This is a genomic window from uncultured Paraglaciecola sp. (assembly GCF_913058035.1).
Lineage (GTDB): Bacteria > Pseudomonadota > Gammaproteobacteria > Enterobacterales > Alteromonadaceae > Paraglaciecola.
Genome location: NZ_CAJXPA010000010.1, coordinates 1 through 50780 on the forward strand (window position 1 = coordinate 1; position 50780 = coordinate 50780).

Genomic DNA, 50780 nt, shown 5'->3' on the forward strand with positions numbered 1-50780 from the left:
GATGGACGAAGGTTTACGTTTCGCAATCCGTGAAGGTGGCCGTACTGTAGGTGCTGGTGTAGTTGCCAAAATCCTATAAGTAGTAAGTTACTTATTCATTTAAAAGGTCACTTAGGTGGCCTTTTTTTTGCTCAGAAATAAGTATCACTTCGCCATTAAAAGCAGCAGATAGGAATCAATAAATATTAAATAGTTAAGGGCAAAGGATGATTAAACACAAAAAAGGAGGAGCCCGCTCAGATAAAAGAAAACACAATTCTTAAAAAATTATCTATACATTTATCAGTAGGATCTGATGCCTATTGTGAAACAATATTTACGTTGTGTTTTTAATCAGGGGCTCTACTGAGTCTTATGTGTTTCAAGCAAGGGACATAAATTGCAAACACAAGTTGCCATGCTAATAATAATGCCTAGTGTGATTGAATTTTAGGGCTGCTGGATACTTAGTTGAAAAATGTTTCTGCGACGTGGTTAGCATTGTGAATGCCTCGTTAATTGTCATCTATTACTCAAACCTGCGAATTATGCTTAAAGTAATTTGGAATATAGATCTAGTTTTGATATCTTAGAAATAGTGAGCAGTTTTTTCAACGACAGCTGATATCAGCAAAAGGGAGAAGATTTTAAAGCCACCTTATTCGTCTTAATTTATAGCCGATTCGTTTTCTTTAAGAGTATGCTGATGTAATGGAATTGTCACAACAACACTATGTGAATCATCTGACTGAAGTCAGTAAAAGTAATAAAGTTATTTTATCGGAGGATGTGTTTAATCATCGTGGCATGCTCGTTGTCAGAAAAGGGATTGAAGTAGACAAAATTTTTGCACAGAAAATTGCCAAACATAAATTGTTTAAGCCTTTAGACACTTCTATATCTTTGACATCAACCTTGAATCAAAGAACCTCATTTGAATTTTTTACTCGCAGCTTAGATGATATGCAATTATCAGACATCGTTCGCCATAATGGTATGTACAATAGTGCATTGGAAGCGTTTCATCTTTTGACTCGATACCCATTGATAATTCAAAAACTCACAGTCTTGGCTGACCGAATACCTAGTGTACTTGGACGCTCGATGCTGACATCTGTGATTGCACTCGGTTTATGTCGTGAGCTCAAACTGTCTAAAAAAACCACTGAAGACGTTTTTCTTGCTGGTGTCATTTCAAATGTTGGGTTGTTACATATCGATCCTCTTTTAGTGAGTAAAAAGGGAAATTACAGTCAAGATGAATGGAAGATGATGAAGGGGCATGTCGTGATAGCTAAACACTTTGCCGACATGGTACCTAGTTTACCAAAAGTTGTGGTCAAGGCTGTGTTAGAGCATCATGAAAGGGCTGATGGGTTTGGTTATCCATTTGGTAAGCATGCTTCGCAGCTTGGTATTGAAGGGCAAGTGTTGGCAATGGTTGATAAGGTGAGTGCCATATATCAAAAGCTTGTTACATCTGGAACCCATTCGTGGACATCAGTGATTGCTGTTATACAAGTACCGAGTACCGCGCATGCTGTCCCGCTTCAAAAAGCCATGATGCGCGTACTTAAGGGATTTCCGTTACAATATGAAGTTGCATTTTCTGCTCTGCAATTTAAAGAGCTAGTGAAAACATGCATTGAAAAGCGGAAAAGATTGAGTTTATGGTTTGATGAGTTTGCCAGAATCTACGTCGATCACAAATCCTTAATGCTTGACTCAGATAGTTTTAAACCACTGGCTTTGTTACATCAATTAGAACACACGGTTATCAATTCCGGTGTACTTAACAACGCTCAGCATACTTGGCTCATCAGATTACCTGAAAAGTTGCTAAAAGTTGATTGTTTGGATATTGAGGAGTTTGCACTCGTTCTTGATGAAGTGGAATATCAATGTCTTTTTGTAATGCGTAAGATGGTCTTTGATAAAGATGAGTTAGCTAAGCGGTTCGATGGGCCTGAGTTACCAAGTTTGTACTATCTAGGTCTAATGAACATCTTAGATCCAGACGAAAAGAAACGCTTTAAATAGTTGGCCAAACATTAACTAATACATTTGGGGAAGTTGTACATGCAATATAGTGTGCTAGGTAGTAGCGGTTTGGAAGTGTCTAGAGTGTGTTTGGGCAGTATGACATGGGGTATACAAAACACTCAACAAGAGGCAAACGAGCAGATTGAGTATGCCCTTAGCCAAGGCGTCAATTTTATTGATACTGCTGAGCTTTACCCCGTTCCTCCTTCAGGGGATAAGTATGGCGATACTGAACTCATTATTGGGAATTGGTTAGCTGCCAACCCCACTCGCAGAAAAGACATCATACTAGCCAGTAAAATCGCTGGTCCTGGTTTGCCTTATATCCGTGGTGGCGCAAAGATTAGTGGAGAGAGTGTTGTTGAAGCAGTAGATGCCTCGCTTAAGCGTCTACAAACCGATTATATCGACCTTTTTCAATTACATTGGCCCAATCGCACCTCCCCCCATTTTTCTAAACATTGGCCAGGCAAAGTAAAGTTTTCAAGCTTTGACACTCAACATGAAACCAATGAGATGTTAGAAATTCTGCAAGCACTAGATAGCTGTGTTAAGGCAGGGAAGATACGGTTTTGTGGGTTGTCAGATGATACGCCTTGGGGGATCAACACTTACCTTAATTTGAGCGAGCAACATGCTTTGCCAAGAATGGTATCGATTCAAAATGAATTTAGTTTGTTACATGCCAAAGATTGGCCTTATTTAATTGAAAATTGTGTACGTGAAAATGTTGCATACCTTCCTTGGTCACCTTTGGCCGGTGGAGCGTTAAGTGGTAAATATTTGGATGGAAAGTTACCGAAAGGTAGTCGTTGGTCACTTGAGCAAAGAAACGGTATTTTTCGTGATACACCCACCACGCACGCTGCTACAGCACGATATGTAGAGGTAGCCAATACATACAAGCTCAAACCATCGCAACTCGCATTGGCATGGTGTGATCAAGTTGATGGTGTTACATCGACTATTATTGGTGCAACTAACATGGCGCATCTAAAGGAAAACATAGCAGCCTTTGAAACACCATTATCAGTTGAAGCTATGCAAGCAATAAGTCTAGTTTTTAAAGAGTACCCAGTCCCGTTTTAACTCAATGAAGTTATTCTGTTGAATCATGCTGAGCCCGTGTTATTAGAATTTGATGCTACGATTAGCTATTTTTTAATACAAAACTTACTTTACCCTAACAACCTAATCTAAATAGAAGAAGAGTTTATGTCGATTACATCCAAAAATAACAAGTTACTAATTGTCGCCTTATGCATGTTGTCACCTTTTGTTGCCAATGCGACTGTGGTCGAAATACGCACTTCTTTTGGTCCTATTGAAGTAAATTTATTCGATAATGAAACCCCTAAAACTGTAAACAATTTTTTGAATTATTTAGATGGCGGAAAATATGCCAATAATTTAGTGCATCGTTCAGTACCGGGTTTTGTTGTGCAAGCTGGCGGGTTTAGTTTTAATGGTGGTTTTCCAATAGTCAGGGTGGAAAACGACCCGGCAATTGAGAACGAGCCAAAATTATCAAATGTACGTGGCACAATTGCAATGGCGAAGAGTAGCAATCCGAATAGTGCCACTTCTGAATGGTTTTTTAATACAGCAAATAATGCTAATAGCCTAGATGTTGCTGACAATGCAGGCGGGTTTACAGTGTTTGGACAAGTGTTAGGTGATGGTATGGATGTGGTAGACCAAATAAATGCTTTGAGTTCCATAACATTTGAAGGATTAAATAATTTCCCTATTCAAAATGAGGTTGCAGGACAGCCAATTACGGCAGATAACCTAGTACTCATATCCGATATTGTGGTTATTGATAGGGCTGTTGCTACCAATATGGACCTAAATCCTGCAAGGAATACTTTGATAAAGTCGACTGTAACGCCAAATTCAAGTGGTGGTGGTACCTTTTCGTGGTTCGGTATTTTTATGTTATTAGCATTGTATGTTAAGCGTTCATTTAAGATAACTTAAGAGTAAAGCTACTAATTACAACTGTGATCCTGTTATGAGTAATAATTATCAATATTACACATGATTATTTTAATTACGGGTTTGTCTGATTCAAGACGGCATTTTTGTTGCCGTCTCACTTGTTCAAAATACTCACCAATATTTCTACCTGCCTGTGGCTGAGATGCCTGTTCATTTTCATGCTGTTAAAGCTCAGGTGTTAATTATGTAGTTAGATGTATTTTTTTACAGCTGACAGTAAAACGTTAGTCACATGGCTTGCTTGTTACTTACGTTTTGATCATAAATAAGGGGTTTGCTGGCTGATACAGCTGCGCCAAAAATCTTTGATGAGTTAATAGAAATAAATTGAATATTTTAATCTACCTCTATTTTAGAATCTAACTCTAAGATATGAATAGCACTCGCGCATTAGCTCTAACAAAGTGAGTCGATACAAATAAATTTTCTAATTTAACTCACAACGTGTCAGCGAAAGTCAAAACCATCGATAGTTGCACCTTAGAAACTAAGATGAGTAATTTTTATTTTGAAGTAGTTAATGTTGGGTTTTGAATCTCATTACTTTGAAATAAACGAGTGGCTATTGTTACTCTTGCAAATAAGTGAACAACAATAAAAGCAGTGAAGTTTTTTGGAGATCTTAATAGTTTGCGTATCTAAAGTGTTAAATTTAGAGTGAGATGAAATTATGCTTACAGTAATTGTAAATAAAAGCCATGTAAGTGCACTTACAAGGCTTTTTATTTATTTATAAATTACTTTATTTCAATCAGTTCAACATCAAACAGTAATGTCGAATCAGGGCCGATAGTTTGACCGCTGCCTCTTGTTCCGTATGCCAATTCAGACGGAATAACTAACTCAAATTTATCACCTACATTCATTAATTGTAATGCTTCTACCCAACCCTGAATAACCCCAGTCACTGGAAATTCAGCTGGCTCACCACGTTCATAAGAACTATCGAATACAGTGCCGTCTGTTAGTGTGCCTTTATAATGCACTACAACAGTTTGCTCTGCAGTTGGCATCGGTCCTTCACCTGCAGTAACTTCTTTGTACTGTAAACCACTCTCAGTAACCATAACTCCATCTTTCTTGGCATTCTCAGTTAAGTATGCCTGTCCTTGCAATACATTTTGCTCACTTTGCACTTTTTGCATAAGTTTTTGCTTTTCTTGGGTTTGTTGTTGCATGGTCGCAATTGTTTCTTGGACTACTTCTTGGCTTAAACGTGAACCCGTTTCACTTTTTATATCTTCAACTGCCATCTGAAAGGCTGCTAAGTCAAAATTTACGCCGTCACGTTTAAACTGACCAGCTAGGTTAATGCCAACTATATAGCTGAGCTTTTGATCAATGCTTTCTAGCGCAGGATCTATTGTAGCCTCAACTTCAGATGTTGTAGGTGCAGCAACCTCAGTTGTTGCAGTTTCACTTTCACTTGTTTGATCATTGCTACATGCAGCAAGAAATAGTGAAGATGCCGTCAATAAGGCAAGTGAGTTTAATTTCATTGATTTTTCCTAAGTTTTGAGTGTAATTAATATCTAGATTGGCCTGTCGAATACCAACCATCAATATAAACATATGTGCGTTAACAAATACAGTGTGGATGAATGATGCGGTATTCAAGTTTGAATCACTAGATTGAGACAAAAAAGCCCCTTTAATTCTCATTAACGGGGCTTGTAATTAAAAACAGTATTTACTTCTTAGCAGCATTTCGCTCTTTAGTTTCTGCAATTACCTTCTCTGACACATTTTGTGGACAAGGATTGTAATGAGAGAATTCCATAGAGAACTGACCGCGACCAGAAGTCATGGTACGTAGAGTCCCGATATAACCAAACATTTCAGAAAGGGGAATGTCAGCTTTGACACGAACGCCTGTTACGCCAGCTTCTTGATCCTTAATCATGCCACGACGACGGTTTAAGTCACCAATAACATCACCCACATGATCGTCAGGTGTAAACACGTCGACTTTCATTATCGGTTCAATCAACTGAGGGCCAGCCTTAGGGATTGACTGACGGAACGCGCCTTTCGCAGCAATCTCAAATGCAACTGCCGATGAATCTACTGCGTGGAAACCACCGTCGTATAATTCAACTTCAACATCAAGTACTGGGAATCCAGCTAGAACACCCATACCCATCATGCTCTTGAAACCTTTTTCAATAGCAGGGAAGAATTCTTTAGGAACGTTACCACCAACAACTTTAGAAACAAAAGTAAAACCAGTATTTGCTTCGCCAGGTTTAATACGATAATCAATTTTACCGAATTGACCAGAACCACCAGACTGTTTCTTGTGAGTGTAAGAGTCGTCGATTTCTTTGGTAATTGTTTCACGGTAAGCAACCTGAGGCTCACCAACTAACAATTCAACACCGTAAGTACGTTTAAGAATATCTACTTTAATATCCAAGTGAAGCTCACCCATACCAGAAAGAATTGTTTCGCCTGAATCTTGGTCAGTTTCAACACGGAAAGTTGGATCTTCTGCAACCATTTTACCGATAGCAATACCCATTTTCTCAGTTGATCCTTTATCTTTTGGTGTAACAGAGATAGAGATAACTGGCTCAGGAAATACCATCGCTTCTAAGATGATAGGATCTTTTGGATCACACAGTGTGTGACCAGTCTGAACGTTAGTTTTCATACCAACAATAGCGATGATGTCACCCGCTTGCGCAAATGATAGTTCGTTACGGTCTTCTGCCTGCATCTCACACATACGGCCCACACGCTCAGTTTTACCTGTAGCAGCATTAAGGATGGTATCACCCTTTTTGAGTGTACCTGAATAGATACGAACGAAAGTAAGTGACCCAAAACGGTCATCTGTAATTTTGAATGCAAGGGCTTTAAAGCTTTCAGCTGCAGAAACGATTGCAAACTTACCGTTAGGCTCACCTTCTTCGTCTGTAAGAGGCTGCGGATCAACATCTGTTGGACAAGGTAGATAATCAACAACGGCATCAAGAATGTTTTGAACACCTTTGTTTTTAAATGCAGAACCACAGTAAGTTGGGAATAATTCCATAGTTCGCGTACCTTTACGGATACAACGTTTGATTTCTTCTAAAGTGGGTTCATCGCCTTCTAGATATTTTTCCATCAGGTCATCGTCTTGCTCAAGTGCCGTATCAAGCAACATTTCACGGTATTCTTCTACTTTATCAACCATGTCTGCAGGTACATCAGTAATTTCATAGTTTTCCGGAAGACCAGTGTCATCCCAGATATATGCTTTACGTGTAAGTAGGTCAACTACACCAACAAAATCATCTTCGATTCCAATAGGTAAAACCATTATTAGTGGGTTAGCACCAAGCACTTTTTTAGTCTGAGCAACAACGCGATAAAAATCAGCACCCATGCGGTCTAATTTATTGACGAAAATGATACGCGCAACTTTTGAGTCGTTCGCATAACGCCAGTTAGTTTCTGATTGAGGCTCAACCCCACCAGAACCACAAAATACACCGATACCGCCGTCTAATACTTTAAGTGAACGGTACACTTCAACAGTAAAGTCGACGTGTCCAGGGGTATCGATGACGTTGAATCTGTGGTCTTTCCAGAAACAGCTTACTGCTGCAGATTGGATAGTAATACCGCGCTCAGCTTCTTGTTCCATGAAATCGGTAGTTGATTCACCGTCATGTACTTCACCAGTCTTATGTATTTGACCAGTAAGTTTAAGGATTCGTTCTGTGGTAGTTGTTTTACCCGCGTCAACGTGGGCAAAAATACCGATGTTTCTGTACTTTGCTAAATCTGTCATTATTCCAACTTCAGTATGAGTAAAAATTGCGCAAGATTATACAAGATATTTCGACATGATGCCGATTTTCTTTTGTATGTAAATCAATAAATTAAAAACCTCAACGATTTTAGCATGTTGTTTATATTTAATCTTAAAGCGGTGAAGAAAAAACACAGGTGAACACTCTGTTTTTTTAAACTTATGCTCTTTTAATGCCATTTTGCCTACGGGAAGCCAATACCCCTGCAATTTCGAGGAAGAACATGGCAATCTGATAGGTATACTGGATTCAAATGGTTAATCAATTGATAATTGTGTTGGCTAAAAAAACATCATTCTTAGCAGCTCAGCATACCAATTCAACAATGGTGTTTAATAACCGACTCCCACCGTTAGTAAAAACCATTAAAATATAAAGTCAAAACTCCAAACTACATCGATTTTTGGTGTGTCGACTAGATAAAACTAATTTTTTAAAAGCTAAATAACTAGCCCGTTTCAAGAGCTAAAAAACTACTGTTGAATGCTTTTGGGCTGGTTTGCATCAGGCTGGTGCTGTTACCAAAGTAGCAGATATTAACATTTACCTAGCCAACTACTGGCGATTGTAGTGCTAACGTTACCATCTGAATTGAGTCACATCCCCGAAACTATCTCAGAATTACATCATTGGCATGACACGGTTTCGGCCCAAACGCTTTGCTTCATAGAGTTGACTATCGGCTTTTTCAACAAGTGTCAGTGGATTCATGCCTTTTGTGAGCTCAGCAACACCGATTGAGGCTGCAATGTCACCCAATACTTTGCCAGTACGTTTGTCTTTGACACCTATTTTTTCAATCGCTTTACGCATCGATTCAGCCATGCTGCGTGCTTTGGAAAAATCAGAGTTAGGTATAATAATAGCGAACTCTTCACCACCGAAGCGAAACGCTTGTGCACCTTCACGACAAACGGCTTGAAGCTTTTTAGCCGTAGCTTTTAATACTGCGTCGCCCATAACATGCCCGTAGTTATCATTAATTCTTTTGAAATGATCAAGATCGACCAATAATAAACATAAGTTAGTTTTTAAAGACTGAGTAGCTAACTCTTCATCGAAGTAACGCCTGTTATATAAACCTGTTAATGCATCATAAAGAGCATCTTGTTGGCTTTGTTCAAGTTTTTCCCTAAGCGCTTCTATTTCGTTTTGTGCTTCAGCTAAGGAAGCATTAAAGCTGATGGTACTTAGCCTGATGTTTTGAGTATCTTTTACTAATTCACGTACTAAATTCATGACCTCCTTTACTGACAACCCTTCTTTTTCTACTTTTGCTAGGTCATCAACACAATTGTCCATGGTTTCTTTAAAATTAGTGGTCTCTAAACGTGTATCCTTAAGTGATTGAGATAGTTCAAGCAACATGGCTTCAAGAGACCGTCGCAACTCCCATCCAGATATGTCCTTGTTTGTAGCTAGATAATCACGATAAAGTTCCTTAGTCTTTACTTCGGAGAATTCCATTTTGTTATCTAAAATATGTTCAATTGAACTTTTTAATTCAGGCGATTCGTTGGACACATAAGTATACCAAATCGCGTAATTGGTAGGTGTTGCAGAAATATTGTGCTTCAGCAATAACGGGATCGTTTGTTTCAACGTCACAAAAGATTTTTCGTAACTATTATCTACCACTTTGATTTATCCTTTTTAGCTTATGTATTCAGTTTACACATAATCAACGCAGTGGCAGTATTATCGTCCTACATTTAATTAATTTTGACCGTCAGAGAGGACAATATGAAAAATAAGGTAATAGCAATATTAATGGGTTGCACAATGTTAAGCACAATTTCTGTGTTTGCAGAGCCTGCTAAATCAGCAAAACAAGCTAAAGACGTAACACAATTTAGACAAGCTATTTTAAAACTGGTGAAGAGCAACGTGGGCGCGTTAGGAGCCATGACAAAAGGTTCTATCCCATTTGACATAAAAACAATGCAAACCAATTCGCTGCGCCTTGGGCAATTATCTTTAATGTTGGAAGACTACTTTAAAACTGACACCAGTAGTTTTGATATCGAGACAGAAGCTCTAGATAAAATTTGGGAAAATCAAGCAGACTTTCATGACAAGATCAGTGCTCTGACTGTTGCTGCAAGTAATCTGAATAAGGTTGCTACAGAGGGAGATACAAGTCAGTTTAAGCCAGCTATTGGGAAGGTATTTAGAAGCTGTAAAGGTTGTCACGACGATTACAAAAAAGACTAATATTTAAAAGTGTTTTAACAGATGCTGAATGACCAACTTGCATTTAATAATAGTAACCGTCTTCTATCGGAGGCGGATTTATCTCCACCAGCCAATAAACAAATATTGCTACTAGACACATTAATAGTATTGCTTTAAAGAGCTGCGAATCCTCAATAGCCTCTTTTTGTGCTATTGCTTTTTTACCATCGAACATTGGCCCTGTGAGGTCGTGCTTGAGAAATACTAAATACCATCCAATAGCTACCAGATGTAGACCAATAATGGCTAGTAGTACGTCGAAAATATTATGATGTAACCACTGCATCCACTCTTGGAACTCAGCGTTAGCGCTATCGTAATATGGACCTGAGTAGATTACGTCGTCTGAAGTAAACAAGCCACTGATTGCCTGCAAACCGACTAAAATTATGACAGCTGGTAATATCATCCCACCTACGGAATTGTGACCAATACTCAAGGTATGTTGCTTAGATATAATCGTTTTCAAATAGACCATCATTGTCTTAGGACCTGAAATAAAACTATTAAATCTGGCGTACTTGGTGCCAACAAACCCCCATATTAAACGAAAAATTATCAATCCTAAGGTGCAATATCCAATAGTGAAATGGATATCCATGGCGTCTTCCAATACCTCAGAAGTTAACCATTGCCCAAACAAACAGAGTACTAATAACCAGTGAAACAACCTTACTGGGATATCCCAAACTAATTTTTTGTTCATATATTCATGTAAAGGGTATGTTTATTTTTCATATGTTTTTTTTAATAGATGACTATTTTAATGTGTCCTTTTTAAGTCTGCCTTAACAATTTTTGTTAGGGCAGACTTAAAAGATTAATGAACCCAATGATGCTTTTTAGCTTTTGCATCGATGGCTTGTTGTGTCGCTTCAGGCATAAACAATTGATTGTTTTGTTCGAAGAAAAACGGTTTACGTTGTTCTTTGCTACCCACTTCATTCATAGTTGCTGCTTCATACACACGGCCATTTAATACAGTGTATTCAACATATTCACTGCGGCGTATATCGCTTAGTACGTCACCATCTATGATCATTAAATCGGCTACTTTACCTACTTCAATACTACCTATTTGTTTGTCCATACCTAAGTGAGTTGCGCCGTCTATGGTACCCCCTCGAAGTGCTTCCCAGGGAGTAAATCCACCCTGATTCATTATCCATAATTCCCAGTGAGAGGCTAACCCCTCTCTTTGACCATGAGCACCAATATTTACACTTACACCTTTGTCTCGCAGTGTTTTGGCATACTCAGCGACAGCAACATGGTTGTATTGATTATCTGGTGCAGTAGGGCGTCTTATTGAACGCTTATCTACTAGAAAGCTTGGGGTATAACGCATTAAACGAGGATTTTTCCATACTTCAGTTCTATCGTAAAAGTATTCTTCGCCCATCATGCCACCATACGACACAACAAATGTTGGGGTGTAGCCAAATTTTGTTGCTGCCCACAAAGCCGTTAAATCATCATAACCTTTGGCAATTGGTAATGAATGTTCAAGACCTGTATGTCCATCAACCAACATCGATATATTTTGCTGAAATTTACCGCCGCCTTCAGGCACTACCATCATGCCAAGCTCTTTAGCTGCAGCTAACACTTGTTGGCGTGTGTCACGTCTAGGTTGATTGTAACTTTTAACTGAAATTGCTCCAGTATCTTTTAATCTTTGTATATGGAAAAGAGCATCATCATAATTATTTATGACAGCTTTGTAGCCTAGTCCTTCAGCACCATATAATATTGTTCCTGTAGAAAAAATTCTTGGTGCGATTATTTTTCCTGCTTGCTGTAACTCTGAAGCTGAGAATATCTCAGTAGTATCGTTTGATGGGTCATGAATAGTTGTCACACCGAATGCTAGGTTAGAAAACATGCTCCAGTTTTGTTGTGGAATGATTTCATTATTGCCTTGTGAACCGTGTGCATGAGTGTCGATGAGACCTGGCAATATAGTTTTACCTCTAGTGTTGATAAGTAGTGCTTCATCAGGAATAGTGACATCCCCATACTTACCTACTTCTACAATTTTATTGTCTTTGATTAATACCACACCGTTTTCAATTACTTCTCGCTGCCTATTAGCATCGCGCATGGTAACCACTTTACCACCTACTAAGGCTTTATAACCTGAGGGTTTATCTGATTTTTGCTCGAAAGATAAGTCAATACCCTCGCTTACTGGTTCTGGTAACTCCTCTGGCGCATCTATAAAAAATGCAAAGGCATCTTTTAATTTTCTCTCATAAAAAGTTGCTCCGTGGTACCAACTAACGGACTGGCTATCAGCGCTCCATGTTAGGTATTCACCGGCGCGGCTTGATATTTGTTTAGCAGGTAAAGAAGACATTTTAGGACCCACATTAACGCGCTTACCTGTATCTACAAAAGGGGCTACATAGGCATTGTATTGATGTACGAAAGCTACCCATTTTTTGTCATGAGACAAACGATATTCAGTCACTTTATCGGCGCCGTATAGATGCTCACGCTTATCTTCACCATTTAAATCCACACTGATTAACTGTGTTTCAGAATAATCACTACCTGAAACTGATGTGGTTAGATAAATACGCGAATTGTCACCAGCAAAGTGTGGTGCTGAACCTGATTTAGCAATACGTTTTGTTTCGCCCCTTTTGACATCTGCAATGTATATTCCTGGTTCAACCGAGAACTCAGGGCTAAGCAAATAACCACCTGTGACTTTGTCATAGACCACTAACCTTCCATCAGTTGAGAAACTAGGTTCGATATAGTGACCAGGTAATTTTGTTAGTTTTTTACCTTTACCACCTTGTGATTTGATTATTCTGACGGTTCCTAAATCTTGATCGTTCCATGTTGTGTAGACAATACTTTTTCCGTCATTTGAGTAACGTGGATAAAGTTCATCGTGATTATTTTGTTTGGTTAGACGAGACGTCTTTCCTGTTTTAATATTTTTTACATACAGCTTACCTAATGCTTGAAACAGTACTGACTTTCCATCAGGAGCTTTCTGAGCCCAGCGTGTCATTTTGATAGTAAAATCATCAGGCGCTACATCTACGTCAAAACGTACTGCGTCAGCATATTTAAGTTCAGCTTTGACATTCACGGGGATAGTAACAACGGTTTGGTCTTTGACAGTCAACCTATGGAAATTACCATCTGTCCAAAAAACGATATGATTAGAGTCAGGTGTCCAGTCAAAGTAAGCAAAATACCCTTCTGAACCAAAGCCTTCCTGCATGTCTCGTTCAAGATCCATGTAGAGTGGCTTTTCCATACCTGTCGTCAAGTCCTTAACAAAAAGTACTGTTTTTTCTTTTACTCGGCGAATAAAAGCAAGATGTTTACCGTCTGGAGAAGGGGTTGGAACCACTGCGCCGCCTGTGCCACTGACAAAACGTTCTTCTTCACCATTGGCTAATTTGTATCGAGTAATAGCAAAAATACCTTTTAGAGGATCACGATTATAGCTAAATGTGGTACCACCTGTTATGTCCTGAGTGAAGTACAGGTATTCACCATCGGGTGAGAAAGCAGGATCAGCAATATTCTTTTGGTCTATTTTACCGTTCACTCGCTCTTTAATCGCAAGTCCGTCACCGCCAGAGTGATGATAAAGCCAAATTTCACCTGCTGGTATACTGCGACTCGACATAATGCCTTTGCTTACGGCTATGTATTGTCCATCAGGACTCCATTTAGGCGAATGGATTAAGTTGTTTTTTTCTGTGCTGAGCTGTTTTAAATGGGTACCGTCTTTGTCCATCACCCAAAGATTAGATAAGCCGCCTCTATCAGAAATAAACGCTATCTTTTCTCCGTCTGGACTGACTGTAGGGTGAATGTTCCATGCAAAATCTTGGGTCAGAGCTATGGCTTCACCACCTTTGATACTGGTGATGTATATATCCCCAAGCATATCAAAGACAAAGTGTTTGCCATCAGGGGTGACATCTAAACTTGACCAAGTTGTTTGGTCTGTATCGATGGATACAGTCGCTAATTCAAAAGATGGATTAAGCACATCCCAGTCTTTTTTATCCTGTGATCCATCAGATGGTGTTTGCTCTAAACCTTGATTGGTTTGACTAAATGTAGCACAGGAAAAACTAAGCAGTGCGGCTAAACCCGCTGCGCGTAGCAAGGTTTTTTTTATGTCTATCATATTGGTTCCCTTGAATTTTATTTACTTTTTAGATTTATATTTAGACTAATTAGTTTTAATTAAATACATTAGCATTGTGGTTAATATCTGCAAGATAGAGGTACCGATAACGCGTCAAATCATTAGAATTACGGTGTATATCAAACAACACAGTAATAGCTTCAACCTCAATTTTAAGCAGACTTTTATTCTTTATATAAAGTTATGCTGCTCTAAATATATCAGTTTACCCAGTCCCACTAATAATTTGTATTTGCGGGATATCAGTATCACCTTTTAATACTTTTAATATGCCATCTTGAGTCAGTGTTCGCATACCATCATTCATCGCTTGGGCTTTCATATCGTGTACAGAGGCCTCCTTGTATACCAGAGAGCGTAATTCTCCAGTCATGGCTAACAATTCATGAACACCGGTTCTGCCTTTATAACCGGTATCGCCACATTCATCACAACCTTTGCCTTTGAATAACATGGGTGTTTCAGGCAATTTAAGCTCTTCGATATATTCTTGACCATATTGGCGTTTAATGAACGCTATGTCACTTTCACTTGCAGGGTACTTTTCCTTACAATTTGTACAGATAGTTCTGATCAAACGTTGCGCTAAGATACCAACACAGGCATCAGAAAAGTTGACAGGATCCAGTCCTAAGTCCAACAAACGAGAAATGGTTTCTGGAGCAGAGTTGGTGTGTAATGTAGAAAAAACTAAGTGTCCAGTCAGGGACGCTTCAATACCAGCATGCGCAGTTTCCTTATCACGCATTTCACCAATCAGTATTATATCAGGGTCTGCACGTAAAAATGCTCTTAACGCATTGGCAAATGTAAAGCCAATCTTAGGGCTCACTTGCACTTGTTGTAAGCCAGGCTGTGTTATTTCTACTGGGTCTTCCGCTGTCCAAATTTTCTTTTCTGGTGTATTGATGTGTCCTAATACAGCATGTAATGTTGTGGTTTTACCAGAACCCGTCGGTCCCACTACCAATATTATGCCGTGTGGTTTTTGCACCAGTTCAATAATTTTTTCGTAGTTGCGTGGGGATAAATTTAGCTTACTCATGGGCATTGCACCACCTGCAGCCAATATCCTCATGACTACGCCTTCGCCGGCAATAGTTGGAATAGTTGCTACTCGCACTTCAATCAATTGGCCTGACATTCTAAAGGACAGTTTGCCATCTTGAGGAACTCGTTTCTCGGCAATATTTAGATTTGACATGATTTTGATCCTGGCAATCACTGCACTGTGGTGTGATGCAGGCACTTGGGTGACATCCCTACAGACTCCGTCTATTCGCATACGCACTCGAGTGGGTGCATTTTTTTCAGGATCGATATGGATATCCGAGGCATTTAAACGTTTTGCATCATGTAATACCCTACTGACTAGTCTAACTACTGCAGGCGCATCGTCAGACATCTCATCTGATTGAATGTCAATCTCATCTGAGTTGGTACCAATCTCATCAAGGATTTCATCCATTGCACCTGGTCCAGACCCACCGCCTGCCGCTTCACCCAGATACTGTAGGATAGTATTAGGTAAACTAACTGAAATCTCGTAGCTGTCTATGCCTAAGGCTCTTTCGATTTCCATTAATAAAGTGGCATTATTGGGCTCTGCCATCAGCACAATAGGGTTATCTTTCACATCTGCCAGTACGGCTACAAAGTTGCGTTTGAGATAGGACAGATTGAGTTTGCTATCGCTTTGAAAAAGATGATATTTATCCGGTAAATAGTCAATATACGGCACTTGAAAATGAACAGATAACGCATTACCTAAATCATTCTCTGGTATTCTGTGCTCAGATGTTAAACGTTGCACTAACTGCCTATTGTCATGGCTGGTTTCTTGAAGTTTCTTTAATTCTTTCTCGGTAATTAAGTTGCGGTGCACTAGATAATCAAAAGGTTGACTAGTACCGCCTAACTCATACCGAAACTTTTTACCTATAATTTCTGCGATAGCATTGGCAAGAGCAAGATCGTCATCGCTAAAAACCGCATCTTTCTTATTAATGATTTGCATCACACCCATCAACACATCTGAGTCAAGTATTGGGATGCAAATGATATTACGCGTTATAAAAGTTGAGTCTTTGTCGAACCTATCTGCGAAGTTTAAGCGTTTATGGATGCTCGCAAGTTCTTCTTTATTGTAAGGGTCATCGATGATGAGCGGTAATTGGCTAAGTGCTACATAACCAGCAATCGACATAGGGCTAATGGGGACTTTGATTTCACGGGTTTCTTTACCTGTTTTAAAACGGGCCACCAAATCCTGATGTTGTCTGCGGCGCTGAAAAATACTCATCCGTTCTGAGTTAAATAAGCCTAATACGAACGGTTCTAACTTGTGATACGCATCCATAAGAGAAGGGTACGTTTTAAGCAACTGGTTAATGCGGTCAAGGTGGTTTTGATTAAGTTTAGAATTCATATAGTTGCTTAATTTACTTCTAGGCTATTTTTTCTAATGGTAGACCCTACTATAACTGACGGGCTTCGGACAGCAAATAGCTTTTAGTAAGGTAAGTTTAGTTTAGTTGGAAGTGGCACTTCTTAATAAAGAGCTTACCAACTGATGATAGATCCGTTTATTAATTTAGGCGTCTTGAAGCTTAGTTAGGCGATGTCGGCTTATCGTTAAACCAATAAAAAATGGTAAATATTTTAGTTATTACAAAGAGTTATTACAAAGAGTTATTAAAAGAGTTATTTGAAAGGACACTCAAGTTAATTTGACTATGTGATTACCAAATCTAATGGCATTAATGAGCAAGAAACGAGCTTCGATGTGTTTGGTGCAAGGCGTAATGCTGATAACTGAGCCAGAGATTATAAAGAATCGAACAGCTATATCATTAGTATCACTTTATCTGGTTACACTGACCATTAGCAACTCGATGAGATGAGTTTGATAAATATTGGCTGTAGGATATACGACCTTTCAGTTAATAGAGGGCGTGCTGAAAGCCATAGAAGGCGGAAAGGAGGACGATGGCGAACATTGCGGGTAGTTTGCTAAAACTTCTGTGCGTGGGATGTTGGAGGGAGCGATTACTCAGGAGGGTAAGTATGGCCGTTTCTGCGTCGAATAAGTCGGGTAATAGTGAGACGGATTTGAAGACGGTTGGAAAAGACTCACATGCATCGGGGAAATATGACTTTGATTTTAAAAATTCACACTTGGATAATGTGACTCAAAGTAAATTGACTCCAGCTGATTTTTTGAAAAGTTTTGAGATATTTTGTTGCTAGGTGCAGTTTCTGACGACGTATACATAGAAGGTTATTCATCAACGAATTTGACTGCATCTGTAGAAACCGAAGAATACCTAAATATGGCTATAGATACGGTGAAAATTCGAACGGTGTTAATCTACACGAAGAAGATATGGCGATATTTAAATCAATTAACTTCGATAACGCAACAGATTTCAATATGCTTCTTGGGTTGGGGGAAAACGTGAATTTTCATAGTGGTTATGGGGATTCTCCATCGATGTTATTGGCGAACCATGGCAGATATGAGTTTGTTTTGGACAGGAAGTCTAGTAGTGACAAGACAGGTTTGAGGTTAAAACAAAATTTGTCCATCAGCGCCATCAATTAGCTCTTTGTATTAATTGATGATTAGCGACACCAGCACTTTGTCTCAGTTATAAATACTTGTTCTGAATACATACACAGATAAATCCTTATCACTTTACTTTTTATCACTGGATAAAGGATAACGGGTTGCACTCATTTCATTTTCCAGTATACTTCGCGCCCACTAGTTCCTAGGAACATGTGCTTTTGGTTAGAATTGAGGTGCTTTTACTGATATTCAATATGCAACCAAATAAAACAAGACCCTAATTTTGGGTCAGCAGTTTACATGCATCCTCCTATCAATATTATTGATGGTGTGGATGATTTTTTTTGTTCTTTCGGTTGGAGCTTAATCGATGCCAAATCAAAGAATTCGTATTCGTTTGAAAGCGTTTGATCACAAGTTGATCGATCAGTCTACGGCTGAAATCGTTGAAACAGCGAAGCGCACAGGCGCACAGGTTAGCGGTCCTATTCCTCTACCTACTCGTAAAGAGCGTTACACAGTACTTACTTCACCTCACGTAAATAAAGATGCGCGTGATCAGTATGAAATTCGTACACACAAACGTTTAGTGGATATCATTGAACCTACTGATAAAACAGTAGATGCGTTGATGAGATTAGACTTGGCTGCCGGTGTTGATGTTCAAATCAGCCTGGGCTAACAAGAGAGGGTTTTAACATGGCGATTGGTCTTATCGGTCGTAAAGTAGGTATGACTCGCATCTTCACTGAAGATGGTGTTTCAATACCTGTGACTGTTATAGAAGCCACCCCGAATCGTGTGACTCAGTTACGTACTGATGAAACGGACGGGTATAAAGCGCTTCAAGTCACCGCTGGCGAGAAAAAAGCTAGCCGCGTTAATAAAGCTGCAGCAGGACATTTTGCTAAAGCTGGCGTGGAAGCAGGCCGCGGTTTATGGGAGTTCCGTTTAGACAACAATGAAGGTGAAGGCATTGAAGTTGGCAGTGAAATTACTGTTGAGATTTTTGCTGATACTAAAATGGTTGATGTTGTCGGTACTTCTAAAGGTAAAGGTTTCCAAGGTGCTATCAAGCGCTGGAACTTTAGCCACCAACGTAACACACATGGTAACTCATTGTCGCATCGTGCACCCGGTTCGATTGGTCAAAACCAATCACCTGGTAAAGTTTTCAAAGGTAAGAAAATGGCCGGTCAGATGGGTAACAAGCGTGTAACTATGCAATCTTTGGATGTAGTCCGAGTTGATACTGAGAATAACCTTTTATTAGTGAAAGGTACTGTTCCTGGTGCACCTGGTGGCGATGTCATTATCAAAGTTGCTGTCAAAGCGTAACGTCTGGGGAGTTAAGTGATGGAATTAGTATTGAAAGACGCGAATAGCGCTCTTGAAGTATCCGAAGCAACCTTTGGACGTGATTTTAACGAAGCACTAGTACATCAAGTAGTAGTTGCATTCGGTGCAGGAGCTCGTCAGGGTTCCAAGGCACAAAAAACACGCTCTGAAGTTCGCGGTGGTGGTGCCAAGCCTTGGCGTCAAAAAGGAACAGGTCGTGCCCGTGCCGGTACAATCCGTAGTCCTATATGGCGTTCTGGTGGTGTAACTTTTGCAGCTAAGCCACAGGATCACAGCCAAAAGGTTAACAAGAAGATGTACCGCGGTGCTATTCAAAGCATCCTTTCTGAGTTGGTACGTCAAGACCGTCTAATCGTGGTTGAAAAATTTACAGTTGAAACACCTAAAACTAAAGAATTAATTTCTAAGTTGAAAGAGTTTGAATTGAAAGATGTACTCATTGTGACATCTGAAGTTGATGAGAACTTGTTTTTGTCTGCACGTAACTTATATAAAGTTGATGTGCGTGATGTTCAGGGTATTGACCCGGTAAGTCTTATTGCATTCGAAAAAGTATTGATGACTGTAGATGCAGTTAAACAATTAGAGGAGTCGCTAGCATGATAAGTGAAGAGCGTCTACTTAAGGTGCTTTTGGCACCACATGTTTCTGAAAAAGCAACGCTAGCTGCTGAGACAAACAACACTGTTGTTTTGAAAGTAGTCAAAGATGCGAACAAAGAAGAAATCAAAGCTGCAGTTGAAAAATTGTTTGAAGTTGAAGTTGATTCTGTTCGTACCCTAAACGTTAAGGGTAAAACCAAACGTAGCGGTTCATCTTTTGGTAAGCGTAAAGACTGGAAAAAAGCCTACGTTGTGCTTAAAGAAGGTCAAAACATCGACTTTGCTGGCAGCGAAGGCTAAGAAGAGGATTAGATATGCCATTATTGAAAGCTAAGCCGACTTCAGCTGGTCGTCGTCACGTAGTTCAGGTCATTAACCCTGACTTACACAAAGGCGCACCTTATGCACCTTTGCTTGAAAAGAACAGCAAATCTGGTGGTCGTAACAACAATGGACGCATTACTGTGCGTCATATTGGTGGCGGTCACAAGCATCATTACCGTGTTATCGATTTTAAACGTAACAAAGATGGCATACCAGCCAAAATTGAGCGTTTAGAATATGATCCGAACCGTTCTGCTAACATCTGTTTAGTGTTGTATGCGGATGGTGAGCGTCGTTATATTTTAGCTCCTAAAGGCGCTAAAGCAGGCGATGCAATCCAGTCAGGTTCTGATGCGTCGATTAAAGCAGGTAATACTTTGCCAATGCGAAACATTCCAGTAGGTACTACGGTACACGCTATTGAAATGAAGCCTGGTAAAGGTGCTCAAATTGCTCGTTCCGCAGGTACCTACGCACAGATACTAGCGCGTGCTGAGGGTTATGTAACTCTTCGTCTACGTTCTGGTGAAGTTCGCAGAGTACTAGCTGATTGTCGTGCCACTATTGGCGAAATCGGCAATGCAGAACACATGCTACGTTCACTTGGTAAAGCCGGTGCGAACAGATGGCGCGGTATCCGCCCAACTGTGCGTGGTGTAGCCATGAACCCTGTTGATCACCCACACGGTGGTGGTGAAGGTCGTACCTCTGGTGGCCGTCACCCTGTTTCACCTTGGGGTGTTCCAACTAAGGGTAAGAAAACACGTAGTAACAAGCGTACTGATAAGTTAATCGTACGTCGTCGTAATAAATAACAGCGAGGATTCACCATGCCACGTTCTCTCAAGAAGGGTCCATTCATTGACCTACACTTGCTGAAGAAGGTCGAGGCTGCAGTGGAGAAAGGCGAGAAAAAACCAATAAAGACTTGGTCTCGCCGCTCTATGATCATCCCAGATATGATTGGGTTGACCATTGCGGTCCATAACGGTCGTCAACACGTCCCTGTATTTGTCAGTGACGAAATGGTCGGCCATAAATTGGGCGAATTTGCGCCAACGCGTACTTACCGTGGCCATGTCGCGGATAAGAAAGCCAAGAGATAGGAATTAGATTATGGAAGCTTTTGCTAAACATCGTCATGCTCGTACCTCTGCTCAGAAGGCTCGCTTGGTAGCAGATCAGATTCGTGGTTTACACGTTGAAAAGGCTCTTGAGGTGCTGTCTTACAGCCCTAAAAAAGGTGCCGGTCTAGTCAAGAAAGTACTAGAGTCAGCGATTGCGAACGCCGAACATAACGAAGGTGCAGATATTGATGAACTATTAGTATCTCAAATCTTTGTTGACGAAGGTCCAACTATGAAGCGTATTAAGCCAAGAGCCAAAGGCCGTGCTGATCGTATATTAAAGCGTAGCAGTCACATCACTGTTGTTGTGTCTGATAACTAGGAGAAAGTAATGGGACAGAAGGTACATCCTACAGGTATACGCCTGGGTATCAGCAAACCATGGACATCTACCTGGTACGCTAATACTGCAGATTATGCAGATAACCTGTTTAATGATCATCAGGTACGTCAGTATCTGACTAAGGCACTTAAAACTGCTTCACTTTCAAAAATCGTTATTGAACGTCCAGCGAAAAGTATTCGTGTGACTATTCACACTGCTCGACCTGGCGTTGTTATCGGTAAGAAAGGCGAAGACGTTGAGAAGCTACGTAAGCATGTATCTAAGCTAGCCGGTGTGCCAGCTCAGATAAACATTGCTGAAGTACGCAAGCCAGAATTAGACGGACAACTTGTTGCGGATAGTATTGCTAGTCAATTAGAACGTCGGGTTATGTTTCGTCGTGCTATGAAACGTGCAGTGCAAAATGCAATGCGAATTGGTGCTAAAGGTATCAAAGTTCAAGTAAGCGGCCGTTTAGGCGGTGCTGAAATTGCACGTGCTGAGTGGTATCGTGAAGGTCGTGTTCCATTACACACTTTCCGTGCTGACATTGACTATGCAACGTCAGAAGCTGCTACAACTTACGGTATCATTGGCGTAAAAGTATGGATCTTCAAGGGTGAAGTATTAGGTGGCATGCCACTTACTCACGAGCAGCCAGCTGCCGCACCTAAGAAGAAAGGCCGTGCTCCTAAGCGTGAGGGCTAATTATGTTACAACCTAAACGTATGAAGTTTCGTAAAATGCATAAAGGTCGCAACCGTGGTTATGCTACGGGTGACAGTGTAAGTTTCGGAACTTACGGACTCAAATCCGTAGGTCGTGGTCGAATGACTGCGCGCCAAATCGAAGCAGCTCGTCGTGCTATGACACGTGCCGTTAAACGTCAAGGTAAAATTTGGATACGAGTTTTCCCTGACAAGCCAATTACTGAGAAGCCTTTAGAAGTGCGTCAAGGTAAAGGTAAAGGTAACGTTGAATACTGGGTATGCCAAATTCAACCGGGTCGCGTGCTCTACGAAATGGAAGGTGTTCCAGAATCAGTAGCACGTGAAGCGTTTGCATTGGCCGCATCTAAGTTGCCATTTAAAACAACTTTCGTAACTCGGACGGTGATGTAATGAAAGCCACAGAACTGAAAGAAAAAAGCGTAGAAGAATTGAACGCAGAGCTACTTAGTTTGCTTCGTGAGCAGTTTAACTTGCGTATGCAAGCGAGCACAGGTCAGCTTGAAAAAACTGACGGTCTTCGTAAAGTGCGTCGCACTATCGCGCGTGTTAAGACCATTCTGACTGAAAAGTCTGCAGCCCCAGTAGGAGCGTAAGATGACTGAACAAACTAGTCGTACAGTACAAGGTCGTGTGGTCAGCAACAAAATGGAGAAATCCATCACTGTTGTAGTAGAACGTAAAGTGAAGCACCCAATCTATGGGAAATTCATCAAACGTACTACTAAGCTACACGCACATGACGAAACTAACCAATGTAACGAAGGAGACGTAGTGATAATTCGCGAATGTCGTCCTTTGTCTAAATCCAAAAACTGGATGTTAGTAGACGTTGTTACTAAAGCTTAATAGTTTTAGTAAACAAAATTGAAAAGGCGCTTATCGTGAGATAAGCGCCTTTTTTTATTAACTAAAAATATTATAAAGTAAGCTGAGATACGTCCCTTAAATCACCTAACTTACCTTTGACAAAACAGTTAAATGCAATTGAGTATCGAGGTTTGTCTGATAAATTAGGTTCGACTTGATGAGTTAAGTCTGAGGGAAATAACAGAATATCATGAGTTTTTGGAGTCACTGTATTAATCGGAGTATTATAAATATTCTGGTTTTCTCTAGACGGATTAATCACTAGTTGGCGATATGTTGTGAATTTATCAAACACCATTCTAGAAACTGGCGAAGGTAATTCCGCATAATATAGTGAACCTGAAACGATTGAGTTGGAATGCGAGTGATTGTGCATACCAATATTCGGTTGATTTATCAGCGACCATGATTGAGTGACATACAGTTTTTGTGCGATCCCCATTACTTTTTTAGCGTACAAATCAAGTGCCTCTTGTACTGCTTTTTTAATACTTGTAAGTTGGGGGTGCTCAAAAATGGAGAGGTTTTCTGAAATAAGGTTTTGCTGATTGGGGATCATCTTAAAATTTTTAATTAAATCAATCTGCCCTTTAGAAATTGCATCACCCAAATTAGCTCGAAAGTAAGGCGTTGCAAACAAAGGTTCTACATCAAAATTTTCAATTGTCATATTATTGACCTCGTTATTATTATTATATTTAAAACAATGTAAGCAAATAATAACGAGTCCACAGAGAAATTCAATATTTGAATGAGTATCTATCTATGGTGTTGCCTTAACTTGCATCCAACTTCTAAAGTAAGCCGTTTAACTGTTAGGATTGTTCGTAATAATATAAGTTTTAGGTAATATGATGGATAACAGTGAAAACTTACACTTACTTGGTAAAATCGCAACGGGTGATCGGCAAGCATTTGAGCAACTTTATACTGCTACCAGTTCACAGCTCTATGCCGTAAGCCTAAAGATATTAGGTAGAAAAGATCGCGCTGAAGATACTTTGCAAGAGGCATTCATCCGAATTTGGCATAATGCGGGTGAGTATACCCCGGGCCGGGGAACTGTGTTGACCTGGATGATCAGTATTGTTCGCTATCGTGCCTTTGATCTTATTCGTTATCACAAAGTACGTGGTGAAGAAGAGTTAGAAGGTGAAGAGTTTTCTGCTGCAGATGAGTTACAGGATTTATCACCTGAACAAAAAAAAGAATTAGATTTTTGTCTTAAAGAGCTTGAAACACACCAACAGCAAGCCATTCATTTAGCATTTTTTCGTGGCTTAACTCATCAAGAAGTCACACACCATACTGAAACTCCATTAGGCACCACTAAAAGCCTAATTAGACGAGGTATGCAATCACTTAAAAGGTGTCTAGGATTATGAATTATCTTAATCAAGAACTGCAACATGCGTTAGCTGCTGAATATGTGCTCGGCACATTAAGAGGACAGGCAAGGATACGTTTTCAAAAATTACAGCTGCGCTACCCTGAAATAAAGCAGGTTACCCATCAATGGGAAAATCACATCAATAGTTTAGGCGAGCAGTTAAAGCCAGTATCACCAGATCCTATTGTCTGGGAAAAAGTGGTTGCAAGATTGGATGGAGTATCTCCAAAAACTGCGGCTTCCAATGTTGTTAAGTTACAAAAAAAAGCTAATTGGTGGCGTTCGACAACTCTATTTGCTGCTGCTGCCTCGATTTTGTTGGCTGTATTAATGTTAAACCCACAAGCTCCAATCGTGTTTTCGCCTGATCGTCTCACTGTTGTGCAAAATGCTGAGAATAAGCCCTTATGGTTAATCGAGGTGTTTACCCAAACTATCGATATCAAGGCGACTGAACTCGTTGAGGCTAAAACCTTAAACGACTATCAATTATGGATGGTTCCGAGTAATGGAAATGCCCCTATCTCTTTAGGGTTATTACCACAAACAGGACATGCATCATTGGCTAAGGTTAGCCAATTTGATTCTTTAGATATTGCTGCGTTGGCAGTCAGCATCGAACCATTGGGTGGATCACCAACTGGTGCACCTTCTGAGGTCTTATTTGTGTCAGAGCTGGTTATGTTGTGATCAGGTTCGATATTTAAACAATCATGTGGTTCAAGCCCTTCAACTTAATAGCTGAAGGGCTTTTATTTTTGTTATTTACTTCTCTCAAAACTGTCTAAATGAACTTGATTTAATCTTTATTAATAAAAATACAATTTATCTGCATCCAATATAACAACTGGGTCGTTAGTTCCTCTGACAGTGTTTAATAACAATAGGAACAACAATGAAACGTACCACTAAAACATTTGCATTAAGTCTAATTAGTTCAGTAATTATCGCCCAATCTGCTATGGCATCTAGCCACAGAGAAGCGCCTAACCTTACTCGTTTACCTACACTAGATTCTACTGATTTTTATGCCTTCAATAGTTACGAAGAAGGACGCGGTGAATATCTCACAATGATTGCTAACTATATTCCTCTGCAAGACGCTTATGGCGGTCCTAATTATTTTGCTATGGATCCTGCTGCTGTATACAGCATTCATATCGATAGTGATGGCGATGCGGTAGAAGATATGACCTTTCAATTTAGATTTGAGTCGATGCTGCCAAACAATAACGAAGGGGTGGCACTTATGATTGGGCCTGCGGATAATCAACGCAGTGTTAAAGTACCATTAAAGAATATTGGCGGTATTACCGCCGCTAACCAAGCAAATGCTAATTTTAGCGAAAGCTATAGCTTAAGCTTAGTCACTGGCCCGCAATCTTCTGGTAGCAGTGCACAATTAACCAATAGCACATCTGGCACCACTTCTTTCGGTAAGCCTCTTGATTATATTGGTAATAAAACCTTTACCAACGGCGCTACTTACGCTGAATACTCGGATAGTTTTATTTATGATTTTGCTATTCCCGGATGTGACAGCATGGGTAAGGTATTTGTAGGCCAGCGTAAAGACGCCTTTGTTGTTAATTTAGGTAAAACCTTTGACTTAGTCAATTACGTGCCGGTTGAAGGCGATAGTGCCCCTGGTGCAGGTGATGGTAATGGTTTCCCTGGTGGCATCACGCAGGACAGTAGCAACGACGATTTAGCTGATAAAAACGTCACGTCTATTGCCGTTGAAATACCTAAAGTTTGTGCTACCGGTGAAGGTAATGGGTCGATTGGCGCGTGGACAACGGCAAGTTTGCCGCAGGCACGTATCCTCAACCCTAACGCCAGCTTTGCTAATACCGAAGTCAATGGTGGTGCCCTTACGCAGGTTTCACGTCTAGGTAATCCACTAGTAAACGAGTTAGTGATTGGTTTAGCCGATAAAGATACGTTTTCTAGCGCACACCCTAAAGATGATACACAATTTGCTGATTACGTGACTCATCCATCACTTCCAGAGTTATTAAATATTCTGTTTAGAGATGCGGTTAACACAACGTTAGGTGCCGATATCGAAACATTAGCTCCTACTAACTTCCCAAGAGTGGATTTAGTGACTGCATTTTTAACTGGATTTGAAGGTGTGAATCAATTAGCAACCGTTACACCATCTGAAATGCTGCGCTTAAATACGGCTATTGCTGCTACTGCTGCTGCAGAGCAATCACCTTTTGGTGTAGCTGGTGATGATTTAGCAGGGTTTCCTAATGGTCGTCGTCCCGGCGATGATGTAGTTGATATTGCACTACGTGTGGTAATGGGGCGTTTATGTTACCCCATCCCAGTAGCAGGCACTGACACTGATTTAGGATTATGTACACCTGAAGATGCAAGTGTAGGTAATGTTCCCTTTACTGACGGTGCTCCTTCTGATTCGACAATGATGATGAGCCGTTTCCCATATCTTGCTTTGCCTCTTGCTGGCTCTGAATAAGGAGAAGACTATGCACTTCACTAAAATAAATACTTATCTGGCTTTATCTATTGGTGCGATGTTAATGGGCTGTGGAGATAGTTATGATGACGATGCTGCTGCTGCCGTTAATACTGCTCCTGTAGCGGTATCAATTGACCTTATCACTCAAGCTGATGTAGCTATAGTTGATATGCTCTCGGGTACGGATGCAGATGGAGACTCGCTTAGTTTCGCTGTAGCAGAAGCGCCTACAAGAGGGACTTTAACTATAGATACTGATGGTTCATTTACTTATCAGCCAAATGCAACCGTCACTGGTACCGATAGTTTTAGTTTTACAGTGTCGGACGTTTCTAGCCAATACGCTTCAGCGTCTGATACGGCAACGGTTAATATCACGATCGAAAAACAGATAGTGAGCTTTTCAAGTTATAGTCGAGCAGCCTTTGCACAAAATGAGACCGATACTCCTTTGCCAACAAACGGCAGGGACTTTACTCAGGATGTGATTAACCCCAATGCCTATGATGATTTATTGATTGCTCAGTAATCAATGGTTGGTTTAGGCTCAGGAAGAGAGCAAAAAACCTGTTACACAGATTTTTTGTTTAGGCCATGGATGGCGTTTTTAATCAGTGAGGGTGACATGCCACATATTTATATTCAAAATTTTATCCAACTTCGCAATCGCATCATCCTTAATTTATTAGTTCCTATTTTAGCTATATTGTTTAGTCTAAACAGTATGGCAGAGGTTTATCAACCAACAGCTAATCAAGTTGTGGCGAGCTGGGATTCCAGCCAATCATTGAATAATACACGAGTCAGTTTACGAAATATCGAATGGCATTTGCAGCAGTCGCAATACGCGGGGTCGTCTAACCTGCATTTGCGCCAGGCCAGCATGATGTTAGACAACTTGGAAGAAACCCAAGCAGATAAACCAGAATACTGGTATTACAAAGCCCGTGTCTTAGAGTATCAACATCAATTTATCGCAGCATTACAAGCCTTAGACAATGCGCTAGAACTGGATGAAACCTTTATTTCTGCATGGTTGATGAAATCAAATGTATTATTACTAATGGGGGAAAATAACAGTGCTAAACAAACCTGTTTGCGTTTAATTGGAATGGCGAATGTTGATATTGCTCTAGCGTGCTCTCTACAGACTGCAAACGGTGTGGAACAGGTCAAAACGGCTTATGCAAAATTACAACCTATAGTAAAACGACTGCATCATGACACTGACAATATTGCAGCTAGTAACATATGGTTAGTGCAATTGGCTGCTGATATGGCCACTCAATTAAACTTAACTGAACAGTCTGCTGTTTGGATGAGTGCTTATCCCCTAGAAAAAACACCTATTAGCTACATGAGTCAATGGGCAGATACGCAACTCGACTTGGGTCAATATGAAAATGTGTTGGATAGATTGGGTGAGATAGTGCAACAAGTTGGGTATCAAGATGATGCGTTGCTAATGCGCTTGGCTATGGCTGAAGTCCAATCTAATCGAGATTTGAATCCTAATGGTACTCAAAAGAAGTGGCAATCATCTGCTAAAAACCGGGTCACTTTAAGGCTGCAACGCAATGATACTTACCATGCTGCCGACTTATCGAGGTTTTATATTTATATTGAACCCAACCCAGAACAAGCGTTGTTTTGGGCGCAAGAAAATTTGACTCAAAGTCTATCCCATGAAGATTATGCGTTGCATAAAAAGGCACAAGCAATGATGCTTAAACAGCAAATGAAGGTTAAGGAGAGTTAATGTGTTAATCCGTTTATGTTGGTTGCTATTGCTGGCTAGTTTCACATGTTCAATACAAGCCCACCAAATGAGCACTGGCTACTTAAATCTAGATTTGTCTACGTATCAACAAAAAGGTATTCAAGGTCAATTGCAATTACGTTGGTTTGACGTAGATAGCCAGGTTAAGCTTGATAATAACCTCGATGGTCAGTTGCAATGGCAAGAAGTGGTCAGCCAAAAAGACCAAATATTGCAGTTTGTTGAAGCCAATTTATCTTTTCAAGCTAATCAACAGCGCTGTGTCTTAACGATGCCAGACGGTTTGCGAGCGGATACTCATTTTGACGAAGGTTACTTGTCTGTTGCTTTGATTGCTGATTGTAAAAGCCAGAACATTGATGACTTAGTGATTAAATACACTGGCGTGTTTCCTCAAGACCCAGAGCATAAACTTATCGTTAATCTGACTGGCATTGGGTCGGATAAAACAGGTATTGCCAGTCAAGTTATATCAGCGGATCAGCAACAAGTGAACATCGATTTGCAAAGTAGTGATTGGTTTAGCGTGTTAAGCAGTTATGTCTATCAAGGCGCTGTGCATATTTTTATCGGTACTGATCACATTTTGTTTTTGGTTGTATTGGTGCTTACCAGTGTGTTGATCTATCAAAATGGAAAATGGATACCCAAGCTAAATAATAGCCAAGTGATCAAAGATACCGCATGGGTTATTACTGCTTTTACGCTTGCTCACTCTATTACCTTAAGTGCTACAGCAATTGGCTGGATTGTTCCTTCTAGTCGTTGGGTTGAATTTGGTATTGCGTTATCAATTGTACTCACCGCACTCAATAATTTGTGGCCATTAGTGACGCGACTTAGTTTGATAACCTTTGGATTTGGTTTGTTACACGGCATGGGTTTTGCCAGCGTGTTGGGCGAGCTGGGCTTAAGTGAACAGCATACTCTTTTATCTATTTTGGCGTTTAATATCGGTGTTGAAGCAGGGCAATTAATGATTTTACTAGCACTGTTACCGGTATTGTTTTTCTGTCGTAGTAAGCAGTGGTATCCCAAATACGGGCTCAAATTGGGTTCGATAATCATTGGCATCATTGCCATCAACTGGTCGATACAACGTTTTTAAAAACGGCCATTAGCACTTTTACTCGTTATATGTGCAGTCTTTGTGGGCAGAAAATTATGCTCACACAGGCATAACGGTCAAAACATAACCTTCACCTGAAAACGTCTGTCGAAACGATTCAATTACAACACCAAGCATAATTTTATAATTTTCGAACTGGATTCTGTTTCAGGTAATGATAACGTTACTGGTGACTTTCTGATGTTATAGTCACTTTGAAACGAGTTGATTTGAGATACTGCTTGTTAGTCACTTTCGTTGTTTAATTTTGTGTGGCGGAGCAATTGATACTGTGAACTAATTTGATATCTCCAGTTTGGTCATGCCGGATATAGCATTGACCATCTTCAGTGAGTAAAGAAACGCTATCAGCCTCACGAATTTCACGCCCATCTAGCAGCTCGCCACGACTGTTTTTGACAAGACGACGCTCTATTACAACCTTGCTTTGTTGTGTAAATACGCTATTAGCCAGTTTTATTGGTTGGCTATTAAACAAGTCGCCTATGGCATGTTCTAAAACTATGCGATTATCTTCTGTAGGCTGAACGAGCAACGCCGGAATGGGCTCTAAAGGTTGTGTTGCTGAGCAGTTGCTCAACAGCAAAGGAGCCAGGGTCAATATGGTTTTGGGTATGTACTTGTTCACAATTCTGTTGGCTCGGTAATAGGGGTGAATATCTTAATTGAGTCAAGAATAGTATTTGGGGTCTTGATAGGAATACCCGATCTATGTAAAGAATCGTTATTTACGCTTTTATTTACAGGTTTATTTTGAATTGTACAAACACCTGTTTCAGCATATCCGATAGCCGCTGCTAAAAGTGCCTCATTTTCGTTCCCCAATACTTGAGTAAAATCATCAGTAACTGTGCAACCCGGAAGCTGGTCGTTGAATTCCGGGCTAGTGACAGGCAAAAATCCTTCTGAGTACTCTCCAAATCCCTTTGCATTTACGCCTTGAAACTGAATAGTGAAGTAGGTAGTACTACAATTATCTGTGGGGTAAAAACCGTAAGGCTTACCGCATGTGGTACTCCCAATTAACACCACTTCAACATCAATACCTCGTAGGCCATTAATAACCGCTTCGCTAGCCGAACAGGTATTTTCTGTAGCCAATATAAAAACGCGGGTCAGATTAACAGTTGGCAAAGGGCTATCATTGATAAATTGACTCGTAGTCCAATCAATTTCTCTGGTGTAGAAAGGGGTTGGGCGTAATGTGTTACCTGTCACTGGGTCTACGTTAGGGTATTTATCGTTGAATTGAAGTGTTTCAAAGGTTTGATTATTAGTTTGCGCACTGCCCGCTACCATATAGGCAACTTGCGAAGCCATCGCTAACAAACCACCGCCGTTATAACGTAGGTCAATAACCAGTTCAGTGACAGCTTGGTCAACAAACTGCTGAAACCCATCAATTAACCCCTGCTGCCCTGAGCGGATAAATGAATTGAATTGCATATAGCCCATCCGGCCAACACCTGTGTCTATCACTTTTATGTTTTGCACAGGTTGTAATTCGACGTTTTTTGAAGTTAAGTTGACAGCTAACACCTCGTTTGCAGCTTCATCGGTAAACACAAAGTTAAAGGTCTGCCCCGCATCAGATGGAAACAACGCAGCATTAATTTGGTCAACGTTAGCCTGAGAAGTGGCATTAATAAAATCAATACCATCAATGGTCTTCAATTCGTAACCTCTGCTAACAGAAGCGGTGGCTGCTGGTGAATTCGGTTCGGTATACTGCACAATTAAACGTCTTGGTGAACTTGAACTAATGAATTCCCAACTGATGCCATATCCAGAGGTGACACCGCTTTGTGTGCGTTGATTGTAGTCTTCGGTTGATTGGGAAAAATGGAAGTTATCTTTGAACGTTCCTGATGCTGTGCGCTCATCGGTTTTTAGCTGGCTAAAATAAGCAGCAACAGTAAAAGGAAAAGGATTGTTATCATCCACTTCGCTGTACCAAAGGTAAGTATCGTTAGTCCAAGAGCGTAGCCACATCTTTTCATGCATGCTGCTGCCTTGAGCATCAGAGAACGTATCGCCATTACTATCTGGGACTATTCTTGGGACGGCACAGAGATCTTTGTAAATTGAATCATCTGAAAATTGCCCCGCTAACCAGCTTGGTTCGCTAATTTTAGGTACATTGGGCACTATTGGAGGCAGCGAACTACCGCCACCGCAGGCATTAAGAAGAAGGGTGATAACAGTAATAAGAACTAACAATAGTTTTTGATTCATGATTATATTTCTTTTTATCGACGTGACTAGCTACAAGTTAGCTGTTATTTAAGATCATTTACAAAGTTGATCATGCCCCTAATAAATAACTAGACAGGTCAATACGATTAATTGTTTCACACGGCGAATAGTGGTTTAAGTCATGGGTTGATGTTTAATCACAGAACCCGACAATTGAGTACCAATCAAAGACAGTAAACAGTATGCAGTGAAGTAGTAAAAACCTTCCCCAGCAGCAGATAATGTTTGAGTACTGATATCTAAAGCAATCTTAAAACCAAATACGCTGAATTGTTCTGAAGTACTCGTTTCGGCATGGTTGGTAGACATAATAGCTAAGAAGATCGCAATAACAAACACGTCTGCCATTGACCATTTGCCTATGGCCCCCACAAAGTTGATGAGTCTCTTTTCAATTTGCAGCGATTTAGTAAAGTAGGCAAAACAAAGCAGTATGGTTTTTAAAAGTGGAATACACACTGAAAAGACAAATATCAGCGCGGCGACCAATAACCGCTGGTCTTCCCATAATTCGCTAATTGTCGCCATAATAGATAATTCTTTATCTATTAACGACGAAGAAAGAGCTGAACCACTAAGGTTGGCAGTCATTTCCATATTGAAGGAAAACATGGTCAGCAATATACCAGGAAAAAATAGTCCTAATGCGATGATATTAAAAGCAAATCCTAGATGTTTTTTATACATTTTCAAACGTTTTCAAATAATGCTTCGACTCGCTTGCGAGTGTCTTCGATAGTGCTGACGTCGGCGGGAGCAATAAATATCGTGTCATCGCCTGCAATAGTGCCCAACACCCCATCTTTTTTGCCTAAGGAGTCTAACAAACGAGCAATCAACTGAGCTGCGCCTGGGCTAGTACGAATAATTACCATCACATTATTATGCACGATATCCAGAACAAGCTGTTTTAGAGGGCTCTTTGCTGTAGGCATACCCAATTCAGGGGGCAAACAATACACCATGTCACCACGAGCATTACGAGTACGAACTGCCCCAAATTTACTTAACATGCGAGATACTTTGGATTGGCTAATGTTATCAAACTGTTGTTTTTTTAGCGCTTCGACTATATCGCCTTGGGATCCAAAACTTTCCGTTTTAAGGATATCTTTAAATGCTTTAATCAGTGCGTCTTGTTTAGTGGTGGCCATAAGCAACTAGTTAGTGGAATTTATTAATGTATTTTGCCGTATTGCTTGGATTTAAGCAATTTGCCAGCATAAACAATGAGGTTAAAATACGATAAAGCACAGCTGGCTATTAAATCGAGGTAGACCCTAGTATAATAACGTGTTTTTTAAAATCATATATATTTACAACCCATGTTAGCTTTGGTTATTGCAAAGCAGAAAGCTTTTCACAGGAGAGAATCATGAAAATAGCCGTATTAGGTGCAGCCGGTGGTATCGGTCAAGCGTTATCATTATTATTAAAAGTTCAATTGCCAGCAGGCTCTGAACTATCTTTGTATGATGTTGCCCCAGTAGTTCCGGGTGTTGCGGTCGATTTAAGCCACATCCCTACTGGTGTGAAAGTACAGGGTTACGGAAAAGATAATTTAGCTGATGCCTTAACCGGTTGTGACATCGTATTAATCCCAGCGGGCGTTCCTCGTAAGCCAGGTATGGATCGTTCTGACTTGTTTAACATCAACGCTGGAATTGTTAAAAATCTGGTTGATGCTATTGCTGATAATTGTCCAGAAGCTTGTACTTGTATCATCACAAACCCAGTTAATACGACTGTTGCTATAGCAGCAGAAGCGTTGAAAGCTAAAGGTGTATACAACAAAAACAAATTGTTTGGTGTCACTACACTTGATGTAATCCGTTCAGAAACTTTTGTAGGTAATCTGAAAGGGTTGAACCCGGCTAATTTGCACGTTCCAGTTATTGGTGGGCACTCAGGCACTACTATTTTACCTCTTCTGTCACAAGTTAAAGGTGTAGAATTCACTGCCGAAGAAGTGGCAAGTTTGACTACCCGTATCCAAAATGCAGGTACCGAAGTGGTCACAGCAAAGGCTGGTGGCGGATCAGCAACGTTATCTATGGGACAAGCAGCGGCAAGATTCTGCTTATCTTTGGTTGATGCAATGCGTGGTGAAAATGTAGTGGAATATACCTATGTTGAAACAAATAGTGATGACGCCGCATTTTTTGCTCACCCAGTTCGTTTAGGTAAAAACGGCATAGAAGAAATATTATCTTATGGTGAGTTAAGTGAATTCGAAGAGAACGCTAAAAAGGCTATGTTAGATGGCTTACGTGCTGACATCGCGATGGGTGTTGAATTCGTTAAAGGTTAGTTTTTTATATCGCTAACAATAAAGTATTGACAAAAGGCCCCCTAGAATAATATCTAAGGGGCCTTTTTTGTATCTGGGTTGTTACGCTGCAGTAGGGCGACTGATTACCGTTTTATTGGTTTGAATAGGTCGCGTAGGTTTAGCTTGCCTAGCAAATTCATTTGCTAACTTACCGCCACTTGAAGGCGTTGGTGCGTCTAATCGTCTTAACTTTACTTTTGGAAGCTTTGCCTGAATACATTCTCTGATATCTTGTACTTTATAGCCAGAGCGCACCTTGATTCTAACGTGAGGTATACGCGCAGCATCGAGAGCGCCGCTTACATAAAAATCTCGCTGGCTTTTATAACCGTCTTTGCCAGTGTTACGTACTAAATCTATAGCGATAACTGGTGACATATCTTCTTTAGAGCAAAGTACAAAATCCAGATGTTTGCTACCTGCCCGAGTGGCGGCGTTTTTACTGATTCTTTTATCTGTATTTTGATGAATGGTCAATATATCACTCATTTTTACTCTGCATAAGATACGAAATTCATTACCTACCGCTTCTTCGATGAGACCTAAAAACGTTCGTTCAACAGGTGTAAACAAGTTGCCTTTCTTTTTAAAAGGAAATGCTAGACTTGGTTCATAAAGTTTCATTGCGCCTACAGCTACGATGATCAATAACATCATCAATACAATTGCTAGTTCCACGGTATCTCCAAAAGCCAACGTCAGAAAATTGACTTAGTGTTAGTCATCTTCTTTGTAAGCAAAGAAAGTGCCAACGGATATGAAAATAAGTTTTTTAGCTTTTGTAGTTCAGGAATATTTTAAATTAAGGTTTATTTTTAACGTTATTCTTCAGATTTTATAAGAATATCTATTTGACTACCTTGGCCATCTTTGGATATAACCACAACTTTTTGACCATTGGAATATTGCAATACAATTCGGCCATGAAGCATTTTTTCATCTTCTGCCTGGCCTAATTGTTCAACATAAAATTCTTTTGTAGTTTGCTGATTACTGCTGGCAAAATAAGACATACTGGCAGGCAATTCTTCAGCAAATAGTTGGCAGAATTTAGCGTTGGGGTACAGTGGTAAGGTATAAAAATTTTCTGGACAGCTTTGCACATTGACATGATTTTCAATTTTTAGGTCTTGCGCCTGTATCCACGCACTAGACAATATTGCAAGTAACAAAGGCCCTATGACAATGAATTTTAACAAACTCGTCTCCTTATTCTAGATTTTTGTTTACTATAGAAGTTCATCTCCTCAGCAGCAAGCCAATTCAAAGCGCAAAAGGTATTGTAGGCCATTTGTGAGTATAGATGTTAAAACCCTGAGCAGATTATGTAAGGATTATACTATTGTGTGGCGGTGTACCGATAGGCATTCAAATACCCGGCGTGGCTGACCAGTATGCTAAACAAATTGATGCCTATTTAACCTAGGCAGTGTATGCTTTTATAGGTTTCCAGAAAATCACTGACCGTTATTTTGAGGGCAATATTCAAAACTTGCTCAACTACTATAATGGTAGTGACGAAGCTGTTTTCGAAGACGACGCACCTAGTTTTTTTATTTCGAACCGCGTGTCTCATCTTAAAGCGAAGTGGCAGCACTAAATAAATGTGCATTGATGAGGACATTCCACGTGCTATTTTTTCCCCGACAATAAGGTTTTCCAACAAACATTAAAACAGTACAGTTATATGATATTCATCAACCTTCAGTATGGAGCTTAATCAGTAGCTTTTTAATGGCTATCTTTTTTGATTGGTTATTTACGTTACTGGATACTTGAGCAGTCAAAAAAATCAAAATACGTTAAATGTTTGATTTTTTTTTGGCAGTATTAAATATAAGTCTCGAAATAATAGTTACTGTTTTTCTGATGATTTATTAGCAAACTATTGAGAATGATATCGCTGGTTTTCGCTAATCCACAGAGCACTAAAGTTTTCTGAAGTTGAGCACATAAACTTCTATAATTCAAAGATTAGAGATGAAAATTCAAATGGGTTGTCCTTGGTAGAGCTTATTCAAAAACGGAGAATTATGAACACTCAACTAAAAATAGACATTGTATCCGATGTATCTTGCCCTTGGTGCATTATAGGCTATCAAGCATTGAAGCATGCCTTGTCTAATTTAGCTCCAGATATCCAAGCCTATATCACTTGGCAACCATTTGAGCTCAATCCTCAGATGCCAAAAGAAGGACAGGAAATTACTGAGCATATTACTCAAAAATACGGCATTACTGTGGAACAAAGTGAACAAAACCGTGCGGCAATAAGAGAGCGCGGCTTGTCTGTTGGGTATCAATTTGGCAATCGTGGCGGCGGTCGTATTTATAACACTTTTGATGCTCACCGTTTGTTGCACTGGGCACATCAGTTAGGCAAACAAACAGATTTAAAGTTGGCGCTGTTTGATTTGTACTTCCAGCAAAGTGGTAATCCTAGTGATCATCGACAATTATTATCTGTCGTTAAGAGTATTGGGTTAGACGTGGTTGAAGCTAAACAAATATTGGATTCAGATAAGTACATGACTGATGTGAGGAAACAGCAAAAATTTTATCAATCGGCTGGGGTGAGTTCGGTGCCTGCTGTCATAGTGAATGATAAACACTTGATCAGTGGTGGTCAGCCTTCTGAAACATTTGAACAGGCGTTAAAGCAAATTGCTGCCGAGCAGATATCTACTTAGTCTGAAATTTAATGAGGGCGAAGGGCCTTCAAACCCATTATTAAAAAATTGATGCATGGACGTCCGTCTGTAAAAACTCCTTGCCTTGTTACGGACTCCCTTGCGGTAAAGGGAGCCCATACATCATTTTATGATTGCATAATATGTGTATTGTTACTTGGTAATTGGAAAACCTCTATCTCGCATCAATGCTTCCACTTTAGCGTCACGTCCACGAAATAAACGATAGGCTTCTGCTGGATCCATAGCATTACGAATAGAAAACAAGTGATCTACCAGTTTTTTACTCACGTCTTTATCATAGAACCCCCCCGGCGCTTCAGCAAATGCTTCTGCTGCGTCAGATGTAAGTACTTCTGCCCACATATAACCATAATAGCCAGACGAATACCCTTCACTTGAAAATACATGACCGAATTGAGTACTGCGATGACGCATAACCACTTCTTTTGGCATACCTATAGCGGTCAGCTGCTCTTTTTCAAAAGTCTGTGGTTCGATTAAAGCTGGATCAGTTGTGTGGTACAACAAGTCCATAATAGCTGAAGCCATGTATTCAGTTGTTTTAAAACCTTCATTGAAAGTCGCTGCTTTTTTGATTTTGGCCACTAGATCAGCAGGTATAGGTTCACCTGTTTTGTAATGCACTAAGTAGTTATTAATCACTTCGTCTGTTGTTAACCAACGTTCTAACAATTGTGATTGAAACTCAGTATAATCGCGGACGCCAGAGTGTGAGCTTGGATAAGCAACAGTGGCAGATAAAAAGTGTAAGGCATGACCAAATTCATGGAAGTAGGTCTCTGCATCGTCCCAAGATATGAGTGTTGGCTGTCCTTCTGAGCCTTTAACAAAGTTAGAATTATTAGAAGAAAGTACCGTTTTTTTACCATCAAATGTAGTATGACTTCGATAGGTCGTGGCCCAAGCACCTGAGCGTTTTCCCTTGCGACCAAAGGGGTCTAGGTACCACAAGCCAATATGTTCACCAGTGGTTTTGTCTTTGACCTCCCATACTTTAACGTCCTCATGAAATACTGACACCGAACCTTCTGGCACAGGCATAAAATCAAAGTTAAATAACCGGCCCGCAACATAAAACATTGCTTCTCGTAATTTATCCAATTGTAAATATTGTTTCACTTCGTCCGAGTCTAAAGAATATTTATCTTTGCGTACTTTCTCGGCGTAATAACGGTAGTCCCATGGCGCTATTTTAAATGTAGCGCCCTCAGCGTCCGCTATTGCCTGCATATCTGTCACTTCTTCATCCACACGAGCAATGGCTGCTGGCCAAACTTTTTTCATTAAATCCATGGCGTTTTCTGGATTTTTTGCCATCCGGTCTTCTAAGCGCCACTGTGAGTAATTATCGTAACCTAGCAATGCAACACGTTCATCACGTAATTTAAGGATGTTTTTGATGAGCTGGTTATTATCAAATTCATCACCGTTGTTCGCTCGGTTGTAGTAGGTTGTCCATACCTTTTCTCTTAGTTTTCGTTCGTCAGAGTAGGTTAAAAACGGATCCATTGATGAGCGAGAGTTAGTAATGGCATATTGGCTTTCTTTTCCAAGACTCTCTGCAGCGTTTGCAGCAGCTGAAATCAAGGACTCCGATAAACCCGATAATTGGTCGTCATTGAGAAACAACGCATAGTTTTCTTCGTCAGCTAGTATATTGTTGGCAAATTGAGTTTGTAAACCAGCTACTTCTTGGTTAATCGCTGCGTATCGCGCTTTAGATTCGCCTAATAGCGTTGCGCCGTTGCTTGCAAAACTATTATAAGTGAGCCATGTGATTCGTTGCTCTTCGGTGGTCAAGGTCTTCAATTCTTCACTTTGGTAGACTGTTTTTATTTTAGCAAATAGTTTTTCGTTACCTGTGATGCTCGAATTAAATGCAGAAATTTTCGGTACCATTTCTTTTTGGATTTCTCGAAACTCAGGACTGTTTTTATTTGAACTCCAAATGCCCCAATAACGAAATACTCTGCTTAAATCACTACCAGACTTTTCTAACGCTACAATCGTATTTTGAAAATTTGGTGGTTCTGAATTATTGGCTATGGCATCAATCTCAGCCAAGTTGATAGCCATACCTTTGTCTAATGCGGGTTTAAGATCTGCTAAATTCATTTTATCAAAAGCAGGGACACCACCATAAGGACCAGCATATTCTGCTAATAATGGATTTTGTTGTTCCGCTTTTGCCATGAGTATGGGGGATGTTGTTTGGGTTTTAGTGGGTTCGCTACATGCACTTAATGCAACTATCACCGCACTAAATAATAGCGCTGCTAGTTTAGTTTTCATAATTTCCTATCAGGTGATTTTTATGATTTTAATTAATTCGCTGTAATTGATCATACAAATAAATATTGTAATGTTCTGGCATCAAAGTACAAGAGAGTCTGCGCTTATATCTTCAATATTAGTTTGTTAGATTGGTATGCATTTCTATACCAAGTTAGTACTGCATTAACGGTAATTAGATATAGAATAATTAAAGTACAAAATGTTTAGCTCAATTTGAATGTCTGAATTGAGATTAGTTATCGTCGCTGCACTTTCGCTGTTATCGCGCCATCGTCATGCCAGTTCAGATGCGCTCGCAATAGCTTTGAACTGGTTGCAAATTTGGGCTTCTCAAAACGTAGAATTTAAAATGCTGAAGTCAGGTGTAAAGTTTAGTGGTTGCAAGCAAAAAGAGTATTTGGCCGCTTTGAATCAGCTTCCAACTGAAAATATTATTTTAGAAATAGGTTTGGGCTATTAAAAGAGCTTTCTTTTATACCAAGATATCAACTTAGTCATAATATTAACATTGGCTTTGGAGTGATCACCCAATCACAAATTGCATTTAAAACAAGCCAAGGTATTGAGTATAATTTACCAAAGAACAATTTACTAAAGAACACAGAGCGGTTACTGAGCACAAAGACCGATGGTTTCGCAAATGACCATTGTTGAGAATGGTCAGCATCTAGCCAAAAGTAGAGTGATCCTAAAGATTTTAGTGGGGTATTTGAAAAATGCGCAACTGGTAACAAAGTAAGACTAAGTCGCAATGGGTATTTTTAAAACCGTCTAGTAATTGACTCATACAGCAGTCCCTGTCGTACTTCTTTTATCTAGATGCTCTGCATCACACAATGTTAAGACCGTTCTTTTATCTGTCCCATCTACCTCAGTAATACATGTATTTTGAAAGTTTAATAGTGGCAGCATAAGTTCATCAACAGTTAAATGTTGTTTAATCAACTCGCGTAATACCAAGCCGTGTGTCATCACAATTAAACTACCCGTTGTATTGAGATAACTCGTTAATATAAATTCCCAAACAAGATTAATGCGTGCTACAAATTGTTGATGGGTTTCACCATTCGGTGGTACGTATCCTTCAGCGAAAAAATCAGCATTAATTTCTGCATAAGTCTTGCCACGCAAATCCCCAAAGTTTCTTTCTCTGAGAAGAGGTTGCAGACTGAATGAGGACTGATTTGATGCATGTAATGGAGCTGCTGTTTGTTGTGCGCGCAGATAATCACTACAGATAATTTTTGTTATTGGAATATTCTGAAATCTCTGCGCAAGTTGTTGGGCTTGTTGCTGCCCTAGCTCTGAAAGTGGTGTATCAGGTGTTTGTATAATTCTATCCCTGTTGCCATTGGTTTGGCCATGGCGTATTAGATAGATAGACATTAAGCAAATACCACAGTTTTGTTTTTATGAATAATGACACGGTCTTCTAAATGATACCGAACGCCATTTGCTAAAGCTATTTTTTCACAATTTTTACCCTTACGCACCATATCCTCAGAGGTATCGCTATGACTAATACGCATCACTTCTTGTTCAATAATTGGCCCTTCATCTAAATCGCTAGTCACATAGTGGCAAGTGGCACCAATTAACTTAACACCTCGATTATAGGCTTGTAGATACGGTTTAGCGCCGGCAAAGGAAGGTAAAAAACTGTGATGAATATTGATCGCTTTACCCGCTAACTTTTCGCAAAGGTGCCCGGGAATAATCTGCATAAACCTTGCGAGCACAGTCAAATCAGCTTGATAGGTTTGGATAAGGTGTTCTACCTCCGCAAAAGCTTCTTCTTTTGATTTATTTTTAAAGTCGACCCAATGAAATGGGATCCCGTGCCAATCTGCAAATTGTTTTAATTGTGGATGATTGGCAATAATACATGGAATATCACACAACAATTCCCCGCTGTGCCAGCGATGTAAGATATCCATTAAACAATGGGATTCATGACTGGCCAGCATCACTACTTTTTGTTTTTTGTTTGAATCAGCAATTTTCCAATTCATTTGAAATTTCTCAGCAATAGGCTTAAAAGCCTGCTTCACACTTTCAATACTCACATTGAGCGATTCAGCTTTAATCTCGTGGCGCATAAAAAAGCGATTTGTTTGCTGATCTGTATGATGACTCGCCTCGACAATCGTGGCTTCTTGGTCGGCTAAAAATTGACTAACGGCTGCGACTAGACCTACTTGATCTGGACAATCGATGACTAATCTAAATGTTTGTTGCATAACTCATAAAACCTTAATTCCGATTATTTCTTATTGTGACTCGCTAAAGCCGATGGGGTAAAGAACAAAAAAGGTTACATCAGAACCACCCTAATATAAAACCTGAATATATAACTTCAACATATAGCATGCATGGATAAGGTTCAGGTTGATTGAAAGGCAAACATTTTAGCTAATAGCCAAGAATGTCGAATGTGATAAGACACCCCTTTTTTACCTGACATGGATTCAAATAGATGAAATTCTGCGTTACGCCAAGTCAATGTAGGTTCGATTAAAGCTGCTGGTGGGCTGACTGAGCATTTTCTGGCAAGTGTTAGGTGTGCGATATAATCTTGTTTAGGTAATTGTAAACCTATTGAGTTACCTATTTGAGATAGGCTTTTTACAAGTTTCAGATGCTCATTATGAATATCGTTACAACCTAACCAAAGGGCTTTAGGTTTTGACCAATAACCTACTTGGTTAAGTGAAACATCAAATGTGTGTATATCAGTTAATTGGTCGACAGCCTTGCACAATTCATCGAGCTGCTTAGGTATGAGCCGACCTAAAAAAGCTAAGGTTACATGAAAATTGGCTGCTGGTACTGGTCCATCAAAGTGAGGAAATGCTTTATTTCGCCACACCTCTATTGTCAACTTAGTTTTGGCGTCAGGTGATAAACCAAAAAATGCCCGCATACTGTCACCCCTTATGTTTGTTATCATCTTAGAAATATACTCTTCACAAATTTTTATTTAAAACCAAAGAGATGTCATTTGTTACCTGTTGAACATATTTTGCCTGCATTGCATCAACAACTCATGGTTGGTGATGCTATCGTTGTAGCGCCTCCTGGCGCTGGAAAGTCAACCTGTTTGCCCTTGTCTTTGCTCAAATTAGACGTATTTAAAGATAAAAAGATCATCTTGTTACAGCCAAGGCGTATTGCTGTTAGAAATATTGCTGCGTATTTGGCTAGCCAATTGGGCGAGCCTGTAGGGCGAACAGTGGGTTATCGAATTAGAGGTGAAGTTAAAGTCACAAATAATACACGTTTAGAAATTGTCACAGAAGGCATTCTAACGCGGATGTTACAGAACCAGCCTGAATTGCTTGATGTGGGTTTAGTGATTTTTGATGAATTTCATGAACGCAGTGTACATGCTGACTTTTCTTTGGCGTTATGTATTGAAGTGCAGCAAGCCCTGAGAGACGACTTACGCTTATTGGTGATGTCAGCCACTCTTGACGTTGTTGCACTGAGGGAGTTGTTGCCCGAAGCTAAATTATTAGAGTCTCAAGGAAAGAGTTACCCCGTAAATATTGTTTATCAAGCTGACAATTCAAGTTTACATTTGTTTGAAAAGATTAGTCGGCTTGTTATCCAAGTCTTTGCCAGACATAAACATGACGTTCTGGTTTTTTTGCCAGGTGCTGCCGATATTAATAAAGCGGCCCAGTATTTAAACCAACACTTCGGCCAGCTCTCTAGCCAATACGCTAGTCAGGACTATAGCCAGAAACGTACAGTTGAGGTCGATGTTCTGAAGTTGTTTTCTGAACTATCAAAAAATGAACAACAACAAGCCTTATTACCCCACCCTGATGGAAAACGAAAAATTGTTTTAGCAACCAATATTGCTGAAACCAGTTTAACCATCGAGGGCATAGAAGTCGTTATCGATAGTGGTATTGAAAAAAATGCCATTTTTCAACTAAATCGGGGTATCACTCACTTGCAGAGCCAAAAAATATCGCAAGCTTCGGCCACACAGCGTGCAGGCAGAGCGGGGCGTTTGATGACTGGTACTTGTTACCGGTTATGGAGTAAAGAACAACACAGTCGGCTAGCTAAACAAAGCACGCCTGAGATCATGCATACCGACATGAGCAGTTTTATTTTAGAAAGTATGATGTGGGGCTCGGATGTGTCGGCGCTTGCGTTACAAGACTACCCCAGTGATGCACAACTCTCCCAAGGTTTTGGTCTGTTAAGACAGCTTGGACTGATAGATGCCAACAAAAAGTTGACGGCTTTAGGGCGAAAAGCTCATGGGCTTGGTTGCCATCCCAGTATCGCAGTCATGTTAGTGCAAAGTGCTAAAATGAGTTCGGAGCACCTAAGTATGGCGTGTGCTTTAGCGGCACTAATCGAAAACAAAGACCCCATGGGCAGAAATACTAACGGGGCAAGTTTATCAGCCAGATTACATTTTGTTTTGCAGCAAAAAAATCATGTTGTTTGGCAAACGATCCGCCAATGGCACTCGAAGTTAGCGTGTCGCCTTTTAACATGGCCAATCGAAGATACCGCTGTTTTAGTGGGTTATGCCTATCCACAATGGCTGGCAAAACAGAGAAAAAATGAACGTTATCAACTGGTGAATGGAAGTGGAGCCGTGTTGTACCAAGACGACGCTTTGACCACACATAACTGGTTAGCCATAGCAAACATGCAAACCAGCGATAGGCAACAAGACAACGCGCAAATTCGTTATGCAGAGTCTTTAACATTGTTACAACTTGAGCAGCATTTTCAACATCTGATTGAGAAAAAAGAATATGTTGCCTGGGATCACGAAAACCAAAGAATAGTCTCGGAAATGCATAAGACTCTGGGTGAAATTGTGATTAACAGACAACCAATTAAGCGACCTTCTGAGCAGCATATTCTGTCTATCTGGCAGCGTGTCATTCAGGGTAAAGGCATAGTTGGGCTACCATTTGATGAAGACGTACTGCAACTTATTTATCGGGTGCAATTGGCGGCAAGTTTTATTGGGACCCCATCGTTTCAGGCATTTCCAGATTTCACGGAGTCTGGTTTACTCAACTCTATGGATAGATGGTTAATGCCCTACCTGAGGCATGTATTAACTTGGCAGCAACTCACGCAGTGTCATTTTCTACAACAGCTGCTCAACGAGTTAGACTACGCACAGCAACAAAAATTAAATAAACAATTTCCTAAACGATTGGTTTTACCTAGCGGCACAAGTGCTCAGTTGACTTATACATCAAGCAATAGTGTAGTGTTATCGGTGCGTATGACTGAACTATATGGCTTGCAGCTTCATCCAACTGTTGCACAACAACAAGTCCCAATCACAGTCGAGCTGCTCTCACCTGCAGGTCGGCCCATACAAACGACCCAAGACTTACCAAGATTTTGGCAAGGAAGTTATAAAGAGGTACAAAAAGAAATGAAAGGCCGCTATCCTCGCCATTTCTGGCCAGACGATCCGGCTAATGCACAAGCAACAACACGCACCAAAAAAAGAATGAGCAGTAAACCATGAGTAAAATTCCCGTTAAACCTAAACCTGCCACCAAAAAAGCCAGAACATCTAACAAGCCGAACCGTTCGCCCTATGTTTCAATATGGAAACGGCTTAATCCTTTTCGCTGGTTTTGGCGACACTGGGGTAAGTTATTGTTTATCTTTATCTTAGTTGTCGCGGCCTATTTTATTTATCTGGATGCTCAAATCATCCAGAAATTTGCAGGTAATAAATGGCAAGTACCGGCACAGATATATGCACGTCCAATGTTTTTGAATGTAAAACAAGAAATTAGCATTAATGAGATTGAAGAAGAATTACAGTTATTAGGTTATCGAAAAGTCATTCAGGCAGATAGCTCTGGCGAATACCAAGTATTGACGAATAGTATTCGTATTCAGCGTCGCAAATTCAATTTCTCTCATGGAGCAGAAGATTTACGTTATATTGAAATAAGCATTAAGAATGAGCGTGTTAGTCTGATCCAAGACCTTGATAGTTTTCAACGTATCGATAATGTTTACCTTGAACCATGGTTAGTTACTCGTCTGGTCAGCAGCGGTCGCGAAGATCGTATGTTGGTTCAAATCAACGATGTTCCACCTATTTTAACCCAAGCGTTAGTAGCAGTCGAAGATAAAGATTTTTATCAGCATATTGGTGTGGCACCACTTTCTATATTAAGAGCTTTAATAGCCAATATTTCTGCGGGACGAACCGTTCAAGGCGGAAGTACCTTGACTCAGCAGTTGGTTAAAAACCTTTTTTTAACACGTGAGAAATCTTTAGTACGAAAAGCTAAAGAAGCAATGATGGCGTTGATTATAGAATTTAGGTACAGCAAAGATGTGATTATCGAGGCTTACCTTAACGAAGTGTTTTTAGGACAAAATGGGGATACTGGCGTTTATGGGTTTGGATTAGCCAGTTATTTTTATTACGACCGCCCACTGAACGAGCTAAGTATTGATGAAATCGCTACTTTGGTAGGCATTATTAAAGGCCCTTCATATTATAACCCTCGCAAATATGAAGAGCGGGTGACACAAAGGCGTAATATAGTTTTACGCTCGATGTTTGAAAGTAACCACTTGTCACCCAATGAATATCAAAACTTGGTAAAGCTACCGATTAATTTAGCAACTGGTGCAAGCTTGAGAAAAGACAAGCACCCAGCTTTTATGGATCAAGTGCGACGTGAATTACGTTTGGTGTTGGATAATCCAAATATTCGGCAGTCAGGGGTAAAAGTGTTTACGACCTTGGACTCTAACGCACAAGTGAAGGCCGAACGTGCTGTTTCTGATGGTGTTGTTGTGCAAGAAAAACGCTTGGGTAAAAGTGGGTTTGAAGCAGCTATGGTTGTCACAGATATTGATTCGGGTGAAATTCGCTCGATTGTTGGTGGGCGTAATGTTGCTTATGCAGGTTTCAACAGGGCACTGGATGCCAAACGCTCTATCGGTTCACTGATCAAGCCAGCCATATATCTTACTGCGCTGGAGCAGCCAAAAAGCTATAATTTAGCCACACACTTAACAGACGAACCCATAAAGCTTAAAAGCACGTACGGTAAAATGTGGGAACCACAAAACTCAGATAAAAAATTCCGAGGCCAAGTACCACTGTTGATAGCGTTGAGCCGGTCACTTAACGTGCCAACCGTGTCGTTAGGTATGAGTTTGGGCTTAGGAAACATAGCAAATACTATCAAGCGCTTAGGTGTAAAAGAAGAACTCGATTTATACCCAGCTTTAACATTAGGAGCGGTAAACTTTTCACCGCTACAAGTAAACCAGATGTATCAGACTATCGCTAACAACGGTCGCTACATACCTCTGCATTCAATTACGGCCATTATGTCTGCTGATGATGACTTGCTATGGAAATTTGACATTGCCCCACAACAACGAGTTAATGAACAAGCTACTTATTTGCTGAACTATGCACTCCACAAAGTGACGTTAGAAGGGACGGCTAAAGCTGTTCGAACAAAATTTCCTGATGTTAATATGGCAGGTAAAACGGGAACTACCGATGATTATCGTGACAGTTGGTTTAGTGGTTTTGATAAAAACATTCTTGTGACCAGTTGGATAGGCAAAGATAACAACCAACCTGTTAACTTAAGTGGGGCAAGTGGGGCCATGCAGTTATTTATTGCTTATCAACAACAACAACAGCCTAGGTCATTGGTTAGGCGTTTCCCTGATGGATTGAGTATCGCTCACTTTGATAATGCATCGGGTAATTTAAGTAAAGCTGGGTGTGCTAACACCTTCAGTGTGCCTGCTATTACCGCCGCATTACCTCCCGTACCTAATCGATGTGTTGGCAAATCGGCTGTGCCAGATAAGCGTAAAAGTCTATGGGAAAAAATATTTGGTTAGCTGTTATTGTTGCAGATTGGAATTAATGTTTTATTCAAGATTTTTGATCCCTCTCGCCGATTTCCTGACAGGATAAGCGCAACTGATAATAGACCCAAAAGTTATCTTGAGCCATTTATCATGCGGTAAATAGTATTTGTTGGCAGAACATAAATATGGCCATTACACTTATAAATACTGCAAACACTTTTTTGATTTTTTGCTGGGGTAGTTTCATAGAATAATATTGACCTGTAAAACTGCCTACAATACCTATGCTGGATATTATGCCAATAGTTGACCAATCTAATAATTGGTTATTTTCGTGAAGAATAGACTGATATTTAATAAACGCCGAGCCTGAATTGATTGATATCACCACCAAGCTAGTAAAAACGGCCTGTTTCATTGTTATCCCGCCCAACAACACTAAAGCAGGTACAATTAAAAAGCCACCGCCAACGCCAACAAAGCCAGTCAGTAGACCAACTCCAATGCCCTGCATAATGATTAACAACCGGTTTATTTTGTGAGGTATTTGCATCTGAAAAGAACGAAACATTTTCCATGCAGCTGCAAGCATAATAACTGCCAATACCATGACTTGTGCTTGCCCTGAAACATAACTGCTGGCCCAAGCTCCGACATAGGCACTGACCATACTTGGACCGCCAAAGTATAGGACAAGTGTCCAATTGACTTTTCTTTGTTTTATGCCAATTAACGCCGTTGTTGCACTGATAGAGCCAACAATAATTAGCGCACTAGCGATAGCTAATTTTTCAGTATATCCCAAACCATACATCAACAAGGGTACTGTTAAAATTGCTCCGCCTGACCCTAAAACACCTAAACTTAAACCAACAAAGCTGGCACTAATTAACACAAATAACATTCTATAGACTCTCAAGGATAGTTCTAACATCAACAAAAATGTTGGTTTTTTGATTTAGCGCTATTGGTTTTAGAACTACAAATATCACAAGCAGATACTGTTTCATCACAAAACAACACACCCTAGTATTGGTGCAACGCGTACCCACCTTTTAAGTGTCCAACATTTTCAAAACCTAAACGTAATAGTGTCTGCGCCGCTAATTGAGAACGGCCACCACTTCGACAAACTAAAATTAACTGTTGTTGTTTATTATGTTTATGCTGGTGCATAAATTCTACCAATTGAGTTAAAGGTACATTATTTTCAAAGTTTTTATCGTGCTGTAGTGTGTATTCGTAAGACTCACGAAGGTCAATGAATTTAATATTGTTGGGTTGTTTCAGAGCCTCGGCTAAACTGTGACTATTATACTCACGCACTGATGCTTTTTTGCAATCACCTATTAAATCGCCACACATGATTTTACGACCTGATTGGTCGACAATATCTGTGTCCATTAATGTTTTTTGAACCGAGAAATCTTCGATGTTTATCTCGTTATTCATAACGTGTGCAAGTAACGAGTTACGTGATATCTCTGCGCTAATGCTAGTGGTAAACTCATTATTATAATCATGGCTGGGGCAAATGAGGCTTTCAGTTCCTACAAGTGCTTTTAATAACTGCAAACTTGAAAACATAGCCGCTGCACTACTGCATGAAAAATTTGTTCTACCAAGACTGTCCATTAAGATTAAATCACCACAAAACGTATAGTGAACGACTAATTCGTCTGTTGAGTCTTTGATAGGATCACAAAGTAACAAGCTAGTACTGTCAGTGGTATGGCCAGGTGTGTTGACTTTAACTAACCATTTATCACCCAATAAAATGTAGGGGTAGTGTTGGCCATGAATGACTGTTGTCTTTGAGTGAACTGGCCATCCAAGCATGTCTGTTTGTTGTTGAGCTAAATCATCAGTAAGTTGGGCTCGACAAGACAGATGATCGCCATGGCCGTGAGTGTCGATTACAGCAACTAAATTAAGCCCCTGACAGGTCAGTAATGTTTGCAGACGCCCAGTTAACTCGGGTAAGGGGTCAATAAATATGGCAGATTTTGTTCTTTTATCGACATATAACCAACTACAGCTTCCACCTACCTTAAATTGTAATAAACCTTCTAGTTCTGTTTTGTCAGCAGTGATACTGGTGTTTACTGTTAAGCAGCTTTGTTTTAATGCTTGCGCGGCAAACACTATTCTTGTGCACGCTTCGTCAATTTGTGGTTGTGTCATCGCTGGCCCAAAGGACATTCTAATTGCCGATTCACTTTGCCAGTTTGGCAGTCCCATGGCGTCTAATACAAAACTGCCCGTTACCTTTGAACTACAAGCAGCGCCAGAGCTGACACGTATATTTGCGGCGTCAAATAAATCCATTATTTCTTTAGAGCTAAACCCGGGAATGGTGAAGTTAATAGTTGTTGGTACTGAATTTTCAAAACTATGATTAAACACAATTTCTGGGAAGGCTTGAGTTAAAGCTGTAGCAATTTGTTGACGAAATAAATGGAGCGTTTTTAAAGCAGTAAAAGTATTTTTAGTTGCTTTGTTGAGCATGCTAAATATAACATTTAATGCGGCTAAACCAGGCAGATTTTCAGTACCTGAGCGTAAACCACTTTCTTGGCCACCACCTGCAATGAAAGGGGTAAATGGAGATGTTTCTTTAATATACATAAATCCAACACCTTTAGGAGCATATAATTTATGTCCACTAAACGGTGCGTAATCGATGCTGGTTTTTGCCAAGTTTAAATCTGTTTTGCCTAATGCTTGAACACAATCTACCATCCAAGCGGTATTTTTATTATTGGCACGTATGGTTTGGTCCAGTAAATTGATGTCCTGATAAACCCCGGTTTCGTTATTAACTGCCATGGTACAAATCATCAAGGCATCGGGTACCTCTTTTGCTATAAAATTAATATCAAGCTGACCCAGTTCATTCACTGGAATAGCTTTTATTTCAGCATTTATTTCAAGAATTTTGTTCCAGTGTTTAAGTGACTCAGGTACTGCCTTATGTTCCGTGGCACCGTACAAGAGGCAATATTTTTTACTGCTATCAAGAGTTGTTTTAGCATGTTGTAACGCCGATAAGATCGCAGTTTGAATTCCTTCTGTAGCACCACTTGTAAATATTACCTTACCGTTACCAGCACCAATAATAGTTTGTGCCTGCTGCCGTGTTTCATCTATTATCTGTTTTGCCTGCAATCCTGTTACATGACCACTACTGGGATTACCAAAGAGTGTCTCCATGGTTGATAAAGCTGCCGCTGCAGCTTGAGGCAATACTTGAGTAGTGGCATTAGCATCTAGGTAAATTAAACTGAGGGGTTGCTTTGGGGTTGCAGGTAAATTAATCATAAAACTCTCTCAGATTATTCTGTTAATCGTTGCATTCGACTTTGTAAGAT

At 40.1% G+C, this 50780-nt stretch carries 48 protein-coding genes; 29 read left to right on the plus strand and 19 right to left on the minus strand.

Going from position 1 to position 50780, the window contains the following annotated elements; translation table 11 throughout:
- The 4 genes from QZ562_RS02600 to QZ562_RS02615 all read left to right on the plus strand — a co-directional run.
- A partial coding sequence (locus QZ562_RS02600) for a hypothetical protein (RefSeq protein WP_081587539.1) occupies positions 1-79 on the plus strand: 79 nt, incomplete at its 5' end.
- Between the two features lie 611 nt (positions 80-690).
- Positions 691-2019 (plus strand): HD domain-containing phosphohydrolase, encoded by a 1329-nt coding sequence (locus QZ562_RS02605; RefSeq protein ID WP_293756522.1) that lies wholly within the window; start codon positions 691-693, stop codon positions 2017-2019.
- A 39-nt stretch (positions 2020-2058) separates the two neighbouring features.
- Positions 2059-3111 (plus strand): aldo/keto reductase, encoded by a 1053-nt coding sequence (locus tag QZ562_RS02610; protein WP_293756524.1) that lies wholly within the window; start codon positions 2059-2061, stop codon positions 3109-3111.
- 126 nt (positions 3112-3237) lie between these two features.
- Entirely contained in the window at positions 3238-4002 is a 765-nt protein-coding gene (locus tag QZ562_RS02615; protein ID WP_293756527.1) for a peptidylprolyl isomerase, read from the plus strand.
- 758 nt (positions 4003-4760) lie between these two features.
- Here the strand turns inward: QZ562_RS02615 and QZ562_RS02620 are convergent.
- The 3 genes from QZ562_RS02620 to QZ562_RS02630 form a co-directional block, all read right to left on the minus strand.
- Entirely contained in the window at positions 4761-5522 is a 762-nt protein-coding gene (locus QZ562_RS02620) for an FKBP-type peptidyl-prolyl cis-trans isomerase (RefSeq protein ID WP_293756529.1), read from the minus strand.
- 191 nt (positions 5523-5713) lie between these two features.
- The gene (gene fusA / locus QZ562_RS02625) at positions 5714-7804 is read right to left on the minus strand and encodes an elongation factor G (RefSeq protein ID WP_293756532.1); all 2091 of its coding nucleotides are present in this window, start codon (positions 7802-7804) and stop codon (positions 5714-5716) included.
- 643 nt (positions 7805-8447) lie between these two features.
- Positions 8448-9464, minus strand: a complete 1017-nt coding sequence (locus tag QZ562_RS02630) for a GGDEF domain-containing protein (protein ID WP_293756534.1) — start codon at positions 9462-9464, stop codon at positions 8448-8450.
- A gap of 105 nt (positions 9465-9569) precedes the next feature.
- Between QZ562_RS02630 and QZ562_RS02635 the strand changes: the two genes are divergently transcribed.
- The gene (locus tag QZ562_RS02635) at positions 9570-10040 is read left to right on the plus strand and encodes a cytochrome c (RefSeq protein ID WP_293756536.1); all 471 of its coding nucleotides are present in this window, start codon (positions 9570-9572) and stop codon (positions 10038-10040) included.
- 43 nt (positions 10041-10083) lie between these two features.
- Here QZ562_RS02635 and QZ562_RS02640 read toward each other — a convergent pair whose 3' ends face one another.
- From QZ562_RS02640 to QZ562_RS02650, 3 genes are all read right to left on the minus strand, one after another.
- Entirely contained in the window at positions 10084-10767 is a 684-nt protein-coding gene (locus QZ562_RS02640) for a cytochrome b/b6 domain-containing protein (protein ID WP_293756538.1), read from the minus strand.
- Between the two features lie 114 nt (positions 10768-10881).
- Complete coding sequence (locus QZ562_RS02645) at positions 10882-14229, minus strand: amidohydrolase family protein (protein WP_293756541.1); 3348 nt, start codon at positions 14227-14229, stop codon at positions 10882-10884.
- 226 nt (positions 14230-14455) lie between these two features.
- Positions 14456-16678 (minus strand): ATPase, T2SS/T4P/T4SS family, encoded by a 2223-nt coding sequence (locus QZ562_RS02650; RefSeq protein WP_293756543.1) that lies wholly within the window; start codon positions 16676-16678, stop codon positions 14456-14458.
- A gap of 560 nt (positions 16679-17238) precedes the next feature.
- Here QZ562_RS02650 and QZ562_RS02655 point away from each other — a divergent pair.
- The 12 genes from QZ562_RS02655 (at position 17239) to rpsQ (ending at position 23135) form a co-directional block, all read left to right on the plus strand.
- Positions 17239-17499 carry a hypothetical protein gene (locus QZ562_RS02655; protein WP_293756545.1) on the plus strand — a complete coding sequence of 87 codons (261 nt, stop codon included), beginning with the start codon at positions 17239-17241 and terminating at the stop codon, positions 17497-17499.
- Between the two features lie 692 nt (positions 17500-18191).
- A complete protein-coding gene (gene rpsJ, locus QZ562_RS02660) occupies positions 18192-18503 on the plus strand; it encodes a 30S ribosomal protein S10 (RefSeq protein ID WP_006012796.1) in 312 nt (103 codons plus the stop codon).
- 17 nt (positions 18504-18520) lie between these two features.
- On the plus strand, positions 18521-19159 hold the full coding sequence (gene rplC, locus QZ562_RS02665) for a 50S ribosomal protein L3 (protein ID WP_007638043.1): 639 nt from the start codon (positions 18521-18523) through the stop codon (positions 19157-19159).
- An 18-nt stretch (positions 19160-19177) separates the two neighbouring features.
- Positions 19178-19783 (plus strand): 50S ribosomal protein L4, encoded by a 606-nt coding sequence (rplD, locus tag QZ562_RS02670; protein ID WP_293756577.1) that lies wholly within the window; start codon positions 19178-19180, stop codon positions 19781-19783.
- Positions 19780-20082, plus strand: coding sequence for a 50S ribosomal protein L23 (gene rplW, locus QZ562_RS02675; RefSeq protein WP_293756580.1), 303 nt, complete (start codon positions 19780-19782; stop codon positions 20080-20082). Before rplD ends, rplW begins: the two co-directional genes overlap by 4 nt.
- A 14-nt stretch (positions 20083-20096) precedes the next feature.
- Entirely contained in the window at positions 20097-20921 is an 825-nt protein-coding gene (gene rplB, locus QZ562_RS02680; RefSeq protein WP_293756583.1) for a 50S ribosomal protein L2, read from the plus strand.
- Positions 20922-20936: 15 nt separating this feature from the next.
- Positions 20937-21212 (plus strand): 30S ribosomal protein S19, encoded by a 276-nt coding sequence (gene rpsS, locus QZ562_RS02685; RefSeq protein WP_014107406.1) that lies wholly within the window; start codon positions 20937-20939, stop codon positions 21210-21212.
- Between the two features lie 10 nt (positions 21213-21222).
- The gene (rplV, locus tag QZ562_RS02690; RefSeq protein WP_293756590.1) at positions 21223-21555 is read left to right on the plus strand and encodes a 50S ribosomal protein L22; all 333 of its coding nucleotides are present in this window, start codon (positions 21223-21225) and stop codon (positions 21553-21555) included.
- A 9-nt stretch (positions 21556-21564) separates the two neighbouring features.
- Entirely contained in the window at positions 21565-22266 is a 702-nt protein-coding gene (gene rpsC / locus QZ562_RS02695) for a 30S ribosomal protein S3 (protein ID WP_007638049.1), read from the plus strand.
- A gap of 2 nt (positions 22267-22268) precedes the next feature.
- Positions 22269-22679, plus strand: coding sequence for a 50S ribosomal protein L16 (rplP, locus tag QZ562_RS02700; protein ID WP_293756595.1), 411 nt, complete (start codon positions 22269-22271; stop codon positions 22677-22679).
- Positions 22679-22882: a 50S ribosomal protein L29 gene (rpmC, locus tag QZ562_RS02705; protein ID WP_007622494.1), complete on the plus strand. Its 204-nt coding sequence runs from the start codon at positions 22679-22681 to the stop codon at positions 22880-22882. Before rplP ends, rpmC begins: the two co-directional genes overlap by 1 nt.
- 1 nt (position 22883) lies before the next feature.
- A complete protein-coding gene (gene rpsQ / locus QZ562_RS02710) occupies positions 22884-23135 on the plus strand; it encodes a 30S ribosomal protein S17 (RefSeq protein ID WP_293756598.1) in 252 nt (83 codons plus the stop codon).
- 70 nt (positions 23136-23205) lie between these two features.
- On the opposite strand, the gene QZ562_RS02715 is transcribed toward rpsQ, so the two are convergent.
- Positions 23206-23826, minus strand: coding sequence for a TIGR02466 family protein (locus QZ562_RS02715; protein ID WP_293756600.1), 621 nt, complete (start codon positions 23824-23826; stop codon positions 23206-23208).
- A gap of 184 nt (positions 23827-24010) precedes the next feature.
- Between QZ562_RS02715 and QZ562_RS02720 the strand changes: the two genes are divergently transcribed.
- From QZ562_RS02720 to QZ562_RS02745, 6 genes are all read left to right on the plus strand, one after another.
- Positions 24011-24541: a sigma-70 family RNA polymerase sigma factor gene (locus QZ562_RS02720; RefSeq protein ID WP_293756603.1), complete on the plus strand. Its 531-nt coding sequence runs from the start codon at positions 24011-24013 to the stop codon at positions 24539-24541.
- On the plus strand, positions 24538-25236 hold the full coding sequence (locus QZ562_RS02725; protein WP_293756605.1) for an anti-sigma factor: 699 nt from the start codon (positions 24538-24540) through the stop codon (positions 25234-25236). Before QZ562_RS02720 ends, QZ562_RS02725 begins: the two co-directional genes overlap by 4 nt.
- Positions 25237-25441: 205 nt before the next feature.
- The gene (locus QZ562_RS02730; protein ID WP_293756607.1) at positions 25442-27034 is read left to right on the plus strand and encodes a DUF4331 domain-containing protein; all 1593 of its coding nucleotides are present in this window, start codon (positions 25442-25444) and stop codon (positions 27032-27034) included.
- A 10-nt stretch (positions 27035-27044) separates the two neighbouring features.
- The gene (locus QZ562_RS02735) at positions 27045-27566 is read left to right on the plus strand and encodes an Ig-like domain-containing protein (protein WP_293756610.1); all 522 of its coding nucleotides are present in this window, start codon (positions 27045-27047) and stop codon (positions 27564-27566) included.
- 69 nt (positions 27567-27635) lie between these two features.
- Positions 27636-28796 carry a hypothetical protein gene (locus QZ562_RS02740; RefSeq protein WP_293756613.1) on the plus strand — a complete coding sequence of 387 codons (1161 nt, stop codon included), beginning with the start codon at positions 27636-27638 and terminating at the stop codon, positions 28794-28796.
- A gap of 1 nt (position 28797) precedes the next feature.
- Positions 28798-29925, plus strand: a complete 1128-nt coding sequence (locus QZ562_RS02745) for a HupE/UreJ family protein (RefSeq protein WP_293756615.1) — start codon at positions 28798-28800, stop codon at positions 29923-29925.
- A 262-nt stretch (positions 29926-30187) separates the two neighbouring features.
- Here the strand turns inward: QZ562_RS02745 and QZ562_RS02750 are convergent, their stop codons facing one another.
- From QZ562_RS02750 to argR, 4 genes are all read right to left on the minus strand, one after another.
- Positions 30188-30574, minus strand: coding sequence for a hypothetical protein (locus QZ562_RS02750; RefSeq protein ID WP_293756617.1), 387 nt, complete (start codon positions 30572-30574; stop codon positions 30188-30190).
- A complete protein-coding gene (locus QZ562_RS02755; protein ID WP_293756620.1) occupies positions 30571-32181 on the minus strand; it encodes a S41 family peptidase in 1611 nt (536 codons plus the stop codon). Before QZ562_RS02755 ends, QZ562_RS02750 begins: the two co-directional genes overlap by 4 nt.
- A gap of 135 nt (positions 32182-32316) precedes the next feature.
- Complete coding sequence (locus tag QZ562_RS02760) at positions 32317-32889, minus strand: paraquat-inducible protein A (protein WP_293756623.1); 573 nt, start codon at positions 32887-32889, stop codon at positions 32317-32319.
- A 2-nt stretch (positions 32890-32891) separates the two neighbouring features.
- Complete coding sequence (gene argR, locus QZ562_RS02765; protein WP_293756625.1) at positions 32892-33356, minus strand: transcriptional regulator ArgR; 465 nt, start codon at positions 33354-33356, stop codon at positions 32892-32894.
- Positions 33357-33577: 221 nt separating this feature from the next.
- Here argR and mdh point away from each other — a divergent pair, with 221 nt between their 5' ends.
- Complete coding sequence (gene mdh, locus QZ562_RS02770; protein ID WP_293756627.1) at positions 33578-34513, plus strand: malate dehydrogenase; 936 nt, start codon at positions 33578-33580, stop codon at positions 34511-34513.
- Positions 34514-34594: 81 nt separating this feature from the next.
- Here mdh and QZ562_RS02775 read toward each other — a convergent pair whose 3' ends face one another.
- Positions 34595-35212, minus strand: coding sequence for a DUF2726 domain-containing protein (locus QZ562_RS02775; protein WP_293756629.1), 618 nt, complete (start codon positions 35210-35212; stop codon positions 34595-34597).
- A gap of 143 nt (positions 35213-35355) precedes the next feature.
- On the minus strand, positions 35356-35733 hold the full coding sequence (locus QZ562_RS02780) for a hypothetical protein (protein WP_293756631.1): 378 nt from the start codon (positions 35731-35733) through the stop codon (positions 35356-35358).
- Between the two features lie 143 nt (positions 35734-35876).
- Here QZ562_RS02780 and QZ562_RS21215 point away from each other — a divergent pair, with 143 nt between their 5' ends.
- Together QZ562_RS21215 and QZ562_RS02790 are read left to right on the plus strand one after the other, a co-directional pair.
- Entirely contained in the window at positions 35877-35960 is an 84-nt protein-coding gene (locus tag QZ562_RS21215; protein ID WP_363315314.1) for a hypothetical protein, read from the plus strand.
- Positions 35961-36567: 607 nt separating this feature from the next.
- On the plus strand, positions 36568-37224 hold the full coding sequence (locus QZ562_RS02790) for a DsbA family oxidoreductase (RefSeq protein WP_293756633.1): 657 nt from the start codon (positions 36568-36570) through the stop codon (positions 37222-37224).
- Positions 37225-37377: 153 nt separating this feature from the next.
- Here QZ562_RS02790 and QZ562_RS02795 read toward each other — a convergent pair whose 3' ends face one another.
- Positions 37378-39540, minus strand: coding sequence for a M3 family metallopeptidase (locus tag QZ562_RS02795; protein ID WP_293756635.1), 2163 nt, complete (start codon positions 39538-39540; stop codon positions 37378-37380).
- Between the two features lie 220 nt (positions 39541-39760).
- Between QZ562_RS02795 and QZ562_RS02800 the strand changes: the two genes are divergently transcribed.
- On the plus strand, positions 39761-40003 hold the full coding sequence (locus QZ562_RS02800) for a hypothetical protein (RefSeq protein WP_293756638.1): 243 nt from the start codon (positions 39761-39763) through the stop codon (positions 40001-40003).
- Positions 40004-40326: 323 nt separating this feature from the next.
- Here the strand turns inward: QZ562_RS02800 and QZ562_RS02805 are convergent, their stop codons facing one another.
- The 3 genes from QZ562_RS02805 to thpR all read right to left on the minus strand — a co-directional run bounded on the left by QZ562_RS02805 (position 40327) and on the right by thpR (position 42466).
- Positions 40327-40929, minus strand: coding sequence for a histidine phosphatase family protein (locus tag QZ562_RS02805; RefSeq protein ID WP_293756641.1), 603 nt, complete (start codon positions 40927-40929; stop codon positions 40327-40329).
- Positions 40929-41783 (minus strand): formyltetrahydrofolate deformylase, encoded by an 855-nt coding sequence (gene purU, locus QZ562_RS02810; protein ID WP_293756643.1) that lies wholly within the window; start codon positions 41781-41783, stop codon positions 40929-40931. Before purU ends, QZ562_RS02805 begins: the two co-directional genes overlap by 1 nt.
- Positions 41784-41926: 143 nt before the next feature.
- The gene (gene thpR, locus QZ562_RS02815) at positions 41927-42466 is read right to left on the minus strand and encodes an RNA 2',3'-cyclic phosphodiesterase (protein ID WP_293756646.1); all 540 of its coding nucleotides are present in this window, start codon (positions 42464-42466) and stop codon (positions 41927-41929) included.
- A gap of 78 nt (positions 42467-42544) precedes the next feature.
- Here thpR and hrpB point away from each other — a divergent pair, with 78 nt between their 5' ends.
- Both hrpB and mrcB read left to right on the plus strand, forming a co-directional pair.
- Positions 42545-45067 carry an ATP-dependent helicase HrpB gene (gene hrpB, locus QZ562_RS02820; RefSeq protein ID WP_293756649.1) on the plus strand — a complete coding sequence of 841 codons (2523 nt, stop codon included), beginning with the start codon at positions 42545-42547 and terminating at the stop codon, positions 45065-45067.
- Positions 45064-47439, plus strand: a complete 2376-nt coding sequence (mrcB, locus tag QZ562_RS02825; RefSeq protein ID WP_293756652.1) for a penicillin-binding protein 1B — start codon at positions 45064-45066, stop codon at positions 47437-47439. Before hrpB ends, mrcB begins: the two co-directional genes overlap by 4 nt.
- A gap of 118 nt (positions 47440-47557) precedes the next feature.
- Here the strand turns inward: mrcB and QZ562_RS02830 are convergent, their stop codons facing one another.
- Together QZ562_RS02830 and QZ562_RS02835 are read right to left on the minus strand one after the other, a co-directional pair.
- Positions 47558-48313, minus strand: a complete 756-nt coding sequence (locus tag QZ562_RS02830; protein ID WP_293756654.1) for a sulfite exporter TauE/SafE family protein — start codon at positions 48311-48313, stop codon at positions 47558-47560.
- A gap of 122 nt (positions 48314-48435) precedes the next feature.
- Positions 48436-50730: an aminotransferase class V-fold PLP-dependent enzyme gene (locus tag QZ562_RS02835; protein WP_293756656.1), complete on the minus strand. Its 2295-nt coding sequence runs from the start codon at positions 50728-50730 to the stop codon at positions 48436-48438.
- Positions 50731-50780 lie beyond the last annotated feature (50 nt).

Bases quoted from the DNA above. Each gene is read 5' to 3' on its own strand.
- QZ562_RS02610 (WP_293756524.1), top strand. From the start codon at position 2,059: ATGCAATATAGTGTGCTAGGTAGTAGCGGTTTGGAAGTGTCTAGAGTG.
- QZ562_RS02740 (WP_293756613.1), top strand. From the start codon at position 27,636: ATGGCGTTTTTAATCAGTGAGGGTGACATGCCACATATTTATATTCAA.
- rplD (WP_293756577.1), top strand. From the start codon at position 19,178: ATGGAATTAGTATTGAAAGACGCGAATAGCGCTCTTGAAGTATCCGAA.
- QZ562_RS02655 (WP_293756545.1), top strand. From the start codon at position 17,239: ATGGCGAACATTGCGGGTAGTTTGCTAAAACTTCTGTGCGTGGGATGT.
- rplW (WP_293756580.1), top strand. From the start codon at position 19,780: ATGATAAGTGAAGAGCGTCTACTTAAGGTGCTTTTGGCACCACATGTT.
- rpmC (WP_007622494.1), top strand. From the start codon at position 22,679: ATGAAAGCCACAGAACTGAAAGAAAAAAGCGTAGAAGAATTGAACGCA.
- QZ562_RS02835 (WP_293756656.1), bottom strand. From the start codon at position 50,730: ATGATTAATTTACCTGCAACCCCAAAGCAACCCCTCAGTTTAATTTAC.
- argR (WP_293756625.1), bottom strand. From the start codon at position 33,356: ATGGCCACCACTAAACAAGACGCACTGATTAAAGCATTTAAAGATATC.
- QZ562_RS02640 (WP_293756538.1), bottom strand. From the start codon at position 10,767: ATGAACAAAAAATTAGTTTGGGATATCCCAGTAAGGTTGTTTCACTGG.
- rpsJ (WP_006012796.1), top strand. From the start codon at position 18,192: ATGCCAAATCAAAGAATTCGTATTCGTTTGAAAGCGTTTGATCACAAG.
- QZ562_RS02645 (WP_293756541.1), bottom strand. From the start codon at position 14,229: ATGATAGACATAAAAAAAACCTTGCTACGCGCAGCGGGTTTAGCCGCA.
- mdh (WP_293756627.1), top strand. From the start codon at position 33,578: ATGAAAATAGCCGTATTAGGTGCAGCCGGTGGTATCGGTCAAGCGTTA.
- rpsC (WP_007638049.1), top strand. From the start codon at position 21,565: ATGGGACAGAAGGTACATCCTACAGGTATACGCCTGGGTATCAGCAAA.
- QZ562_RS02790 (WP_293756633.1), top strand. From the start codon at position 36,568: ATGAACACTCAACTAAAAATAGACATTGTATCCGATGTATCTTGCCCT.
- thpR (WP_293756646.1), bottom strand. From the start codon at position 42,466: ATGCGGGCATTTTTTGGTTTATCACCTGACGCCAAAACTAAGTTGACA.
- QZ562_RS02635 (WP_293756536.1), top strand. From the start codon at position 9,570: ATGAAAAATAAGGTAATAGCAATATTAATGGGTTGCACAATGTTAAGC.
- QZ562_RS02620 (WP_293756529.1), bottom strand. From the start codon at position 5,522: ATGAAATTAAACTCACTTGCCTTATTGACGGCATCTTCACTATTTCTT.
- mrcB (WP_293756652.1), top strand. From the start codon at position 45,064: ATGAGTAAAATTCCCGTTAAACCTAAACCTGCCACCAAAAAAGCCAGA.
- QZ562_RS02735 (WP_293756610.1), top strand. From the start codon at position 27,045: ATGCACTTCACTAAAATAAATACTTATCTGGCTTTATCTATTGGTGCG.
- rpsS (WP_014107406.1), top strand. From the start codon at position 20,937: ATGCCACGTTCTCTCAAGAAGGGTCCATTCATTGACCTACACTTGCTG.
- rpsQ (WP_293756598.1), top strand. From the start codon at position 22,884: ATGACTGAACAAACTAGTCGTACAGTACAAGGTCGTGTGGTCAGCAAC.
- QZ562_RS02615 (WP_293756527.1), top strand. From the start codon at position 3,238: ATGTCGATTACATCCAAAAATAACAAGTTACTAATTGTCGCCTTATGC.
- QZ562_RS02725 (WP_293756605.1), top strand. From the start codon at position 24,538: ATGAATTATCTTAATCAAGAACTGCAACATGCGTTAGCTGCTGAATAT.
- rplC (WP_007638043.1), top strand. From the start codon at position 18,521: ATGGCGATTGGTCTTATCGGTCGTAAAGTAGGTATGACTCGCATCTTC.
- rplV (WP_293756590.1), top strand. From the start codon at position 21,223: ATGGAAGCTTTTGCTAAACATCGTCATGCTCGTACCTCTGCTCAGAAG.
- QZ562_RS02730 (WP_293756607.1), top strand. From the start codon at position 25,442: ATGAAACGTACCACTAAAACATTTGCATTAAGTCTAATTAGTTCAGTA.
- rplP (WP_293756595.1), top strand. From the start codon at position 22,269: ATGTTACAACCTAAACGTATGAAGTTTCGTAAAATGCATAAAGGTCGC.
- QZ562_RS02800 (WP_293756638.1), top strand. From the start codon at position 39,761: ATGTCTGAATTGAGATTAGTTATCGTCGCTGCACTTTCGCTGTTATCG.
- purU (WP_293756643.1), bottom strand. From the start codon at position 41,783: ATGCAACAAACATTTAGATTAGTCATCGATTGTCCAGATCAAGTAGGT.
- QZ562_RS02605 (WP_293756522.1), top strand. From the start codon at position 691: ATGGAATTGTCACAACAACACTATGTGAATCATCTGACTGAAGTCAGT.
- QZ562_RS02715 (WP_293756600.1), bottom strand. From the start codon at position 23,826: ATGACAATTGAAAATTTTGATGTAGAACCTTTGTTTGCAACGCCTTAC.
- rplB (WP_293756583.1), top strand. From the start codon at position 20,097: ATGCCATTATTGAAAGCTAAGCCGACTTCAGCTGGTCGTCGTCACGTA.
- QZ562_RS02755 (WP_293756620.1), bottom strand. From the start codon at position 32,181: ATGAATCAAAAACTATTGTTAGTTCTTATTACTGTTATCACCCTTCTT.
- QZ562_RS02795 (WP_293756635.1), bottom strand. From the start codon at position 39,540: ATGAAAACTAAACTAGCAGCGCTATTATTTAGTGCGGTGATAGTTGCA.
- QZ562_RS02760 (WP_293756623.1), bottom strand. From the start codon at position 32,889: ATGTATAAAAAACATCTAGGATTTGCTTTTAATATCATCGCATTAGGA.
- QZ562_RS02830 (WP_293756654.1), bottom strand. From the start codon at position 48,313: ATGTTATTTGTGTTAATTAGTGCCAGCTTTGTTGGTTTAAGTTTAGGT.
- QZ562_RS02720 (WP_293756603.1), top strand. From the start codon at position 24,011: ATGGATAACAGTGAAAACTTACACTTACTTGGTAAAATCGCAACGGGT.
- QZ562_RS02805 (WP_293756641.1), bottom strand. From the start codon at position 40,929: ATGTCTATCTATCTAATACGCCATGGCCAAACCAATGGCAACAGGGAT.
- fusA (WP_293756532.1), bottom strand. From the start codon at position 7,804: ATGACAGATTTAGCAAAGTACAGAAACATCGGTATTTTTGCCCACGTT.
- QZ562_RS02650 (WP_293756543.1), bottom strand. From the start codon at position 16,678: ATGAATTCTAAACTTAATCAAAACCACCTTGACCGCATTAACCAGTTG.